This window comes from Allobosea sp. 10L422 (genome assembly GCF_056395345.1).
Window position 1 is genome coordinate 111,025 of record NZ_JBFTJI010000009.1, and the last position, 54,944, is coordinate 165,968.

General features: G+C 66.6%; 53 protein-coding genes (1 of these 53 running past the window's edge). 25 read left to right on the top strand and 28 right to left on the bottom strand.

The window, feature by feature from the left end:
• Window positions 1-40 precede the first annotated feature (40 nt).
• A complete protein-coding gene (locus AC1DEZ_RS18290) occupies window positions 41-1,702 on the bottom strand; it encodes an L-lactate permease (protein ID WP_476780292.1) in 1,662 nt (553 codons plus the stop codon).
• A 229-nt stretch (window positions 1,703-1,931) separates the two neighbouring features.
• Here AC1DEZ_RS18290 and lpdA point away from each other — a divergent pair, with 229 nt between their 5' ends.
• On the top strand, window positions 1,932-3,332 hold the full coding sequence (gene lpdA / locus AC1DEZ_RS18295) for a dihydrolipoyl dehydrogenase (protein ID WP_476780293.1): 1,401 nt from the start codon (window positions 1,932-1,934) through the stop codon (window positions 3,330-3,332).
• 115 nt (window positions 3,333-3,447) lie between these two features.
• Here the strand turns inward: lpdA and folD are convergent, their stop codons facing one another.
• Entirely contained in the window at window positions 3,448-4,308 is an 861-nt protein-coding gene (gene folD / locus AC1DEZ_RS18300) for a bifunctional methylenetetrahydrofolate dehydrogenase/methenyltetrahydrofolate cyclohydrolase FolD (protein WP_476780294.1), read from the bottom strand.
• Window positions 4,309-4,499: 191 nt separating this feature from the next.
• On the opposite strand from folD, the gene AC1DEZ_RS18305 reads away from it, so the two are divergent.
• From AC1DEZ_RS18305 to AC1DEZ_RS18325, 5 genes are all read left to right on the top strand, one after another.
• The gene (locus AC1DEZ_RS18305) at window positions 4,500-5,828 is read left to right on the top strand and encodes a cytosine deaminase (RefSeq protein ID WP_476780295.1); all 1,329 of its coding nucleotides are present in this window, start codon (window positions 4,500-4,502) and stop codon (window positions 5,826-5,828) included.
• A gap of 136 nt (window positions 5,829-5,964) precedes the next feature.
• Entirely contained in the window at window positions 5,965-7,389 is a 1,425-nt protein-coding gene (locus AC1DEZ_RS18310) for an FAD-binding oxidoreductase (protein WP_476780296.1), read from the top strand.
• A gap of 162 nt (window positions 7,390-7,551) precedes the next feature.
• Entirely contained in the window at window positions 7,552-8,133 is a 582-nt protein-coding gene (locus AC1DEZ_RS18315; RefSeq protein ID WP_476780297.1) for an NAD(P)H-dependent oxidoreductase, read from the top strand.
• Window positions 8,134-8,235: 102 nt separating this feature from the next.
• A complete protein-coding gene (locus tag AC1DEZ_RS18320; RefSeq protein WP_441510348.1) occupies window positions 8,236-8,718 on the top strand; it encodes a MarR family winged helix-turn-helix transcriptional regulator in 483 nt (160 codons plus the stop codon).
• Window positions 8,719-8,814: 96 nt separating this feature from the next.
• Window positions 8,815-9,738 carry a DMT family transporter gene (locus AC1DEZ_RS18325; protein WP_476780298.1) on the top strand — a complete coding sequence of 308 codons (924 nt, stop codon included), beginning with the start codon at window positions 8,815-8,817 and terminating at the stop codon, window positions 9,736-9,738.
• Between the two features lie 55 nt (window positions 9,739-9,793).
• On the opposite strand, the gene AC1DEZ_RS18330 is transcribed toward AC1DEZ_RS18325, so the two are convergent.
• From AC1DEZ_RS18330 to AC1DEZ_RS18340, 3 genes are all read right to left on the bottom strand, one after another.
• On the bottom strand, window positions 9,794-11,758 hold the full coding sequence (locus AC1DEZ_RS18330) for a potassium transporter Kup (RefSeq protein WP_476780299.1): 1,965 nt from the start codon (window positions 11,756-11,758) through the stop codon (window positions 9,794-9,796).
• Between the two features lie 79 nt (window positions 11,759-11,837).
• Complete coding sequence (gene ispG, locus AC1DEZ_RS18335) at window positions 11,838-13,112, bottom strand: flavodoxin-dependent (E)-4-hydroxy-3-methylbut-2-enyl-diphosphate synthase (RefSeq protein ID WP_476780300.1); 1,275 nt, start codon at window positions 13,110-13,112, stop codon at window positions 11,838-11,840.
• 13 nt (window positions 13,113-13,125) lie between these two features.
• Window positions 13,126-13,665 carry a Fur family transcriptional regulator gene (locus AC1DEZ_RS18340; protein WP_476780301.1) on the bottom strand — a complete coding sequence of 180 codons (540 nt, stop codon included), beginning with the start codon at window positions 13,663-13,665 and terminating at the stop codon, window positions 13,126-13,128.
• A 112-nt stretch (window positions 13,666-13,777) separates the two neighbouring features.
• On the opposite strand from AC1DEZ_RS18340, the gene AC1DEZ_RS18345 reads away from it, so the two are divergent.
• From AC1DEZ_RS18345 to AC1DEZ_RS18355, 3 genes are all read left to right on the top strand, one after another.
• Window positions 13,778-14,563 (top strand): 3-hydroxybutyrate dehydrogenase, encoded by a 786-nt coding sequence (locus AC1DEZ_RS18345; protein WP_476780302.1) that lies wholly within the window; start codon window positions 13,778-13,780, stop codon window positions 14,561-14,563.
• Window positions 14,560-15,630, top strand: a complete 1,071-nt coding sequence (locus AC1DEZ_RS18350) for a patatin-like phospholipase family protein (RefSeq protein ID WP_476780303.1) — start codon at window positions 14,560-14,562, stop codon at window positions 15,628-15,630. The genes AC1DEZ_RS18345 and AC1DEZ_RS18350 overlap by 4 nt, the downstream gene beginning before the upstream one ends.
• Window positions 15,631-15,837: 207 nt before the next feature.
• Complete coding sequence (locus AC1DEZ_RS18355) at window positions 15,838-16,257, top strand: DUF3830 family protein (protein ID WP_441510341.1); 420 nt, start codon at window positions 15,838-15,840, stop codon at window positions 16,255-16,257.
• A 64-nt stretch (window positions 16,258-16,321) separates the two neighbouring features.
• Here AC1DEZ_RS18355 and AC1DEZ_RS18360 read toward each other — a convergent pair whose 3' ends face one another.
• The 3 genes from AC1DEZ_RS18360 to AC1DEZ_RS18370 all read right to left on the bottom strand — a co-directional run bounded on the left by AC1DEZ_RS18360 (window position 16,322) and on the right by AC1DEZ_RS18370 (window position 19,130).
• Window positions 16,322-18,211 carry a cation:proton antiporter domain-containing protein gene (locus AC1DEZ_RS18360; RefSeq protein ID WP_476780304.1) on the bottom strand — a complete coding sequence of 630 codons (1,890 nt, stop codon included), beginning with the start codon at window positions 18,209-18,211 and terminating at the stop codon, window positions 16,322-16,324.
• Window positions 18,212-18,421: 210 nt separating this feature from the next.
• Window positions 18,422-18,742: a polyhydroxyalkanoic acid system family protein gene (locus AC1DEZ_RS18365; RefSeq protein WP_476780305.1), complete on the bottom strand. Its 321-nt coding sequence runs from the start codon at window positions 18,740-18,742 to the stop codon at window positions 18,422-18,424.
• A 178-nt stretch (window positions 18,743-18,920) separates the two neighbouring features.
• A complete protein-coding gene (locus AC1DEZ_RS18370; protein ID WP_476780306.1) occupies window positions 18,921-19,130 on the bottom strand; it encodes a hypothetical protein in 210 nt (69 codons plus the stop codon).
• Between the two features lie 195 nt (window positions 19,131-19,325).
• Here AC1DEZ_RS18370 and AC1DEZ_RS18375 point away from each other — a divergent pair, with 195 nt between their 5' ends.
• Complete coding sequence (locus tag AC1DEZ_RS18375; protein ID WP_476780307.1) at window positions 19,326-19,991, top strand: hypothetical protein; 666 nt, start codon at window positions 19,326-19,328, stop codon at window positions 19,989-19,991.
• A 107-nt stretch (window positions 19,992-20,098) separates the two neighbouring features.
• Here AC1DEZ_RS18375 and AC1DEZ_RS18380 read toward each other — a convergent pair whose 3' ends face one another.
• Window positions 20,099-20,401, bottom strand: a complete 303-nt coding sequence (locus AC1DEZ_RS18380) for a hypothetical protein (protein ID WP_441510336.1) — start codon at window positions 20,399-20,401, stop codon at window positions 20,099-20,101.
• 216 nt (window positions 20,402-20,617) lie between these two features.
• On the opposite strand from AC1DEZ_RS18380, the gene AC1DEZ_RS18385 reads away from it, so the two are divergent.
• Window positions 20,618-20,965, top strand: a complete 348-nt coding sequence (locus tag AC1DEZ_RS18385) for a hypothetical protein (protein ID WP_476780308.1) — start codon at window positions 20,618-20,620, stop codon at window positions 20,963-20,965.
• Window positions 20,966-21,016: 51 nt separating this feature from the next.
• Here AC1DEZ_RS18385 and iolB read toward each other — a convergent pair whose 3' ends face one another.
• The 8 genes from iolB to AC1DEZ_RS18425 all read right to left on the bottom strand — a co-directional run bounded on the left by iolB (window position 21,017) and on the right by AC1DEZ_RS18425 (window position 31,667).
• A complete protein-coding gene (gene iolB / locus AC1DEZ_RS18390) occupies window positions 21,017-21,814 on the bottom strand; it encodes a 5-deoxy-glucuronate isomerase (RefSeq protein WP_476780309.1) in 798 nt (265 codons plus the stop codon).
• A 113-nt stretch (window positions 21,815-21,927) separates the two neighbouring features.
• Entirely contained in the window at window positions 21,928-22,812 is an 885-nt protein-coding gene (gene iolE, locus AC1DEZ_RS18395; protein ID WP_441510333.1) for a myo-inosose-2 dehydratase, read from the bottom strand.
• A 32-nt stretch (window positions 22,813-22,844) separates the two neighbouring features.
• Window positions 22,845-24,695 (bottom strand): 3D-(3,5/4)-trihydroxycyclohexane-1,2-dione acylhydrolase (decyclizing), encoded by a 1,851-nt coding sequence (gene iolD / locus AC1DEZ_RS18400; RefSeq protein WP_476780310.1) that lies wholly within the window; start codon window positions 24,693-24,695, stop codon window positions 22,845-22,847.
• A gap of 68 nt (window positions 24,696-24,763) precedes the next feature.
• Window positions 24,764-26,698, bottom strand: a complete 1,935-nt coding sequence (locus tag AC1DEZ_RS18405) for a bifunctional 5-dehydro-2-deoxygluconokinase/5-dehydro-2-deoxyphosphogluconate aldolase (protein ID WP_476780311.1) — start codon at window positions 26,696-26,698, stop codon at window positions 24,764-24,766.
• A 104-nt stretch (window positions 26,699-26,802) separates the two neighbouring features.
• Complete coding sequence (locus tag AC1DEZ_RS18410) at window positions 26,803-27,672, bottom strand: MurR/RpiR family transcriptional regulator (RefSeq protein ID WP_441510330.1); 870 nt, start codon at window positions 27,670-27,672, stop codon at window positions 26,803-26,805.
• Window positions 27,673-27,763: 91 nt separating this feature from the next.
• On the bottom strand, window positions 27,764-28,567 hold the full coding sequence (locus tag AC1DEZ_RS18415) for an SDR family NAD(P)-dependent oxidoreductase (protein WP_441510329.1): 804 nt from the start codon (window positions 28,565-28,567) through the stop codon (window positions 27,764-27,766).
• A gap of 151 nt (window positions 28,568-28,718) precedes the next feature.
• Entirely contained in the window at window positions 28,719-29,738 is a 1,020-nt protein-coding gene (locus tag AC1DEZ_RS18420) for a TRAP transporter substrate-binding protein (RefSeq protein ID WP_476780312.1), read from the bottom strand.
• A 60-nt stretch (window positions 29,739-29,798) separates the two neighbouring features.
• Window positions 29,799-31,667, bottom strand: coding sequence for a TRAP transporter large permease (locus AC1DEZ_RS18425; RefSeq protein WP_476780313.1), 1,869 nt, complete (start codon window positions 31,665-31,667; stop codon window positions 29,799-29,801).
• A gap of 255 nt (window positions 31,668-31,922) precedes the next feature.
• On the opposite strand from AC1DEZ_RS18425, the gene AC1DEZ_RS18430 reads away from it, so the two are divergent.
• From AC1DEZ_RS18430 to AC1DEZ_RS18440, 3 genes are read left to right on the top strand one after another with little or no spacing between them, the layout of a single operon-like run.
• Window positions 31,923-32,789: an IclR family transcriptional regulator gene (locus AC1DEZ_RS18430; protein WP_476780314.1), complete on the top strand. Its 867-nt coding sequence runs from the start codon at window positions 31,923-31,925 to the stop codon at window positions 32,787-32,789.
• Window positions 32,786-34,420, top strand: coding sequence for an acyl-CoA synthetase (locus AC1DEZ_RS18435; protein ID WP_476780315.1), 1,635 nt, complete (start codon window positions 32,786-32,788; stop codon window positions 34,418-34,420). Before AC1DEZ_RS18430 ends, AC1DEZ_RS18435 begins: the two co-directional genes overlap by 4 nt.
• Window positions 34,417-35,268: a PCC domain-containing protein gene (locus AC1DEZ_RS18440; protein ID WP_476780316.1), complete on the top strand. Its 852-nt coding sequence runs from the start codon at window positions 34,417-34,419 to the stop codon at window positions 35,266-35,268. Before AC1DEZ_RS18435 ends, AC1DEZ_RS18440 begins: the two co-directional genes overlap by 4 nt.
• A gap of 118 nt (window positions 35,269-35,386) precedes the next feature.
• Here the strand turns inward: AC1DEZ_RS18440 and AC1DEZ_RS18445 are convergent, their stop codons facing one another.
• Window positions 35,387-37,012, bottom strand: a complete 1,626-nt coding sequence (locus tag AC1DEZ_RS18445; protein WP_476780317.1) for an acyl-CoA synthetase — start codon at window positions 37,010-37,012, stop codon at window positions 35,387-35,389.
• Between the two features lie 118 nt (window positions 37,013-37,130).
• Between AC1DEZ_RS18445 and AC1DEZ_RS18450 the strand changes: the two genes are divergently transcribed.
• Complete coding sequence (locus AC1DEZ_RS18450; protein ID WP_476780318.1) at window positions 37,131-38,027, top strand: 3-keto-5-aminohexanoate cleavage protein; 897 nt, start codon at window positions 37,131-37,133, stop codon at window positions 38,025-38,027.
• A gap of 12 nt (window positions 38,028-38,039) precedes the next feature.
• Here the strand turns inward: AC1DEZ_RS18450 and AC1DEZ_RS18455 are convergent, their stop codons facing one another.
• Window positions 38,040-38,414: a DUF4180 domain-containing protein gene (locus tag AC1DEZ_RS18455; protein WP_476780319.1), complete on the bottom strand. Its 375-nt coding sequence runs from the start codon at window positions 38,412-38,414 to the stop codon at window positions 38,040-38,042.
• 133 nt (window positions 38,415-38,547) lie between these two features.
• Between AC1DEZ_RS18455 and AC1DEZ_RS18460 the strand changes: the two genes are divergently transcribed.
• Window positions 38,548-39,918: an ABC1 kinase family protein gene (locus AC1DEZ_RS18460; protein WP_476780320.1), complete on the top strand. Its 1,371-nt coding sequence runs from the start codon at window positions 38,548-38,550 to the stop codon at window positions 39,916-39,918.
• Between the two features lie 128 nt (window positions 39,919-40,046).
• On the opposite strand, the gene AC1DEZ_RS18465 is transcribed toward AC1DEZ_RS18460, so the two are convergent.
• On the bottom strand, window positions 40,047-40,271 hold the full coding sequence (locus tag AC1DEZ_RS18465) for a hypothetical protein (protein WP_476780321.1): 225 nt from the start codon (window positions 40,269-40,271) through the stop codon (window positions 40,047-40,049).
• A gap of 276 nt (window positions 40,272-40,547) precedes the next feature.
• Between AC1DEZ_RS18465 and AC1DEZ_RS18470 the strand changes: the two genes are divergently transcribed.
• From AC1DEZ_RS18470 to AC1DEZ_RS18490, 5 genes are all read left to right on the top strand, one after another.
• The gene (locus tag AC1DEZ_RS18470; RefSeq protein ID WP_441510318.1) at window positions 40,548-40,832 is read left to right on the top strand and encodes an aa3-type cytochrome c oxidase subunit IV; all 285 of its coding nucleotides are present in this window, start codon (window positions 40,548-40,550) and stop codon (window positions 40,830-40,832) included.
• Window positions 40,833-40,868: 36 nt separating this feature from the next.
• The gene (locus AC1DEZ_RS18475) at window positions 40,869-42,008 is read left to right on the top strand and encodes a Re/Si-specific NAD(P)(+) transhydrogenase subunit alpha (RefSeq protein WP_476780322.1); all 1,140 of its coding nucleotides are present in this window, start codon (window positions 40,869-40,871) and stop codon (window positions 42,006-42,008) included.
• 17 nt (window positions 42,009-42,025) lie between these two features.
• Window positions 42,026-42,460 carry an NAD(P) transhydrogenase subunit alpha part 2 gene (locus tag AC1DEZ_RS18480; protein ID WP_441472943.1) on the top strand — a complete coding sequence of 145 codons (435 nt, stop codon included), beginning with the start codon at window positions 42,026-42,028 and terminating at the stop codon, window positions 42,458-42,460.
• Window positions 42,461-42,463: 3 nt separating this feature from the next.
• Window positions 42,464-43,870 carry an NAD(P)(+) transhydrogenase (Re/Si-specific) subunit beta gene (locus AC1DEZ_RS18485; RefSeq protein ID WP_441510316.1) on the top strand — a complete coding sequence of 469 codons (1,407 nt, stop codon included), beginning with the start codon at window positions 42,464-42,466 and terminating at the stop codon, window positions 43,868-43,870.
• An 81-nt stretch (window positions 43,871-43,951) separates the two neighbouring features.
• A complete protein-coding gene (locus AC1DEZ_RS18490; protein ID WP_476780323.1) occupies window positions 43,952-44,833 on the top strand; it encodes an alpha/beta hydrolase in 882 nt (293 codons plus the stop codon).
• On the opposite strand, the gene AC1DEZ_RS18495 is transcribed toward AC1DEZ_RS18490, so the two are convergent.
• The 5 genes from AC1DEZ_RS18495 to AC1DEZ_RS18515 all read right to left on the bottom strand — a co-directional run bounded on the left by AC1DEZ_RS18495 (window position 44,834) and on the right by AC1DEZ_RS18515 (window position 48,256).
• Entirely contained in the window at window positions 44,834-45,682 is an 849-nt protein-coding gene (locus AC1DEZ_RS18495) for a tetratricopeptide repeat protein (protein ID WP_476780324.1), read from the bottom strand.
• Between the two features lie 245 nt (window positions 45,683-45,927).
• Window positions 45,928-46,161, bottom strand: a complete 234-nt coding sequence (rpsU, locus tag AC1DEZ_RS18500) for a 30S ribosomal protein S21 (protein ID WP_038359685.1) — start codon at window positions 46,159-46,161, stop codon at window positions 45,928-45,930.
• A gap of 169 nt (window positions 46,162-46,330) precedes the next feature.
• Entirely contained in the window at window positions 46,331-47,431 is a 1,101-nt protein-coding gene (locus AC1DEZ_RS18505) for a 5-(carboxyamino)imidazole ribonucleotide synthase (RefSeq protein ID WP_476780325.1), read from the bottom strand.
• A complete protein-coding gene (purE, locus tag AC1DEZ_RS18510; protein WP_476780326.1) occupies window positions 47,428-47,928 on the bottom strand; it encodes a 5-(carboxyamino)imidazole ribonucleotide mutase in 501 nt (166 codons plus the stop codon). Before purE ends, AC1DEZ_RS18505 begins: the two co-directional genes overlap by 4 nt.
• A gap of 103 nt (window positions 47,929-48,031) precedes the next feature.
• A complete protein-coding gene (locus AC1DEZ_RS18515; protein ID WP_476780327.1) occupies window positions 48,032-48,256 on the bottom strand; it encodes a YdcH family protein in 225 nt (74 codons plus the stop codon).
• Window positions 48,257-48,479: 223 nt separating this feature from the next.
• On the opposite strand from AC1DEZ_RS18515, the gene AC1DEZ_RS18520 reads away from it, so the two are divergent.
• The 3 genes from AC1DEZ_RS18520 to AC1DEZ_RS18530 all read left to right on the top strand — a co-directional run bounded on the left by AC1DEZ_RS18520 (window position 48,480) and on the right by AC1DEZ_RS18530 (window position 49,672).
• Window positions 48,480-48,668: a YdcH family protein gene (locus AC1DEZ_RS18520; RefSeq protein ID WP_441472935.1), complete on the top strand. Its 189-nt coding sequence runs from the start codon at window positions 48,480-48,482 to the stop codon at window positions 48,666-48,668.
• 201 nt (window positions 48,669-48,869) lie between these two features.
• On the top strand, window positions 48,870-49,130 hold the full coding sequence (locus AC1DEZ_RS18525) for a GlsB/YeaQ/YmgE family stress response membrane protein (protein ID WP_441472934.1): 261 nt from the start codon (window positions 48,870-48,872) through the stop codon (window positions 49,128-49,130).
• Between the two features lie 74 nt (window positions 49,131-49,204).
• Window positions 49,205-49,672, top strand: a complete 468-nt coding sequence (locus AC1DEZ_RS18530) for a YidB family protein (protein WP_476780369.1) — start codon at window positions 49,205-49,207, stop codon at window positions 49,670-49,672.
• 23 nt (window positions 49,673-49,695) lie between these two features.
• Here the strand turns inward: AC1DEZ_RS18530 and AC1DEZ_RS18535 are convergent, their stop codons facing one another.
• A complete protein-coding gene (locus AC1DEZ_RS18535; RefSeq protein WP_476780328.1) occupies window positions 49,696-51,324 on the bottom strand; it encodes an acyl-CoA synthetase in 1,629 nt (542 codons plus the stop codon).
• Between the two features lie 170 nt (window positions 51,325-51,494).
• Entirely contained in the window at window positions 51,495-52,259 is a 765-nt protein-coding gene (locus tag AC1DEZ_RS18540; RefSeq protein ID WP_476780329.1) for a sulfite exporter TauE/SafE family protein, read from the bottom strand.
• A 175-nt stretch (window positions 52,260-52,434) separates the two neighbouring features.
• On the opposite strand from AC1DEZ_RS18540, the gene AC1DEZ_RS18545 reads away from it, so the two are divergent.
• Window positions 52,435-54,369, top strand: a complete 1,935-nt coding sequence (locus AC1DEZ_RS18545; RefSeq protein WP_476780330.1) for a propionyl-CoA synthetase — start codon at window positions 52,435-52,437, stop codon at window positions 54,367-54,369.
• Window positions 54,370-54,468: 99 nt separating this feature from the next.
• On the opposite strand, the gene AC1DEZ_RS18550 is transcribed toward AC1DEZ_RS18545, so the two are convergent.
• Window positions 54,469-54,944: the 3' portion of a DUF1013 domain-containing protein gene (locus AC1DEZ_RS18550; protein WP_441510307.1), read on the bottom strand. It continues 253 nt past the right edge of the window; 476 of the gene's 729 nt are visible here — the last part of the coding sequence; the start codon falls outside the window, past its right edge; it ends in the stop codon at window positions 54,469-54,471.

A 54,944-nucleotide genomic window follows, 5' to 3' on the forward strand; every position in this document is an offset into this window, starting at 1 on the left:
GGACGGCGCGCGGCGGCGATGGCGGCTGCGCCCCGCGACGCTATTTCACGACCATCGCCGAGAAGGGATGGACATAGGCCTGCAGCATCACGAAGCCGCCGACCAGGCTCGCCAGCGCGATGGAGTGCCAGAAGACGAAGCGCAGGATGACGCCCTCGTGGCCGAACCAGCCGGTCGCCGTGGAGGCGACGACGATCGATTGGGCGTCGATCATCTTGCCCATCACGCCGCCGGAGGAGTTCGCGGCGCCCATCAGGATCGGCGAGAGGCCGAGCTGCTCCGAGGTGACCCTCTGGAGATTGCCGAAGAGCACGTTCGAGGCGGTGTCGGAGCCCGTCAGCGCGACGCCCAGCCAGCCGAGCAGTGTGCCGAAGAAGGGATACAACACCCCCGTTCCGGCGAAGGCGAGGCCGAGCGTGGCGTCTATGCCGGAGAGCCGTGTCAGCGTGCCGATCGCCAGCATGGCGGCGATGGTGATCAGCGAGTAGGCGCAGAGCCGGATCGTCTTGCCATAGACCGAGATCATCCTGCCGGGGCCGAAGCCCATGGCGAAGCCGGAGAGGATCGCCGCGATCAGCATGCCCGAGCCGGTATAGGAGAGCCAGGTGAAGGAGAAGATGGCTCCTTCTGGCGTCGGTTTGGCCGCGACGGGCGCGACCTTGTTGATCATGTTGTGCAGATCGGGAACGGCGTAGTTCCAGGTCGCCCAGGGATTGACCGCGTTCTTGAACCAGCCCGTGCCCCAGATCAGCAGGATCACGCAGACGATGATCCAGGGCATCAGCGCCATCCAGACTTGCGACGAGCTCGGCCTCGCCGCGGCGGCGGGCGGCGTCAGGCTGCCGTCGTCGGAGACGTCGTGGCCGCGCAATTTGGGTGAGATCCAGACCTCCCTTGGCTTCCAGATTTTCAGGAAACCGATCAGGCAGGCCATCGAGATGAGCGAGGCGCCGATATCGACGATCCAGGGATTGATGAAGTTCGAGATCAGGAATTGCGGGACTGCGAAGGAAACGCCGGTGACGAGGACTGCCGGCCAGATCTGCAGCATGCCGCGCCAGCCGGCGAAGACGCAGATCAGCCAGAACGGCACCAGCATGGAGAAGAACGGCAGCTGCCGCCCGACCATGGCGCCGAGCAGGAAGGGATCGATGCCGGTGACCTGGCTCAGGCCCTGGATCGGCGTACCCAGCGCGCCGTAGGCGACGGGCGCCGTGTTGGCGATGAGCGAGAGGCCGGACGCGGCCAGCGGCGAGAAGCCGAGCCCTATCAGGATCGCACCGGTGACGGCGACCGGTGTGCCGAAGCCGGACGCGCCCTCGAAGAAGGCACCGAAGGCGAAAGCGATCAGCAGGAGCTGGATGCGCCGGTCGTCGGTGACGCCGCCGATCGTGGTCTGCAAAGTCTTGAAGGCGCCTGTCTCTACCGTCAGACGGTACAGGAAGATGACGTTGAGGACGATCCAGCCGATCGGGAAAAAGCCGGTGACGGCGCCGAGCACGGTGGCGCGCAAGGACATGCCGGCCGGCATGGTGAAGATAAAGATCGCGACGAGATTGGCGACGATGAGCGCGATGACGGCGGCGATATGCGCCTTGACGGCGTTGGAGGCGATGAGACCGAGCAGAACGGCGACGGGTAGCACGGCTGCGAGCGTCGACAGGGCGCTGTTGCCGAATGGATCATAGACCTGATTCCACATGACGGCGTGCTCCTCCAGTGGGCTCACCTGCATTGCGCTTCAGCGAATGGCGTTTCTTCCTTTTGTCGCGATTGTGCGCAGTAAGCGCTCATAGGTGAGCCGCGACAAGCGCCGCGACATGCTGTCGACGCATGAATGACGTAGCGCTTGATGCGGAACCGATGTATTCCGGCCGCCATCCGCCGCGGCGTTCGCTCGCGGCCTCTCAGCGGATCAGCGGAAGGACGTCATGGCCTACGATCTCGTCGTCATTGGAACCGGCCCCGGGGGCTATGTCTGTGCCATCCGTGCCGCCCAGCTCGGCCTCAAGGTCGCGGTGGTCGAGAAGCGCAAGACGCATGGCGGCACCTGCCTGAATGTCGGCTGCATCCCGTCCAAGGCGCTGCTGCACGCCTCCGAGATGTTCGAGGAAGCCGGCCACACCTTCGAGAAGCTCGGCGTCGTCGTCGGCACGCCGAAGCTCGATCTCAAGGCAATGATGGCCCACAAGCAGGAGACTGTCGACGCCAACGTCAACGGCGTCGGTTTCCTGCTCAAGAAGAACAAGATCGACGCCTTCCACGGCACGGCCTCGATCCCGGCCGCCGGCAAGGTCGTCGTCACCGCCGAGGACGGCAAGACGCAGGAGCTGGAGACCAAGAACATCGTCATCGCGACGGGGTCGGAGTCGGCGCCGCTGCCGGGCGTCGAGATCGACGAGAAGACGGTGGTCACCTCGACCGGCGCGCTTGAGATCGCTTCCGTTCCGAAGGAGCTGGTCGTGGTCGGTGCCGGCGTGATCGGCCTCGAGATCGGCTCGGTCTGGGCCCGCCTCGGCGCCAAGGTCACGGTGGTCGAGTTCCTCGACCGCATCCTGCCGGGCATGGACGGCGAGGTCGCCAAGCAGTTCCAGCGCATCCTGGAGAAGCAGGGCTTCACCTTCCAGCTCGGCTCCAAGGTCACCAAGGTCGACGTGGCCAAGAAGGGCGGCGCGACCGTCACCGTCGAGCCCGCCGCCGGCGGCGAGGCCAGGACGCTCAACGCCGATATCGTGCTGGTCTCGATCGGCCGCCGTCCGAACACCGATGGCCTCGGCCTCGACAAGGCCGGTGTCGCGACGGACCGTGGCCGCGTCGTCATCGACGACCACTTCAAGACCAATGTCGCGGGCATCTACGCGATCGGCGACGTGGTGCGCGGGCCGATGCTGGCGCACAAGGCCGAGGATGAGGGCGTCGCGGTCGCCGAGATCATCGCCGGCAAGCACGGCCATGTGAATTACGACGCCATTCCCGGCATCGTTTACACGGCGCCGGAAGTGGCGGCGATCGGCAAGACCGAGGAAGAGCTGAAGGCGGCCGGCGTCGCCTACAAGATCGGCAAGTTCCCGTTCACGGCCAATGGCCGCGCCCGCGCCATCCGCCACACCGACGGCTTCGTGAAGGTGCTGGCCGACGCTGCGACCGACCGCGTGCTCGGCTGCCACATCATCGGCCCGCATGCCGGCGACCTGATCGCCGAGGTCACGGTACTGATGGAGTTCGGCGGTTCGGCCGAGGATCTCGCCCGCACCTGCCATGCGCATCCGACGCTGGCCGAGGCGGTGAAGGAAGCAGCGCTCGCCGTCGACAAGCGCCCGATCCATATGTGATCGGCAATCCGCGCCGTGCCTTCGGCGCGGTTTCGAGGCTGGCATGGGATTTCGAAGGAGCTGCAGGTTTGCAGCTCCTTTTTCGTTCGGGCGCGATCCTTAGCCCCCGGCGTTTTTAACCCCGCCGGGCGTGGAAGGCCGTCAGCGTGTTCTTGAGCAGGCAGGCGATGGTCATCGGGCCGACGCCGCCGGGGACCGGGGTGATGGCGCCCGCGACCTTCACCGCCTCGGCGAAATCGACGTCGCCGGTGAGCTTGCCGTCCGGCAGACGGTTGATGCCGACATCGATGACGGTCGCACCGGGCTTGATCCAGTCGCCTTTGACCATGCGCGGGCGGCCGACGGCGGCGATCACCACATCGGCGCGCTTCACCACGGCGGGCAGATCGCGCGTGCGCGAATGCGCGATGGTGACCGTGCAGTCGGCCTGAAGCAGGAGCTGGGCGACCGGGCGGCCGACCAGCTCCGAGCGGCCGATCACCACCGCGTCGAGCCCGGACAGGGAGGGCAACGCCTGCTTCAGCAGCAGCATGCAGCCGAGCGGCGTGCAGGGCACGAGGCCGTTCTTGCCGCCGGCGAGCAGGCCTGCATTGATCGGGTGGAGACCGTCGACATCCTTGGCAGGATCGATGGCGTCGATGATGCGGCCGGTGTCGATATGCTTCGGCAGGGGGAGCTGGACGAGGATGCCATCGACGCCGTCGTCGGCGTTCAGCTCGGCCAGTTTGGCGAGCAGCTCCGCTTCGGTCGTCTCAGCCGGCAGCCGGTGGGCGACCGAGTTCATGCCGACTTCGACGGCCAGCTTTTCCTTCGAGGCGACATAGACCTTGCTCGCCGGGTCTTCGCCGACGAGGACGACATGCAGCCCCGGCACGAGTCCGCTGGTGGCTTTGATCGCCGCGACCTCCCGGCCGATCTCGGCCCTGAGCGCGGCGGCGGCGGCTTTGCCGTCGATGATGCGGGCTTCGCCGGTCATTTTCCGACCTCATGCTTGGTGATGACGTCGCCGTCATGCGCGATCCGGCCGGCCCGGACAAGCCCGAATGCGACGGCCGCATGGCCGCAGACGCCATCGGCGGGGGAGGAGTGGCCGGCGCAACTTGCAGGCTTCCGGACGGCCCGGTATCTCCGAACCGAGAGTGGTTCGGCAGGAAGGGCAGGGACAACGTGACGACCGGTTTCGCCCGCTTGCCCGACGCGCCGGCCTTCCGCCTGAACGATCTACGTGTCCCTGCCTGCCTGATTGAAGATTGCAACATCCCGGCAGACCGCCATGGGCTGGCGCGGGTGGATCTCGCCATCGCCGATGGCCGTATCGAGGCGATCGAGCCGGTTGGCGCGGCGCCTTCCGGTATGGCCCCGCATTGCAATCTCGACGGCGGCATCGTGCTGCCGCGATTGGTCGACTGCCATACACATATCGACAAGGGCCATATCTGGCCGCGCAGCCCCAACCCGGACGGCACCTTTCCGGGCGCGCTCGCGACCGTTGGGGCCGATCGCGAGGCGAACTGGTCCGCCGTGGACGTGCGGACGCGAATGGATTTCTCGCTGCGCACCGCCTTCGCCCATGGCACGGCCGCGCTGCGGACGCATATCGATTCCGTCGGCAGGCAGATCGGCATTTCCTGGCCTGTCTATGCCGAGATACGGGCGGAATGGGCCGGGCGCATCGCCCTGCAGGCCTCGCCGCTGTTCGGGGCCGATGCCGCGCTCAATCCGGCGCATATGGCGGCTGTGGTCGCGGCGGTGAAGGCGCATGGCGACCGCTTGCTCGGCTGCGTTACCTACATGATTCCGGAGCTCGACCGGGCTCTCGACACCCTGTTCCAGGCAGCGATCGAGAACGGCTTCGACCTCGATTTCCATGTCGACGAGACCAACGACCCGGCGGCGCGCTCGCTGGAGCACATCGCCGATGCGGCGCTACGCCATCGCTTCAGCGGCCGCATCCTCTGCGGGCATTGCTGTTCGCTCAGCCTGCAGGCGCCGGAGGACGAGGCGCGCATCATCGCCAAGCTGCGCGAGGCCGGCATCGCCGTGGTTTCGCTGCCGATGTGCAACATGTACCTGCAGGACCGGCGACCAGGCCGCACGCCGCGCTGGCGCGGCGTAACCGCCGTGCATGAGCTGAAGGCCGCGGGCGTGCCGGTGATGATCGCCTCGGACAACACGCGCGATCCGTTCTACGCCTATGGCGATCTCGACCTCGTCGATGTCCTGCGCGAGGGCACGCGCATCCTCCAGCTCGACCATTCCGGCCCGGATTGGGCCAATGCCGTGGCCCGCACGCCGGCCGAGGCGATGGGCCTGCGGAATGCCGGCATCGTCGCCGTGGGCGCGCCGGCCGACCTCATCCTGACGCGGGCGCGTGACTGGACCGAACTCTTCTCCCGGCCGCAGGCCGACCGCAGCGTGCTGGTCGCGGGCAAGTCGATCGACCGGACCTTGCCGGACTACCGCGAACTCGACCATCTGATGGCGAGCGCCACGTGACGATCTTTCCCGCCATGACCTTTCCCGTCATGGTCGGCCCTTGTGCCGGCCATCCACGTCTTCCTCCGTCGCGGGCGGTGTTCAAGACGTGGATGCTCGCCACACGGGCGAGCATGACGCCACAGGAACGCCTCGCATGACCGAACGCTACGACATCGCCACGCTGAAGACGCGCCTTGGGGGCATCCGCACCGAGGAGAACCCGGCGTTGGTGAGGCAGAAGAGCCGTGACTTCTTCTGGTACTCGCCGGTGCTGAAGCGCCAGCTCGATCATGTCGTGGCCGATATCGTCGTCTCGCCGACCAGCGAGGCGGAGGTCGTGCAGGTTCTCGCCGCCTGTCACCAACTCGGCATTCCCGTCACGCCCCGCGGCACCGGGACGGGCAATTACGGCCAGGCGATGCCGCTTTCCGGCGGCGTGCTGCTCGATCTCTCGGGCTTCAACAAGGTCAAGGAGATCGCCGCCGGCCGCTATGTCGCCGAGCCCGGCGCGATCATGGCCCGCATCGACGACGAGACGCGCGCGCATTCGCGGCAGGAACTGCGCCTGCATCCCTCGACCTACCAGACGGCCTCGATCGGCGGCTTCATCGCCGGCGGTTCGGGCGGCGTCGGCTCGATCAAATGGGGCGGCCTGCGCGACTGGGGCAACATCATCCGGCTCAAGGTCGCGACGATGGAGGCTAGCCCGCGCATCCTCGAATTCTCCGGAGAGGATCTGCACAAGGTCGCCCATGCCTATGGCACCAACGGCATCATCACCGAGGTCGAGATGCCGCTCGGGCCTGCCTACAACTGGGTCGACGTCATCGTCGGCTTCGAGAGCCTGCGCACGGCCACCGAGTTCGCCAATGCTGTCGGCGAGCAGGACGGGCTGGCGCTCAAGAACCTTTGTGTGGTGGCCGCGCCGGCCCCTCACGATTATTTCCTGCGCCACCGCAAGTTCCTGCCGCGCGACAGCCATCTCGTCATCGTCATGGCCGCCGATTTCGCCGTGGACGCGCTCTGCGCCTATGCGCGCCGCTTCAAGGGCGCGGAGCTGCTGCTGCGCACCGACAAGCTCGCGGCGGAGGATGCCAAGGGCCTGCCGCCGGCCTATGAGCTCGGCTGGAACCATACGACGCTCCGGGCGCTGCGCGTCGACCCGGCGATCACCTATCTGCAGGTGCTCTATCCCTTCCCGAACCAGGTCGAGCTGGTCGACAAGATCCATGCCCGCTTCGGCGACGAGGTGACCTGCCATCTCGAGTTCGTGCGCTTCGACGGCAAGATCACCTGCTTCGGCCTGCCGCTGGTGCGCTTCACCAGCGAGGAGCGCTTGGAGGAGATCATGGCTGTTCATGAGGAGATGGGCGCGCCGATCTTCAACCCGCATCGCTACACGCTGGAAGAGGGTGGCATGAAGCAGACCGACGAGACGCAGCTCGCCTTCAAGCGCGAGGCCGATCCGCAGGGCCTGCTCAACCCCGGCAAGATGATCGCCTGGGAGGATCCGAGCTACGATTACCGCTCGGGCAAGACCTTCCTGTTCCGCAGCCTCACCGAGGCCGGTGTCGGCTAAGAGATCTTTTGAAGCCTCAGCCCTCATCCTGAGGAGCAGCCGCAGGTTGCATCTCGAAGGATGATCCAGATGGTCCGGAGCCTCCTTAAGCATCCTTCGAGACGCCGCTTCGCGGCTCCTCAGGATGAGGGCTTGAGAAATGTTCGAACAGAGGCCTCAGCCATGCGCGTGCTCGTCCTCTATGCCCATCCGGTTCCGGAGAGCTTCGGTGCCGCGGCCCATCGGACGGTGGTCGCGACGCTCAGGCAGGCAGGGCACGAGGTCGATGACTGCGACCTCTATGCGGATGGCTTCGATCCCGTGCTGAGCTGCGGCGAGCGCCGCGGCTATCATGACACAGCCAGCAACACATTGCCGGTTGCCGGCTATGTCGAGCGCGTCCGGGCGGCAGAAGCGCTGGTGCTGTGCTTCCCCGTCTGGAACTTCGGTTATCCGGCTATCCTGAAAGGCTTCCTCGACCGCGTCTTCCTGCCCGGCGTCTCGTTCAGGATGGAGGACGGCAAGGCCCAGCCCGCGCTCCACAATATCCGCCGGCTCGCGGCCGTGACGAGCTATGGCGGCTCGCGCTGGCGCGCATTTCTGATGGGCGATCCGCCCCGCAAGGCAGTTTGCCGGGCGCTCCGCGCAGTTTGCCATCCGCTGGCGCGCACGACCTACCTCGCCCATTACGAGATGAACCTCTCGACGGTGGATAGCCGCGAGGCATTCCTGCAAAAAGTCGCCACAAAGCTGGCGGTCTTTTAGCTCTGACATCGGATTGTCATCTGTCTGTCATCTTGGCGCGCGACTACGCAGCCGGCGAAGCGTCTGCTTATCCGTCCAAGGATCGGCCCGAAGGATCGACCTATGACCAAGGCAATCGAGAAAAGCGTCGGCCGTGCCCTGCTCGTCACCGCCCGGCTGCATCGGTCGCGGATGGGTGAGAGACTGAACGGACTCGGTCTGTTTCCAGGGCAGGAGCAGGCGCTGAAGGCGCTGCAGCCGGCGCCGATGACGATGGGCGAGCTCGCCTCGCTCCTGCGCGTGAAGCCGCCCACAGTATCGAAGACGATCGGGCGCTTGTCGCTGCAGGGACTGGTGACGCGCGAAGGCGGCAATCGTGACGGCCGGCTTGTTCAGGTCGCGCTGACGGAAGCCGGGCAGAAGACCGCTGTCGAACTCGACGCCGTCTGGAACGAGGTCGAGGAGGAACTTCTCGACAAGCTCGACGGCAAGGAGCGCAAACAGCTGCGCAAGCTGCTGCGCAAGGCTGCAAAGGGCCTGTCCAAGGCCGGCGCCGATCACGACGACCCGGATAGCGATATCGACGAGGCCGATAGCGACGCCTGATTTCTGCATGGAGCGCATGCGCTCCTGCACTGGCGAAGGCTACTAAATCGGTTCAATCTTGCTTTGTCATTCCTCCAGAGCATGGCGAAACCGGACGTGCCCCTGCCAACCGAGGCCCCTTCCGAAGCCGGGCGAGCCCGGCTCGCGGCCATCGGCCTGATGGGCGTGGCCGTCCTGCTGTTTTCGATGCTCGATGCGAGCGCGAAATGGCTGGGCCAGTCGATGAACCCGCTGCAGGTGGTGTTCGCGCGCTACGCCGGCAGCATGATCCTGGTCCTCGCCCTGATCAATCCGTGGACTCACCCCGGCGTGCTCAGGACCAAGCGCCCCGGGCTGCAATGGGGTCGTTCGCTGCTGCTGCTCGGCTCGACCGCGCTGAACTTCGTCGCGCTGCGCTATCTCCAGCTCGCGGAGACGATTTCGATCATGTTTGCGGCGCCGCTGCTGGTGGCGCTGGTCTCGGGACCGCTGCTCGGCGAATGGCCGGGGCCGCGCCGGCTGGCGGCGATCGCAGTGGGCTTTCTCGGCGTGCTGGTGGTGACGCGGCCGGGCATCGGCGGCATGCATCCGGCCGCGCTGCTCAGCGTGCTCGGCTGCTTCTGCTTCGCCTTCTACGCGCTGTCGACCCGCGTGCTCTCGGCCCATGATTCATCGGAAACGACGATGATCTATTCAGGCGCGGCCGGAACGCTCGCCACGATCCCGCTGCTGCCCTGGATCTGGGAGACGCCGCAGGGGCTGCTGCCCTGGCTGCTGATGGTCCTGGTCGGCGTGCTCGGCGGCTTCGGCCACTGGCTGCTGATCCTGGCGCATCGGCTCGCCCCGGCCACTGTGCTGGCGCCGTTCATCTACTCGCAGATCGTCTGGATGGTGCTGCTCGGCTGGCTCGTCTTCGGCCAGTGGCCGGATCGCTGGACCTTTGCCGGCGGTGGTATCGTCATCGCCTCGGGTCTCTACCTGCTCTATCGCGAGCGCGTGCGGCATGTGCCGCAGGAAGCGGCTTCGGCACGGCTGGATTGAGCCTGCGATAGGCGCGTCATGTTCGGGTCGAGCCCAAGCATGACGCTCGCGAGGGTCAGACCGTGACCTGCGTGCCGACCTCGACGACGCGGCCGGTCGGGATCTGGAAGAAGTCCGTGGCGTCGGTCGCACTCTTGGTCAGGCCGATGAAGAGGTTGTCCTGCCAGATCGGCATGCCGGATTGCGGCGAGGGCTTGATCGAGCGGCGCGACAGGAAGAACGAGGTCGACATGATGTCGAACTTGAAGCCCTGCTTGCGCAGCATGGCGAGGCCCTTGGGCACGTTCGGGCTTTCCATGTAGCCATAGACCATGTCGACCCGCCAGAAGTCGTCGGTGATGCGGGCGAGGCGCACGCGCTCTTCCTCGGGTACGCGCGGGGTGTCGGCCGAGCGCACGGTCAGGACGACGTTGCGCTCGTGCAGGACCTTGTTGTGCTTGAGGTTATGCAGAAGCGAAGCCGGCGCCGTCTCCGGGTCGCTGGTCAGGAAGACGGCCATGCCCTTCACCCGGGCCGGCGGGCTCTTCGACAGCATGGTGACCAGCTCGAGCAGCGGCACATCGGTCTTGCGGGTCTTGTCGAAGAGGATCTTGGTGCCGCGCATCCAGGTCCACATCACCAGCGTCAGCGCCATGGCCAGCAGCACCGGCACATAGCCGCCGTGGAACAGCTTCAGCATGTTGGCCGAGAAGAAGGAGACGTCGACCAGGAAGAAGGGAAGGATGAGCGCGCCGGTCGCCAGCGGGCTCCAGCCCCAGTGACGGCGGATGACGATGGCCGCGAGCATGGACGAGACCACCATCGTGCCGAAGACCGAGATGCCATAGGCGTGCGACAGGCTGGAGGAGGTGCGGAACGACCAGACCAGGATCAGCACGACGACGAGCAGCAGCAGGTTGACGCGCGGCACGTAGATCTGGCCGGAGGTCTGCTCGGAGGTGTGGCGGATCTCCATGCGCGGTAGGAGGCCGAGCTGGATCGCCTGCCGCGTCAGCGAGAAGGCGCCGGTGATGACCGACTGGCTGGCGATGATGGTCGCCACCGTCGCCATGATGACGAAGGGCAGCAGCAGGCCCTGCGGCGCGAGGCGGTAGAACGGGTTGTCGATGGCGCTGGGGTCGGAAAGGATCAGCGCGCCCTGGCCGAGATAGTTGAGCCACAGCGCCGGAAAGACGACATAGAGCCAGGCGCCGCGGATCGGGCCGCGACCGAAATGGCCCATATCGGCATAGAGCGCTTCGGCGCCCGTCACGGCCAGACAGACCGAACCGAGCACGGCGAGCGAGACGCCGGCGTGGTCGCGGAAGAAGAGCAGGGCGTAATAGGGGTTGATCGAGCGGAAAACGCTGAGATCGTCGGCGATATGGTAGATGCCGAGCCCGGCCAGCGTCAGGAACCAGACCAGCATGATCGGGCCGAAGAAGGTCGCGACGCGATGGGTGCCGTGACTCTGCATCACGAAAAGGCCGATCAGGATCACCGAAGCGATCCAGAGGATGTAGTCGTCGAGTGCCGGGGTGATCAGCTTGACGCCCTCGATCGCCGAGAGCACCGAAATCGCCGGGGTGATGACGGTGTCGCCGTAGAACAGGCCGGCGCCGATCATGCCGAGCAGCAGCGCGACATGGCTGCGCGCCCGGCCGAGGCTGCGCTGGGCGAGCGCGACGAGGGTGAGGATGCCGCCTTCGCCGTTGTTGTCGGCCCGCATCAGCAGCACGACATATTTCAGCGTCACGACGACGACGAGCGACCACAGGATCAGCGAGAGGACGCCGATGACGACGGTCGGCGGAACCGTGACGTTCTCCTGACCACCGGTCGCGGCGAGGATCGTTTCGCGAAGCGCATAGAGCGGACTCGTGCCGATATCGCCATAGACGACGCCAAGCGCACCCAAGGCCAGAGCAGCGAAGCCGGTCTTGCCATGGCCGTGGCCATTGGCTTGGCCCTGGCCATCGTCGAGTCCGAAACGGGAATCCTCCGGCCGGATGGTCGCAGGATTCGGCTTCTCATGCCCCATCAGGGATCTCCGCACGCGCTGCGGTGCAGCGAAAGGCCGGGGCCTCTAGCATAATGCGAACGGTGCGCAAAGGTCGGGATCAGCCGGCGACGCCAAGCCCGGCGCCGAAGCGCCGCTCGACATAGCCTGCGACCATGGCCTTGAACTCCTCCGCAATGCCGGCGCCCCGCAGGGTCGCGACCTTCTTGCCGTCGACGAAGACCGGGGCGGTGGGCGCCTCGCCGGTGCCGGGGAGCGAGATGCCGATATCGGCATGCTTCGATTCGCCGGGGCCGTTGACGATGCAACCCATCACCGCGACGTTGAGGTTCTCGACGCCGGGGTAGCGCGTCTTCCATTCCGGCATGGAACTCGAAATCCAGTTCTGGATGTCGCGGGCGAGTTCCTGGAATACGGTCGATGTCGTGCGGCCGCAGCCGGGGCAGGCGGCGACGAGCGGCACGAAGGCGCGAAAGCCCATGGTCTGGAGCAGTTCCTGCGCCGTCTTGACCTCGAGCGTGCGGTCGCCGCCCGGTTCCGGCGTCAGCGAATAGCGGATCGTGTCGCCGATGCCCTCCTGCAAGAGGATGCCGAGTGCGGCGGAGGAGGAGACGATGCCCTTCGAGCCCATGCCGGCTTCGGTCAGGCCGAGATGGATGGCGTAGTTGGCCCGGCTCGCCAGCATGCGGTAGACCGTGATCAGGTCCTGTACGCCGGAGACCTTGGCGGAAAGGATGATGAATTCGCGGGCTAGGCCGAGCTCTTCGGCACGCTCGGCCGAGAGCAAGGCGGACTGGACCATCGCTTCGCGCATGATGGCGCGGGCATCGAGCGGGCGAGGCGCGCGCGCGTTCTCGTCCATCAGCGCCGTCAGCAGCTCCTGGTCGAGCGAGCCCCAATTGGCGCCGATGCGCACGGGCTTGCGGTGCCGGATCGCCATCTCGATGATCTGGGCGAACTGCTTGTCCTTCTTGTCCTTGAAGCCGACATTGCCCGGGTTGATCCGGTACTTCGCCAGTGCTTCGGCGCAGGCCGGATGATCGGCAAGCAGCTTGTGCCCGATATAGTGGAAATCGCCGACCAGCGGCACATCGACGCCGATGCGGTCGAGCCGCTCCCGGATCTTCGGCACGGCGGCTGCGGCCTCGTCGCGGTCGACGGTAATGCGCACCAGCTCCGAACCCTGCCGTGCGAGCGCGGCGACCTGGGCCACTGTGCCGGCGATATCGGCGGTGTCGGTGTTGGTCATCGACTGCACGACGATCGGCGCGCCGCCACCGACCGTGACATGGCCGACCTGCACCGGCACGGTGAGCTGCCGGGCGAGCGGCCCGGCGCGTTCCGGCGTCAGATGGGGGAAGGCGCGCTCATTCATGCGGGCTGCTCTATCACGAAGCGGCTTTCCGGCAATGCTCGCAACGGCCGACGATCTCGACCATCTGATGAGAGGGTGAGAATTGCCGGGTTTCGGCGATCGCCGCCACTGCTTTCTTCATCGCGGGCGAGGAATCCTCATCGACGCCGCCACAGACCTCGCAGATCAGGAAGGCGACGACCTCATTCGCACCATGGCCGTGCAGGCAGGCGACATAGGCGTTCTTCGATGAGAGGCGGTGGACGAAGCCCTGCTCGACCAGGAAATCGAGCGCCCGGTAGATCGAGATCGGTGCGAGGCGTCGTCCGCCTGCCGGCGAGATACGGTCCGCGAGATCATAGGCGCCGACCGGGCGATGATCGGCATGGAGCGCTTCCAGCGCCTGCCGGCGGATCGGCGTCAGGCGCAGGCCGCGCTCACGGCAAATCCGCTCGGCACGTGCCAACGCCTCGGCGGCGTGGCGACGGTGGTCCTCGGCATGGCGGCAGTCTTCGCCATGTGTATGGTGCACATGGTCGTCATGCATATGCGTGTTTGGCTGCATTTTCGTCATGTTGCGTTGCAAAGAGTCATCGGGCAACCTGCGGGTGCCTGTCGTTGCGGCATTGCCACGTTCAGCCCGAACCTAAGCATTTTCTCCTCGATTGTCAGGGGCCTTGACGCTCATGTTCCTCAAAGACCGTACTGCGGCCATCACCGGCTCGACCTCCGGCATTGGCCTGGCCTATGCGCGCGCACTTGCTGCCGAAGGCGCGAACCTCGTCATCAACGGCATCATGCCGCCAGCCGATGCAGAGAAGCTGCGCACCGATCTGGAAAAGGAGTTCGGCGTCAAGGTGTTGTTCTCGCCGGCCGACATGACCAAGCCCGCCGAGATCGCCGCCTTCATCGCCGAGGGCGAGAAGAACTTCGGCGCCATCGACATCCTGATCAACAATGCCGGTATCCAGTTCGTTTCGCCCATCGACGAGTTYCCGMYCGAGAARTGGGACCAGATCATCGCGATCAACCTGTCCTCGGCCTTCCACACSAYCCGCGCCGCCYTGCCSAAGATGAAGGRSAAGGGYTGGGGCCGCATCATCAACACGGCTTCCGCCCATGCGCTCGTCGCTTCGCCGTTCAAGTCGGCCTATGTCGCAGCCAAGCACGGCATCGCCGGCCTGACCAAGACCGTGGCTCTGGAGGTCGCGACCAAGGGCATCACCGTGAACGCCATCGCGCCCGGTTATGTGTGGACGCCGCTGGTGGAGAAGCAGATCCCCGACACGATGAAGGTCCGCGGGCTCACCCGTGAGCAGGTCATCAACGACGTGATGCTGGCGGGTCAGCCGACCAAGGAATTCGTCACGGTCGAGCAGGTCGCGGCGCTCGCCGTCTTCCTGTGCACCGACGGGGCGAAGTCGATCACCGGCGCGACACTGCCGATCGACGGCGGCTGGACCGCCGAATGAGCGGGCGCCCCTCGCGCAAGGCCGAGCCGACCAAGGGACTGGCCGGGCCGAAGGCGGAAAAGACGGTCTCGCTGGCCCTGCAGGGCGGAGGCGCGCATGGCGCCTTCACCTGGGGCGTGCTCGACGTCATCCTGGAGGATGGGCGGCTCGGCATCGAGGCGCTCACCGGGACCAGCGCCGGCGCGATGAATGCCGTCGTGCTGGCCGAGGGCTGGATCGACGGCGGCGCCGATGGAGCGCGCGCCAAGCTGGAGGCGTTCTGGCGGGCGATCAGCGTCGACGGCAAGTATCGCGGTTCCGAGCGCCCGCTGCTCGACACGATGCTCGGCGCCTGGGGGAGTAACGGCACGCCGCCCGGTCTGCTGTTCTTCGAGATGTTCGCGAAGGTGGCGAGCCCCTATGACGTCAACCCGCTCAACATCAACCCGCTGCGCGGCGTGATCGCCGACCTGATCGATTTCGAGAAGGTGCGCGCGCACGATGCGGTGAAGCTCTTCATCGCCGCCACCAATGTCCGCACCGGCAAGATTGCGGTGTTCGAAGGCGACCGGCTGACCCCGGACCATGTGATGGCCTCTGCCTGCCTGCCGATGGTTTTCCAGGCGGTGGAGATCGACGGCGAAGCCTATTGGGACGGTGGCTATATGGGCAATCCGGCGCTGTACCCGCTGTTCTACAAGGCTCATTGCGACGACATCCTGCTGGTGCAGATCAACCCGGTCCAGCGCAAGGAGCTGCCGACCAAGGCGCGCGAGATCCAGGACCGGATCAACGAGATCACCTTCAATGCCTCGCTGCTGCGCGAGCTGCGGGCGATCGACTTCGTCAACCGCCTCATCGACGACGGCAAGGTACCGGTTGACGAGTACAAGCGCGTGCTGATGCACCGCATCGACGGCGGCCCGCCGCTGGCGGAGCTGACCTCCTCGTCGCGGATGAATGCCGAATGGTCCTTCCTGCTCCGGTTGCGCGATATGGGCCGCGCAGCGGCCAAGCGCTGGCTGAAGCGCAACTACGCGGCGATCGGCAGAACCGGCACGATCGATCTCAAGGAGGCGATCACCTAGAGCCTATTGGTTTTGCGCGAATTCCCTTCGTTCGGTTGATGCCAGCCGAACGGGAAGCGCGCCGAGGGGACGGCGGCCCGGCGTTCGGCCTTCGGGATTCTTCGCGTTCCGGCGTCTCACTTGTTCCGGGGACCGCGCTTGCGCGAGGGCGAGACGAAATGTCATTCACCGGTCCGGGATCCGTTTTCAGAAGGACAGGGATTTTCCATGAGCAGCAAGCTGATCGTCACCGCCGGCCCTTATAGCTTCGACGCAAAGCTCGAGCTCGAGGCCGCGCCGAAGACTTGCGCCGCCTTCCTGCGGCACCTGCCCTTCGTCAGCAAGATCGTGCATGTGCGCTGGAGCGGCGAGGGCGTCTGGATGCCGCTCGGCGATCTCGATTTCGGCGTCGGCTACGAGAACAATACTGCCTATCCGGCGCCCGGCCAGATCATCCTCTATCCGGGCGGCGTCAGCGAGACCGAGATCCTGCTCGCCTATGGCGGCGTGCAGTTCGCCAGCAAGGCCGGCGTCCTCTCCGGAAACCACTTCCTCACCCTGACCTCGGGGCTTGAGAACCTCTACGCGCTCGGCCGCAAGACCCTCTGGGAAGGCGCGCAGGACATCCGCTTCGAGATGGCCGGCTGAACCGAAACCAGCACCTGGGCTGGGACAACAAGGGCGGGACGCATGGCGTCCCGCCCTTGTTCTTTCATGCGGCGGCCGGCGGATCCTCAGAGGGGCTCTCCGCCGCCGGCTTGCGCGGCCTCAACATGCGAGGCTGGGCCGCCTCGGTTGGCGATGGTGCCTCGCCGGCCTGCGTCTCGGGCGCCGCGGCCCTGATTTCCGCTTCGGCCTCGGGCTCTGCCGTGACGACCGGGTTCTGGCAGAGGCCCAGCATCGCCCGCGCGATCTCGGCCTCGCCCATGATCGTCAGCGTCGCGCCGCATTTGGTGAGATGGGCTACCTCCGCATCGGAATGGGCGCGGGCGACGATCGGCAGCGTCGGATTCTCGGCCCGCGCCTGCTCGCAGACCTGGCCGGCCTCGAAGCTGCCGGGTATCGCGACGAAGAGACGGATGGCGCGGTCCACCCCGGCGGCGGAGAGCACCTCCGGGTCGGCCGCATTGCCGACGAGCAGCTCGGCGCCGTCACGCTTGGCCGTTGCGACCGCTTCCGGATTGTCTTCGATCACCAGCAGCTTCGAGCCCTGTGCGAGCAGGCCCGCGCCGAGCAGGCTGCCGACGCGCCCGTAACCGACCACGACGATGTGACTCGACAGGCTGGTCGGGGTGACGTCGCGCTCCGGTTCTGCGGTCGGTTCGGGCTCGGCCGGGGCTTCAGCCGCCATAGGTGCGGCCGCAGGGGATTCCGGCTTCGGCTTCGCGGCGGAGGCGTCGGCCGGCTTGAGGCGCTCGGCCAGCGCGAACATCAACGGGTTGAGCAGGATCGACAGGATCGCGCCGGCGAGGATCAGGTCACGCCCCTGCGCCGGCAGGATGCCGAGACTTGCGCCGAGGCCGGCGAGGATGAAGGAGAATTCGCCGATCTGGGCGAGCGAGGCGGAGATCGTCAGCGCCACCGCGTTCGAGCGGCCGAAGGCGCGCACGATCAGCCAGGCCGCGACCGATTTGCCGATCAGGATGATGGCGAGCGTGCCGAGCAACGCCCATGGCGCCCGCAGCAGGATGCCGGGGTCGAACAGCATGCCGACCGAGACGAAGAACAGCACCGCGAAAGCGTCGCGTAGCGGCAGCGTCTCTTCGGCGGCGCGCTGGGAGAGCGGCGATTCGGAGAGGATCATGCCGGCGAAGAAGGCACCGAGCGCGAAGGAGACGCCGAACAGCGTCGCGGAGAGGAAGGCGACGCCGAGCGCGACCGCCAGCACCGCGAGCCGGAACAGCTCGCGCGAGCCGGTATGGGCGACCCAGTGCAGCACCCAGGGAATGACCCGGCGCCCGACGATCAGCATGAAGGCGATGAAGGCGGCGACCTTGGCGACGGTGACGCCGAGCACGCCCCAGAGGCCGAGATCGAACTGCGTCGAGAGCGGAGACGGCGTGCCGGGCTGCCCGCCGCTGATCGCGTTGGCGACGGCCGGAAGCACGACCAGAGCCAGCACCATTGCCAGATCCTCGACGATCAGCCAGCCGACGGCGATCTTGCCCTTTTCCGTCTGGACCAGCCGGCGCTCCTGCAGGGCCCGCAGCAGCACCACGGTGCTGGCGACAGAGAGCGCGAGGCCGAAGACGATGCCGGCGATCCAGTTCCAACCGAGCAGCAAGGCAAGGCCGAGGCCAAGCAGCGTCGCGACGGCGATCTGGACGATGGCGCCGGGAACAGCGATCATTTTGACCGACAGCAATTCCTTCAGCGAGAAATGCAGGCCGACGCCGAACATCAGCAGGATGACGCCGATTTCGGCCAGTTCATTGGCGAGGTTTTGATCGCCAACGAAGCCCGGGGTGAAGGGGCCGGCGGCGACGCCAGCCAGCAGATATCCCACCAACGGGGATATGCGCAGTTTCTGGGCAATGGCCCCGAAGACGAAAGCAAGGCCGAGGCCCGCGACAACGATGGCGATCAGCGGGCCGTGATGCATGGGTCTCCCGAATCCGAAACGTCAAGAAATCGAAAATGTTGGAACGCTTTGGAGCATGGGGACTGCGGCCGCCGATTTCAACCGAAAGACGTACGTCTTTCGGGCTGGCGATGCCGAATTTTCCTTCGCTTAGCCGGGGCGCGCCGACGGCGGAAACGCGAGCCCGGCCGCGGGGCTGACGGCAACGCCCGCGCCGATGACCGATATGTCCTACGCCTTGGGTTTCTCGAGCAGGATCTGGCCTTGCTTCTCGACCCCGATCTTCAGCTTCTCGGCAAAGACGGCAAGCATCCAGGGCAGCGTCACCTCGACGCGGATAAGACGCTCCTCGACCTCGACGCGGCCATGAACGGTGTGACCGAGCGCGCCCACGCCGAAATGCAGGCCGTCGTCCTCCCAGCGCTCCTCGACGAGCTGCATCCTGACCATTCCGAGCCTGTCGCGGATGCGGTCTATCCCGTTGCGCAGGCGATTGAGCGCGGCCTCGCGGCCAAGATCATGCGAGATGGTTATGGAGACGGGTTTGCCCATGGCGCCTCATCGAACAGCAGGAACGAAAGCCAGTTGCAGCCGGACATGGCGACGGCGCCGGAGATTTTCCAGCGCCGCCGAAAGCCCGCCGAAGGGCGGGCGTGATCATCGAAGATCGTCTTGTAACATGAGCGCGTTGTAACATGAGCGCGCGTGGGCCCAGCGGTCCGCCGGGAGCTCAGCTGCGTTGGCTCAGGCGCTGCTGGCCGGTTTGCGTGACGCGCCAGGCGGCCCCATCCGACTCGACGAGCCCGCGATCGCGCAAGGCGAGCAGCATCGTATCGTCGAAGATGAAATGCTGGGTCTTTTCTTCAATGCTTTCCAGCGCGATCCATTCCGGATCCGAAAGAACCCAGGGATGTGCGATCTGGAGGTGCTGAACGTGCATATAGCGTCTCCTTCTCGTTGATGGCCCCTGTTCGCTGGGAGATCGCATCCAAACATGACCGGGTTATGGCCGAACAGCGAAGAATCGTGACCCATGCCCGGTCGCGCCGGCCGCCTTTTTAGCGAGCGGTGGGAACCCAGCCGCATCATCCGTCGTTCCCTGATCATATCCCCTTTCAGGAACGGAGAAACCGTCATGGCGATGGCCAACAAATTTCCGCCGGATGTGCCGGACAATGCCGAGGAAGCTCAGGAACAGGTCGAGTCCACAGTGAGGGCGCTCCGCGGCAAGGCGGCGGATATGGCCGATAAGGCGAGTGAGACCGTAAAGGACCACTATGAGCGGGCAAAGGACGCCTGGGACGAGGCCGATCCGATCGAAACCGTCCGCGAAGGCGGGCAGGCGGTGGCGCGGACGGTGGAACGGCATCCGCTCGCGACGCTCGGTCTCGGGGCCGTGAGCATCGGGCTGATCGCCTGGGCGACGCTGCGCGCCCGACCTGAAACGCGCTGGGAGCGCTATCAACCCGACTATGGCCGAGTGCGTGGCTGGCTCAACGACTACGGCTCGGATGCCGCGGATGCCGGAAGCCGCGCCTTGAAGGCAGGCAGCAACTGGCTGAGCGCCCGCCGCGACGCCGCGGACGACTATGCGGATCGCGCCAACGACTACGCATCACGAGCGCGTGAATATGCCGACATGGGCGGGCGCATGCTGGTCAAGCGGGCCGAGCGTGAGCCGATGGCGGCCCTGGTCGGGCTCGGGCTCGCTGTCTATGTGATCGGTTCGCTCCTGGCCTCGGCCTCGACCAGACAGGAGCCGGCGCCTGCTCCGGCCCGCAGGCGTTCAGCCAAGCGCTGAGGGGAATCAAGGGTTTCGGAAAAACATAAGAAAAAGCCCTGCGGCGCGAGGCGTCGCAGGGCTCTAGAATTGTTGGCGCGGCGCCTCCGAGAGGCACCACTCAAATATTACCACCAGTAGCGGCGCGGGCCGTAATAGCCATAGCCACGATAGTAGCCACGGTCGGCGCTGGCGGCGATCGCGCCACCGACGACGCCTGCGGCCACGCCCGCCGCTACCGCGCTGCTGGCCTCGTTCGAAGCGCGACGGTTCTCGACATAGTTCGCCGAGCGGCACTGCTGGTAAGCGCGGGTGCCGGGACGGAAGCCCTGGGCCTCACAGGTGACTTCAGCGTCAGCCATGGACTCCTGCGCGGTCTGGCAACCGGCGAGAAGCGCGGCCATCGCGCCGACGATCAGAATGCTACGCATATTTTATCCCTTTTCAGCCTCCCATTGGCCTGCGGGGACTTAAAAGCAGCCATCGTTGCAGGTCAAGAATGTCTCAGGTCTTGCGTTAAAGTTCGCACAGCCGAAATCATTCAATAGCCGCAGAATTCCACTCGGATTCACTAAGGGCCGATCTGGTGAAGGCACGCGGAGCGTCCTGCACAGATCGGGCTTGCATTTGCGCGACAGCAGCGGAACATGGCGACCGAACCGATCAGGACAGCCTGGACCATGTCGATACCGCGCCTCATCCTTCTTCTGCCGGCTTTGTTTCTTGGAGCCTGCGCCTATCACACTTCGCGCAGCAGCGCGGTCGTGGTCACGGATGCGGAGAAGGTCGTGGAGGGCTGCACCAAGCTCGGCGTGATCGACGGCAAGTCCGAGCTGCATGCGGTGCTGCTCACCGATACCGCGCGCGATACGATCGTGACGCGCCTCAAGATCAGGGCGGCGGAGATGGGCGGGAGCCATGTCGTCTCCAGCGCCGCCGACATCAAGTGGAAGGGCCCGGACACATCGGGCACGGTCTACAAGTGCGAGCGGTGAGCCGCTAGCCGGCTCATTCCGGATTGAGCCCCGCTCGCACGGAGCCAACAATCAGCTCTTCAGCAGCCACTCATGCTCGGCCGCGTTGTGGAATTTCCAGGTCCGTTTCGGGCCGGCCATAACGTTGAGATAATAGAGATCGTAGCCGTGGCAGGTGGCGCAGGGGTGATAGCCCTTCGGGACCAGCACGACATCGCCGTCCTCGATCGCCATGGCCTCGTCCAGGCTGCGGTCATCCGTATAGACGCGCTGGAAGCCGAAGCCCTGCGGCGGGTTGAGGCGGTGGTAATAGGTCTCTTCGAGGTAGGATTCCTGCGGCAGCTCGTCGCGATCGTGCTTGTGCGGCGGGTAGCTCGAGGTGTTGCCGGCGGGGGTGATGACCTCGACGACGAGCAGCGAATCCGCCGGCTCGCCTTCCGGCAGGATGTTGGTGACGTGGCGGGTGTTGGAACCCTTGCCACGGATCTCCTGGCCGAGATCGTCTGGTGCGATGACGCGCACCGGCAGGCCGCCACGCAGGCCAGGCGCCGTGCAGATCGCCAGCTCAAGATCGGTGGTGGCGGTGACCGACCAGTCCGAGCCCTGCGGGACGTAGACCGACCAGGGCTTGCCCTCGAAGGGGCTCATGCGCTGGCCGAGTTCGCCCAGCGTCTGGCCACCGGCCGTGGCCTTGCCCTTGCCGGTCACGAAGACGAGGCAGGCCTCGCGATCGCCCGTCGGGGCGGAGACGGTCTCGCCCGGCTTCAGGCGATGCAGATCGAAGCCGACATAGGTCCAGCCGGCATTTTCCGGCGTGACATGGGTGACGCGGCCGTGGGCGCCGTGCGGGCGAACCTTGAGACGGGACATGGGGGCTCTCCAGCGCATTCTTGGTGGGCTCGTCATGCTCGGGTTCGACCCGAGCATCTCCGGCAAGAGATTCTCGGGTCTGCGCTTCGCTTCGCCCGAGAATGACGCTGTATTCAGACCAGACCCGCTTCCTTGATGAAGCGCGTCAGATTGGCATGGCCGAGCTTGGCGTAGCGGGCGGGCTCCGCCTTCTTCGGATCCTGCTCGGCCTCGACCACGATCCAGCCGGAGTAATCCCAGAGCTCTCTCAGCACGCGGACATAGTCGATCAGACCGTCCCCCGGCACGGTGTAGACGCCGGCGAGCACGGATTCGAGGAAGGACCAGTCCTCGCGGTTGGAGCGCCACATCACCTCCTCGCGGATATCCTTGCAGTGGACGTGGTGGATGCGCGCCTTCCAGTGGCGGGCGATGCGAGCGGGATCGCCGCCGCCCCAGGTGGCGTGGCCGGTATCGAGCAGGAGGCCGACAGCCGCGCCGGTGACGCCCATGAACCGGTCGATCTCGGCCTCGGTCTGCACCACCGTGCCCATGTGATGATGATAGACAAGCTGCAGGCCGTACTCCGCCTTCACCGCCTCGGCGAAGTTGGTATAGCGCGCGCCGAAATCGTCCCAGCGCGCCTTGGGCAGGACGGGGCGGGCCGAGAGCGGCTTGGCGATGTCGGAGTGGATCGCATTCGAGGTCTCGGCGGCGATCAGCACCGAGCAGCCCATGTCGCGCAGCAGCGTCGCGTGAGCCTTAACCGCTGCCATCTCGGCAGCGACGTCGCGGACGAGCAACTCGGTCGAGTACCAGCCGGAGACCAGCGCGTGGCCGTGCGCGTCGAGGATCGGCTTCAGCCTGGCGGCTTCGCGCGGGAACTTGTTGCCGAGTTCCATGCCGGTGAAGCCGGCTTCGCGAGCCTCCTTCAGGCAGGTTTCGAGCGGGATGTCGCCGCCGATCTCGAGCATGTCGTCGTTCGACCAGCCGATGGGGTTCGCGCCGATGCGGATCATGTGTCGGGTCTTTCTCGCCTATGGGAACGGCTTCAGTTGCCGATGTGCTGACGCTTGCGCTGCGTATCGTAGTTTGCCCGCGCCGTGCGGACTTCCATGCGGTCGCTGACCTCGGGCACGGCGACGTCCCACCAGGCGCCGCCGGAACCGGTCGAGATCAGCGGGTCGGTGTCGATGACCACGACGGTGGTGCGGGTGTTGGCCTTCGCCTGCGCCAGCGCGGTTTCGAGTTCGGCGACGGAGGCGACCTTGGTCGCGATCGCCCCCATGCTGGCGGCGTGGGCGACGAAGTCGATCTCCGGCAGCGTCTCATGCCTGCTATCCTTGAGCAGGTTGTTGAAGCTCTGGCCGCCGGTCGCATTCTGGAGGCGGTTGATGCAGCCGTACCCGCGATTGTCGAGCAACACGATCGTGAGCTTGAGGCCCAGCATGACCGAGGTCGCGATCTCGGAATTGAGCATGAGATAGGAGCCGTCGCCGACCATGACGACGACTTCCTTGTCCGGCCTCGCCATCTTGGCGCCGAGCCCGCCGGCGATCTCGTAGCCCATGCAGGAGAAGCCGTATTCGGCGTGGTAGGAGCCGGGCGAGCCGGCCTGCCAGAGCTTGTGCAATTCGCCGGGCAGCCCGCCGGCAGCGTGGAGCAGGACGACGTCCGAGCCCAGCGCGCGCTGGACCGCGCCGATGACCTGCGCGTCGGAGGGCAGGGCGGAATTGGACGCGGCAGTCGCCTTGTCCGCTTCCTTCAGCCATTCGGCCTTGCCGGCCTTGGCATCGGCCGTCCAGCTTTCCTGTGCCTTCCAGCCGCCGATGGCTTCAGTCAGTTCGGCCAGGCCCTCGCGGGCATCGGCGACAAGAGGCAGGGCGCGATGCTTGCCGGCGTCGAAGGGCTGAACGTTGAGGCCGATGACCGTCTTCTGCGCGGCGCCGAACAGCGCCCAGGAGCCGGTCGTGAAATCCTGCAGCCGCGTTCCGACGGCCAGGACGAGATCGGCCTCGGCGGCGAGCCGGTTGGCGGCTTCCGTGCCGGTGACGCCGACGGCGGCCAAGTTGAGCGCGTTGTCGTCGGGCAGGGCGGATTTGCCGCCCTGCGTCTCGCAGACCGGGATGCCGGTCGCGGCCGAGAAGCGGGCGAGTTCGTCGCAGGCATCCGAGTAGAGCACGCCGCCGCCGGCGACGATCAGGGGCTTCTTCGCGGCCTTCAGCGCTTCGGCCGCGGCCTTCAGCTCGTTGCGGTCGGAGCGAGGCCGACGCGGTGTCCAGAGGCGCTCGGTGAAGAAGCTCTCGGGGTAGTCGTAGGCTTCCGCCTGCACGTCCTGGCAGAGGGCGAGGGTCACAGGTCCGCATTCGGCCGGGTCGGTCAGCACCTGCATGGCGCGGGCGAGCGCCGGAATGATCTGCTCGGGCCGGGTAATGCGGTCGAAATAGCGCGAGACGGGCCGGAAGCAGTCATTGGCGGAGACCGTGCCGTCGCCGAAATCCTCGACCTGCTGGAGGACCGGATCGGGAATGCGGTTGGAGAAGACATCGCCCGGCAGCAGCAGCACCGGCAGGCGGTTGACATGGGCGAGCGCGGCGGCAGTGACGAGATTGGTTGCGCCGGGGCCGATCGAGGTGGTCGCAGCCATGAAGCGGCGGCGCATGTTCGCTTTGGCGTATGCGATGGCCGCATGTGCCATCGCCTGCTCGTTATGGGCGCGGAAGGTCGGCAGGCGCTCGCGCTCGTGCCAGAGCGCTTCGCCGAGACCCGCGACGTTGCCATGGCCGAAGATCGCCCAGACGCCGCCGAAGATCGGCAGGCGCTCTCCGTCGATTTCGGTCATCTGCGCCGCGAGGTAGCGCGTCAGCGCCTGCGCCATGGTGAGGCGGACGGTGGCAGTCATGGTCGTCGATCTCCGAGCGGGAGTCTTCTTAGCATCGGCTTGGTCCGAAAACTTTTCGGGCGGATGCACTAGGCCGCCTTGCGGCCGCGCGTGGCAAGCCAGAGGCCGGTCAGCGCCTCGAAACGCTTGGCCATATCGGCGATGGCCGCTTCGTCGTCGAGCTTGCCGGCGAGCCAGCCTTCCGCCGCGGCCATGAAGATGGTGCGGCCCACCGCGAAGCCCTTGACGATGGGCGTGCCGGCCGTGGCGGCGAAGCCGGCCTCCAGCTCTTCGGCCGGGGCGTCGAGCCCGAGCAGGAGCACGCCCCGACACCAGGGGTCGTGCTTCGCGATGGTGCGCTCGATGGCGGCCCAGGCGGCCGGAGAGGATTGCGGCTCGAGCTTCCACCAGTCGGGCTTGATGCCGAGCGCGTAGATCTCCTCCAGCGCGCGGGCGATGGTATCGGGCCCGAGCGCGCCGTTCTTGCTCGCGATGATCTCGATCAGCAATTCGCGGCCGACCTTGCGCGCCGCTTCGAACAGGCCGCGCAGCTTCTCCTGCTGGGTCTGCTTCAGCTCCGCGGGATCGTCCGGGTGATAGAAGCAGAGAGCCTTGATGCAGTGATCGACCGGCCATTCCGGCAGGAGCGAGCCAATGTCCTGGCTCGTCTCGAAGCGCAGGGGCCGCGAACCCGGCAACTCGACGGGACGGCCGAGCCAGGCGAAGGGATGGCGGGCAAACTCGAACATCGCCTCGCGCCCATGCTTCTCGTCGAGCAGCATGCCGTAGCCGGGCCGGCCATCGGCGACGCGAGCGGCGGCTTTGACCGCGAGCACCTTGAAGTCGCGGATGCGGGCCGGATCGGCGCCGAACTTCGCCGCAAGCTCTTCCAGCTGGACGCGGTGGTCGCAGGCGAGCGCCATCAGCGAAGGAATGTCGCTCCGGCGTGTCGTTGCCCAGTGGATGTGGTTGATGGCCTCATCCTTGCGCAGGGCCCGGTGCGGGCTGCCGTTCTTGAGGAAATATTGCAGTTCCTCGAAGGTCGGGCTCTCCGGCGAGCAGAGCAGGCGCGAGACGGCGAAGGCGCCGCAGGCATTGGCCCAGGTCGCGGCTGTCTGAAGGCTTTCGCCGCCGAGCCAGCCGCGCAGGAAGCCAGACATGAAGGCGTCGCCGGCGCCCAAGACGTTGTAGACCTCGATCGGGAAGCCCTTGCCGACGATGCCGTCCTCCAGATCGTCCGGGATCGCTCCCTCATAGACGATGCAGCCCATCGGGCCGCGCTTGAGCACGATGGTGGCGGGGGTGAGGGAGCGGATTGTCCTCAGCGCCTGCAAGAGCTCGCTCTCGCCCGAGGCGATCAGGACCTCTTCCTCGGTGCCGATGATCAGGTCGCAGCCGGGCAGCACGGTCTTCATCCGCTCGGAGACGGCCTGCGAGGCGATGTAGCGGTTGTCGCCGGCGTCGTGGCCGGCAAGGCCCCAAAGATTGGGTCGGTAGTCGATATCGAGCACGACCTTGCCGCCGTTCTCGCGCATCAGCTTCATCGCCTTGCGCTGGGCGGCCTCGGGCTTGGGCCGGGCGAAATGCGTGCCGGTGACGACGACGGCGCGGGCCTTCGCGATGAAGGCGGAATCGATATCGCCTTCCTCCAGCGCCATATCGGCGCAGTTCTCGCGGTAGAACAGCAACGGGAAGGATTTGTCGCTCTCCACCGAGAGGATGGCGAGCGCGGTGAGGCGTTCGGAGTCGGTCTTGAGGCCGTCGAGATTGACGCCTTCGCGGGCGAGCTGCTCGCGCAGGAAGCGGCCGAACTGCTCGTTGCCGACGCGGGTGAGGAGCGCCGAGCGCAGCCCGAGCCGTGCCGTGCCGATCGCGATGTTCGCCGGGCAGCCGCCCACCGATTTGGCAAAGCTGGTGACGTCTTCCAGCCGCGAGCCGATCTGCTGGCCGTAGAGATCGACCGAGGCGCGGCCGATGGTGATGACGTCGAGCGCCTGCGCCGATCCGCCGAGCGGTCCCGTCATATGCTCCTCCAGCCCTTGTCGCTTCTGGTGACATGCGGGCGGCCTGACGGCCCCGCCTTGGCGACATGAAATAATAATTCCATTATTCCGTCAATGCGGAATGTCTATTCCTGCTCGCGCGACCGGCGGCGGCGGCCGCGCCCGGCGCGGCGGGCGTCGCCGATGCCGACGGCGAGCGCCATGGCCAGGGCCATGGTGGAGGACAGCGTGCGGAAGCCGCCGAAGTCGGCCTCGGCCACCTCGAACCAGGTCTGGGCGAAGCTGGCGAGCGGCGAGAAGGCGCTGTCGGTGATGGCGATGAGCGGCACGCCGCGCTCGGCGAGGCCGCGCGCGTCCTCGACGGTGGCCGATGCGTAGGGCGAGAAGCTGACGACCAGCACGGCGTCCCGCGGGGTGGCGAAGGCGATCATCTCGGGGTCGAGCCCGGCCGCCGATTCGACGAGCTGATAGCGGACGCCGAGCTTGCCGAGCGCATAGGCGACGTAGCTCGCCACCGGGTAGGAGCGGCGGCGGGCGAGGATGTAGATGGTTTCGGCGCCGGCCAGCAGCTCGATGGCGCGGTCGAGCGTGCCCTCGTCGATGCTGCGGCTCATCACGTCGAGCGATTTGCGCGAGGCGGTGAGGAAGCCGTCGAGAATGCGATGGGCGCCGGCCGGGCCTTCGCCGGCCCGCAAGGTGTTGAGGCGTTCCTCATAGCTCGAATTGCGCTCGCGCAGCCGCTCGCGGAAGACCACCTGCAGACTGGTGAAGCCGTCGAAGCCGAGATGCTGGGCGAAGCGGATCAAGGTCGAGGGTTGGACGCCAGCGGAGACCGCGATGCTCGCCGCGGTGCCGAAGGCGATCTCGTCGGGATTGTCGAGCGCATAGGCCGCAATCTGGGCGATGCGCTTCGGAAGGCTCTCGCGCTGGGCGAGAATCAACGTGCGCAGGCCGTCGAAATCACGCGGCAGTTCCGCAACGGCGGTTTCGCTCATTCTCGATGTCCGTTGCCGTCCCTGTTGCAACAGTTCTGGCAGCGAAGCGTAAATGGAGCAAGCGTTCCAGTAGGGGAATGAACAATCGATATCAGCCCGGCAGGCCGGCGGTACAGCTCTGGCCGCCATCGACAGGCAGGCAGACGCCGGTGATGAACTTCGCTTCGTCAGAGGCGAGGAAGACGGCGGCGTGGGCGATGTCCCAGGCGGTGCCCATCCTGCCCATCGGCACCTGCGCGTTACGGGCGGCGACCATCTCCTCGACGGAAGCATATTGCGAGGAGATCTGCTTGTAGATCAGCGGCGTGTCGATCAGGCCCGGCATGATGCAGTTCGCGCGGATGTTCTGCTTCGCATACTGCATCGCGAGCGCGACCGTCGCCTGGTTCACCGCCGCCTTCGTCGCGTAGTAGGCGAAATAGGGATAGCCGGTCCAGCGAATGGCCGCGAGCGAGGAGATGTTGACGATGGCGCCGCCGCCGCCCTTCAGCATTTCGGGAATCGCGGCCTTGGCGCAGCGATAGACCGAGCCGAGATTGAGCTGGAGCGAGGCCTGGAACTGCTCCTCGGAAAGCTCGACCGGCCCGCCCATATGGGTGACGCCGACATTGTTGTGCAGGATGTCGATGCGGCCAAAATGCCGCGCGGTTTCCGCGACGCAGGCTTCGACCGAGCCGAGATTCGTCACATCGGCGGCGAGCGCCAGCGCTCTGCCGCCCTCGCCGGTGATGATGGCGGCGGTCTCCTCGGCGGCGGCCAGGTTCAGGTCGATGCAGGCGACCCCGGCGCCCTCGCGGGCATAGGCGACGGCTGCCGCCTTGCCGTTGCCCCAGCCGGGGCCGGAGGAGCCGGCGCCGAAGACGATGGCGATCTTGTCCTTCAGCCGGTCGGCCATGGGAGTTCTTTCCGTTGTGCAGGGTACGGCGCGCCGATGGAGCGCCGTCATGCTCGGGCTCGAGCCGAGCATCTCGAATACCAGAGCTGGCTGGTCATGAGATTCTCGGGTCGAAGCTTTGCTTCGCCCGAGAATGACGGTTGCGGACGGATCAGCTCAGCGAGCTGCCGACGGCCTTCTCCAGGATGCCCCAGGCCTCGTCGCCGTACTTCTTCTTCCACTCGGCGTAGAATCCGGCCTTGCGCAGCGCCTCGCGGAAGGCGTCGGCCTTGGTCTCGTTGGCGACCATGCCCTTCGAGACGAGCTCGCCCTGCAAGCCGGCATTGAGCTTGGCGACGTCTTCGCGCTCCAGCAACGCAGCGGCGTTGATGTTCTTGGCGACGATGGCGCGCAGGTCTTCCGGAAGCTTCTCCCAGGCGCGGCGATTGGCCAGGAACCAGAAGCCGTCCCACATATGGTTGGTCAGCGAGAGGTACTTCTGCACCTCGAAGAGCTTGGCGGTCGCGATGATCGCGAGCGGGTTCTCCTGGCCATCGACGATCTTGGTCTGCAGGGCAGTATAGACCTCGGCGAAGTTGATGCTGGCGGGAGCCGACTGGAAGGCGGTGAACATCGAGGTCCAGAGCGGGGAGACCGGCACGCGGATCTTGAAGCCCTTGAGGTCTTCTGGCGTGTTGACCGGGCCCTTGGACGAGGTGATCTGGCGGAAGCCGTTGTCCCAGATCTTGTCCATGACGACGAGGTTGGCCTTGCCGATCTGGCCGCGGACATAGGCGCCGAGCTCSCCGTCCATCGCCTTCCAGACCGCGTCGTAATTCGGGAAGGCGAAGCCGATGCCGGAAAGCGAGGCATTGGCGACCAGCGTCGAGAGGATCAGCGGCGAGAGCGTGAAGAACTCGACGCCGCCCGAGCGGACCTGGCTCAGCATGTCGGTATCGGAGCCGAGCTGGTTGTTCGGGAAGATCTGGATGTCGACGCGGCCGTTCGTCTCCTGCTTGATCTTCGCCACGGCCTCGTTGGCGCGCGTGTTCATCGGGTGCGCGACGGGCAGGTTGTTGGCGTATTTATAGGTGAATTCGGCGCTCTGCGCATTGGCGCGGCCGATATGGAAGGTGCCGATGGCGGACGCTGCGGCTGTCGCCTGGAGCAGGGTGCGGCGTGAGATGGTCATGGGCGTTTTCTCCTTGAGAGCGTCTGTTGTCTTGAGGTTTCTTATGGTTGGCAGTGAGCTTCACAGCACCCAGGTCGAGAGGCCGGGCACGAGGGCGATGACGACGAGGCCGACGAGCAGGGCGATGAGATAGGGCCAGATCGCGCCCATCGCCTCGTCGGGCGAGACGTTGCCGATCTTGCAGGCGATGTAGAAGCCGATGCCGATCGGCGGCGCCATCAGGCCGATATTCATCGCGGTGACCACCACCATCGCGTAATGCACRTCGTTGATGCCGAGRYTCTTGGCGATCGGGAACATCARSGGCGCCAKCAGCACGATCGCSGGCAGGCCCTCCAGCACGCAGCCGAGGATCATGAAGACGACGATCGACACCGCCATGAAGCTGAGCCAGCCGCCGGGCAGATGCGCCATGAAGCTGGCGAGGTCGCGGGCGAAGCCGGTCTGGGTCAGGGCCCAGGCCATGGCGAGCGCGGTGCCGAGGATCATCAGGATCGCGCCGGAGAGAGCCGCTGTCTCGACGAGCATCGAATAGAATTTGCGCGGGCTGATGCCGCCATAGAGCACGATGCCGATGACGAGTGCGTAGAGCACCGCGATGGTCGAGACCTCGGTCGCGGTGGCGACGCCGCCGCCGACCGCGGCGCGGATGATGAAGGGCAGGACCAGGGCCGGCGCGGCGACGAGCGCGACCTTGCCGATGACCGCGAGCGGGGCGCGGCGAACGCCCTTCATGTCCTCCGCCGCCGCTTTCCAGCGGGCGAGGCCGGCAAGCGCGACGAGCAGCACGCCGGCGATAACGAAGCCGGCGTTGAACAGGCCGGCAATCGAGACGCCGGCGACCGAGCCGAGCACGATCAGCACGATCGAGGGCGGCACGGTGTCGGCCATGGCTGCACCGGTCGAGAGCAGCGCGATCAGGTCCTTGGGCTTGTAGCCGCGCCGCTTCATCTCCGGGAACAGCGCGGGCGCGACCGTCGCCATGTCCGAGACCTTGGAGCCCGAGATCCCTGAGACAAGATAGAGCGAGCCGAGCAGGACATAGGACATGCCGGCGCGGACATGACCGAGCAGGGAGGCGAGGAAATCGACGATCGCCTTGCCCATGCCGGTGGCGTCCAGGATGCAGCCGAGCAGCACGAAGATCGGCACGGAGAGCAGGATGAGGCTCGACATGCCCTCGTCCATGCGCCCGATCATCACGAGCATCGGGACATTGGTCGAGAAGGCGAGGAAGGCGAGCGTGCCCAGCCCGAAGCAGAAGGCGATCGGCACGCCCGCAACTAGGCAGGCGGCGACGACGCCGATCAGGAAGATCAGGATATTGTAGTAGCCGAGCCCCTTCAGGGTCGGCCCGAGCAGCCAGAAGGCGAGGCCGAAGCCGCCGACGACCAGAGCTGATGCGGCGATGTCGACGAGGCGCGCAGTCTTGAAGAGGTAGCGCAGCGTGAGCAGCCCCATCAGCACGATGCCGACGGCGATGGCCGAAACGCGCCAGCTGACGGGGATATTGAGCGCAGCCGAGGTGACGTAGCTTTCTTCCACCGCATATTCGATGGCTGGATCGACCATCGCGGCGAGGAAGGCGGCGACGGCGGTCAGCGCCAGCGTCTCGGCGAATTCGCGCAGGCGTGCCGGCATCATGCCGACGAACAGCGTCAGGCGCAGATGCTCGTTGCGGTCGACGGCGATGGCGGCGCCGAGCATGGCGAGCCAGATGAAGGCGATCGAGGCGACCTCGTCGACCCAGACGAAGGGCAGCGCGAAGACATAGCGCGAGACGACGCCGAGCAGCAGCACGCCGATGATGAAGGCGACGAGCGCGGCGGCGACGAACTCGACCGGCCGCATGATCGCGGAGCCGGGGCGCGCATCCTCGTTCTCGCTCAGATTCTCGGGGATCGTCAGCGTATCGGCGATATCGCTCATGCGGCGCCCTCAGATGCCGCTGGCCGGGCGCAACTCGCCCGTGATGTGGGATGCCCTGACGGCCATCGTTCCGTTCCTCCCTTCGCGCCGATCTTGTGATGTCGCCGGCGTCGATTGCGGTCCACACTGTGAATAGACGAGCAGCTGGACGGCGAGCAGATTACACGAGGGTTGCGGCGTTGCAATCCGCAAAGCGCCCATCTACGGTTGGAGCATAAGAATGAGGTCCATATCGTGGACTGTGTGGAGGAGTGCTTGCCGCAGAGTTCCGCGCAGGAAGCCGGCCTGTCCGGCTCGCAGAGCGTCGACCGCGCGCTCGGGCTGCTCTCGCTGATCGGGCGGGAGCCGGCCGAGGGGCTGCCGCTTGGCGAGATCGTCTCCGGCAGCGGGCTCAACAAGCCGACGACACGCCGGCTGCTGCTCGCGCTGATGCGGGCCGGGCTCGTCGAGCAGGAACCGCAGACGCGGCGCTATTGCCTGGGCGAGGAGGCCTTCGTGCTGGGCGTGCTGGCAGCGCGCCGCCACGGCCTGCTCGAACTGGCGATGGACAGCCTGCGCCGACTTTCGGGCGAGACGCAGGATACGAGCTTCCTGACTGTCCGGCGCGAAAGCTACGCGATCTGCCTGCACCGCGAGGAGGGGACCTACCCGGTGCGGACTCATGCGCTCCAGACCGGGGACCAGCATCCGCTCGGCGTCGGCGCCGGCTCCCTCGCATTGTTCGCAGCACTGCCGGACGACGATGTGGACCGCGTCATCGCCGCCAACGAGCCGGCGTTGCTGGCGCGCTATCCCGGCTTTGCGCCGGATGCGATGAGGGTCGATATCGCCGAGACCCGCGAGCGCGGGTTCTCGCTCAACCCAGGCCGCCTCGTCGCCAGCTCCTGGGGCATCGGGCGTGCCTTCCGCTATCCGGATGGGCGCGTGGCGGGGGCCTTCTCGATCGCCGCAATCGACAGCCGGATGGTGCCGGCCCGGCAGGCCGAGCTTTCGCGGCTGCTGGCGCGCGAAGGCGCCCGCATAGAGGCGCTGCTCGCGCAGATGTTCGTTTCCAAACAGGGCGGCAAGCCCATTGTCGCGGCTGTGCCGCGCCCCATCGAGACAGGGAGAGCCGCAAGATGAGCTCCGCAACCGCAGCCCCCGTCGGAGGCGTCGTGCCGATGACGCGGCGGGTGATGAACCTCGCCCATATCGTGACGCAGAATGCGCGGCGTCTGCCCGCGCATCCCGCCTTCATCTGGGGCGACAGGACGCTGGACTGGGCCGAGATCGATGCGCAGGTTTCGGCGCTGGCGGCGGGGCTAAAGGCGCGCGGCATCGGCAAGGGCGACCGCGTGCTCGTCCATTCCAAGAACTGCGACGCGATGTTCGTCTCGATGTTCGCGACCTTCCGGCTCGGCGCCGTCTGGGTGCCCACGAATTTCCGCCTTCTGCCGGACGAGGTTGCCTACCTCGCCACGGCCTCCGGCGCGAAAGGCTTTCTCTGCCATGGCGACTTCCCGGAGCACGCGGCGGCCGTCGCGGCTGCGAAGCCCTCGCCCGAGTTCACATGGCGGATCGGGGAGGGGGCCTTCGGCGAGGACGAGGTCGGCGCGGTCATCGCGCGCCATCGCGGCGAGAAGGTCGAGAACGCCGCGGTCGAGCATGACGATCCCTGCTGGTTCTTCTTCACCTCCGGCACGACCGGCCGTTCCAAGGCCGCGGTGCTGACCCATGGCCAGATGGGCTTCGTCATCACCAACCATCTCTGCGACCTCGTGCCGGGCTCGACCGAGAAGGATGCCTCGCTGGTGGTGGCGCCGCTCTCGCATGGGGCGGGCGTGCACCAGCTGGTGATGTCGGCGCGCGGCGCGACCTCGATCCTGCTGTCGACCGAGCGCTTCGACATCGACGAGGCCTACCGGCTGATCGCCAAGCACCGCGTCAGCAACATCTTCACCGTGCCGACGATCCTGAAGATGCTGGTCGAGCATCCCGCCGCCGACAGCCACGATCATTCGAGCCTGCGCTACATCATCTATGCGGGTGCGCCGATGTATCGCGAGGATCAGAAAGCGGCGCTGAAAAAGCTCGGCAAGGTGATCGTGCAGTATTTCGGGCTGGGCGAGGTCACCGGCAACATCACCGTGCTGCCGCCGACCCTGCATGAGCCGGAGGACGGACCGCATGCGCGCATCGGCACCTGCGGCTTCGAGCGCACCGGCATGCAGGTCCGGATCCAGGACGAGAACGGGAAAGAGGTCGGGTCAGGCGTGCAGGGCGAGATCTGCGTGATCGGGCCTGCCGTCTTCGCCGGCTATTACGACAACCCGGAAGCCAATGCGAAATCCTTCCGCGATGGCTGGTTCCGCACCGGCGATCTCGGCCATATGGACGAGCAGGGCTTCGTCTATATCACCGGCCGGGCCTCGGACATGTACATCTCCGGCGGCTCGAACATCTATCCACGCGAGATCGAGGAGAAGATCCTGACCCATCCGGCGATCGCCGAGGTCGCGGTGCTCGGCGTGCCCGATCCGGTCTGGGGCGAGATCGGCATCGCGGTCTGCGTTGCCAGGCGGGGACAAAGCGCGACGGAAGCCGAGATCGCGGATTTCCTCGGGCCGAAGATCGCCCGCTACAAGATGCCGAAGCGCTTCCTGTTCTGGGAGGCACTGCCGAAATCGGGCTATGGCAAGGTGCCCAAGCGCCTCGTCAAGGACGAGCTGGAGAAGCGCGGCGAGCTCGACTTCCTGAAGGGGAAGGCGTCGTGAGGCGTATCCAGCAGCCCGGCACCGGCACGCCCGAGCGCATCCAGTGGGTGGAATGCAACGGGCGTGCTTTTTCGCTGACGCTGCCCGCCGATGTGCCGTTGCTGGAGGCGGTGAGGAGCGGCTTCGCGGCAGAGGGTTTCGTCTCGGGCGTGGTGAAGCTCGACGGGCTCAGGCTCTTGCCCTTCGCCTATGTCATGCCGGCGCTGTCGAAGACGCCTGAGCATGCCGCTTTCTACAGCGACACTTTCCGCCCGGCGGGCGGAGCACGGCTCGAAGTCGGCGCGATGACCTTCGGCCGGCGCGACGGGGCGCCGTTCTTCCATGCTCATGCCTTGTGGGTGGAGGGCGACGGCAAGCGCAGCGGCGGCCATATCCTGCCGGACGAGACGATTGTGGCCGAGACGATCACGGTGCAAGCGGTTGGTCTCGATGGTGCGGTTTTCACGGCCGAGCCGGACAACGAGACCCATTTCAAGCTGTTCGGCCCGGTGTCGGTGCCAGCGGACGCGACGGAAGCAGGGCGCTTCTTCGCGCTGCGCGTGAAGCCGAACGTCGATTTCTGCGAAGCGCTCGAAGCGTTCTGCGCCGAGCGAGGCATCCGCAAGGCGGTGATTCATGGCGGCGTCGGCTCGACCATCGGGGCGCGGTTCACGGATGGCGGGGCGGTCGAGAATTTTGCGACCGAGGTTGCGATCACGGAAGGGCGGATGGCGCGTGGCGCGAATGGATTCGAAGCGGCGATCGATGTCGCGCTGGTCGATTATAGCGGCGCGCTGGCGAGCGGCCGGCTGCAACGCGGCGACAACCCGGTGCTGATGACTTTCGAGCTGGTGCTGGAGGCGGTTTGAACCGCCGCGTCATTCTCGGGCGGAGCGCAGCGCAGACCCGAGAATCTCTTGCCGGATGAGCGCGGGAGCCTTTGTTTGGACGAGATGCTCGGGTCAAGCCCGAGCATGACGGCGGTGGTTAGCCTCTCCGCTGCTTCTCGATTTCCCGATTGCGCAAATCCTTGCGCATGATCTTGCCGGTCGCGGTCAGCGGCAGCTCCGTCACGAACTCGACCTCGCGCGGGTACTGATAGGCAGCCAGCCGGTCGCGCACGAAGGCCTGGATCTCGGCTGCGAGCGCGGGCGAGGGCGTCACATCCGGCTTCGGCAGCACGAACGCCTTGACGATCTCGGCGCGGACGGGATCGGGCACGCCGACGACCGCGACCATCAGCACGGCGGGATGGCGGATGATGCAGTCCTCGATGTCGCCCGGCCCGATGCGGTAGGAGCCCGACGAGATGATGTCATCGTCGCGGCCCTGGAACCAGAAATAACCGTCATCGTCGCGCGCTCCGGTGTCGCCGGTGACGAGCCAGTCGCCGATGAACTTCGCCGCCGTGGCCTCGGGCTGGTTCCAGTATTCCAGCATCATCACGGGATCGGGCCTGTTGACGGCGATCAGCCCCGGCTCGCCATCAGGCAATTCCCGGCCTTCGGGAGAGATCACTGCGACGTGGTGGCCGGGCACGGCGCGGCCCATCGAGCCCGGCTTCACCGGGTAGAGGCCTGCGCAGTTGGCGACGAGCAGGTTCGCTTCGGTCTGGCCGTAGAACTCGTTGACCGGGAAGCCGAAGGTCTCGCGGCTCCAGTCGAGCATGTCGGCGCCGAGCGTTTCTCCGCCCGTGCCGATCGAGCGCATGGCATAGCCGAAGCGCTGGGGATTGCTGACCTGCCGCATCAGCTTGAGCGCGGTCGGCGGCAGGAAGGCGTTGCGCACCTTGTGCCGCGCCATCAGCGCGAAGGCGGCCTCGGGGTCGAATTTGCGGGCGCGGGAGGCGAGCACTGGCACGCCGCAATAGAGGCTGGGCAAGAGGACATCGAGCAGGCCGCCGATCCAGGCCCAGTCGGCCGGAGTCCAGAACAGGTCACGCGCCTGCGGGAAGAATTCCTGCGGCATCTGCACGCCCGGCAGATGGCCGAGCAGAACGCGGTGGGCGTGCAGCGCGCCCTTCGGCTTTCCCGTCGTGCCGGAGGTGTAGATGATCACGGCCGGATCGTCGGCGCGGGTGTTCGCCGCGACATAGCTGTCGGAGGCCTTGGCCATCTCCGCCTCGAAATCGAGATGGCCGGCGCCGCCGACGACGAAGATCTTGCGCAGGTTCGGCAGCGCGTCGCGGATCGCCTCGAACTTGCCGATGTTCTCGATGTCGGTGACGAGGACGCTCGCGCCGCTATGGCCGAGGCGGTGCTCCAGCGCCTCGGGCCCGAACTGGATGAAGAGCGGCAGCGCGATGGCACCGCGCTTGTAGGTGCCGAGATGGGCGATCGCGGTCTGCGGCGATTGCGGCAGCAGGATTCCGACGCGCTCGCCCGGCCCGATGTCGTGATGCGCGAGCATATTGGCGAAGCGGTTCGAGGCGCGGGCGAGATCGTCGAAGGAGAGCGTCGCGACCCGGCCAGCCTCTTCCTCGAAGATCAGCGCCGGACGGCCTGAGCCGTCGGCATGGGCGTCCGAGCAGGCGGTGCCGATGTTGAAGCGCTCCGGGATGCGCCAGACGAAGCGGCGCAGCGTGTCGTCATAGCTCGTGCCGCGTTCCAGCAAGGGGCGCGCTCCGGTAGTTTCATGCTTCTGCGTCGATCCTGCCCAGTCTGCAGGCGAGCTGGCAAGCCGGGTCAGCGCAGCTTACCGTCTGCGCAAAACCGCTTGGGGGAGAATTGCGATGAGCAGACCGATCTGGATCGAAGCTGCGATCAACGGGCCCTGGGGCAGGGAGCGCCAACCGGGCATCCCCATCGCCATTCCCGATATCGTCGCCGACGGCATCGCTGCGGCCGAGGCGGGAGCGGCGATCGTCCACCTCCACGTCTACGACGTCGCCACCGGCCGGCAGCGCGACGACTGGCAGCTCTATGCACGGGCGATCGAGGGGATCCGCGCCAAGGTCGATACCATCGTCTATCCGACCATTCCCATCCTCGGTTCCGGCTATGCCGGCGACATGCACGGCTCCGGGCGCTACACCCATCTCGAGGAGCTGGAGAAGCGTGGCCTCGTCGAATGGGGCGTGCTCGATCCCGGCTCCTGCAACTGGACGACCTTCGCCGGCATTCCGCAGGGCGAGGCCGGCTTCATCTACCAGAATCCCGGCGAGCATATCCGCGAGGGGATGGAGGTGGCGCAGCGCCACAAGGTCCACCCGAGCTATGCGATCTACGAGCCGGGCTTAACGCGACTGGGCGCGGCGCTCGCCAAGGCCTATCCGGGCATGCCTTGCCCGATTTACCGCCTGATGTTCTCGGACGCTTTCGCCTGGGGCTTCCCTCCGCGCGAATGGGCGCTGGACGCGCATCTCAAGCTGTTGGCGGAGGATGCTCCCGACGCCCCGGTGATGATTGCCGGGCTCGGCGTCGATTTGTCGGAGCTGATCGCGCCCGCCGTTGCGCGCTGCGTCCATGTCCGCGGCGGGCTGGAGGATGCGCCCTTCGGCGAGACGCGCGGCAATGGGGCTGTAATCGCCGATCTCGTCCGCAAGGTCGAGGCGGCGGGAGGCCGCCCGGCTGGTGTTGCCGAGGTGCGCGCCGATCTCGCCGCGCGTGACGCGGTGGCCGGCACCTGATGGCCTCGATCGCTAAGCGGCGGTTTCGGTTTCGAGCCGGGCGCGCAGCTGATCGATGTCCGGGACGAACCACAGCGCTGGGCCGTCATTGGCCTCGCGCACGAAATCGCGCAGGGCGCCGCTGCCCTCGAGGGCCGCGCTGATGTCGCCGACGATCGCGCAGCGCAGGCGATAATTCGCGAATTTCTGGAAGATCTCGCCGCCGACGCGCGTGCGCAGGTTCAGCACATCCGGGCCGAGCCGCTCGATCGGGATCGCGAGCAGGTCGGCGCTGACGGACCAGGCCTCGCCGATGAAGTCGTTGGAGTCGCCTGGGCTGGCCAGGAGCGGGCCAGTGCTGGCGAAGAGGAGGACGCGGGTGCCGCCGATTTCGATCAGTCTAGACATGGTTTCCTGCCTAATGGCGCCTGTTGCGGCTGACAAGCCGAGCTCTCCTCCGCCTTACCGCCAAGCTGCCGCATTGGAATGACGGCGACGGCGTCTTAAATGCTGGGGATGACCGATCCGCGAAAGCGAGCCGATGTCCGAACGCGATAGCGAAGCCAATCGACTTTCCGCCCGTGCCGCGCGCTATGCCCGCGTCGGCGCCAATGTCGGCGGGGTGGCGGCGCGGATCGCCGGCGCCCGGCTCTTCGGCGTGGAGGGCCGCGATGCCTCGAATGCGGAGGCGTTGGCCAAGGCGCTCGGCGGGCTGAAGGGCCCGATCATGAAGGTGGCGCAGCTGATCGCCACCATCCCCGACGTCGTGCCACCGGAATATGCCGCCGAACTGCAGAAGCTGCAGTCGCAGGCGCCGCCGATGGGGGCGGCGTTCGTCAAGCGCCGGATGATGGCCGAGCTCGGCCCGCAATGGCGCGAGCGCTTCGGCGAGTTCGACCTGAAGCCGGCAGCGGCGGCGTCGCTTGGCCAGGTGCATCGCGCGACGACGCTGGGCGGCGCGCCGCTGGCCTGCAAGCTGCAATATCCCGACATGGAATCGGCCGTCGAGGCCGATATCGCGCAGCTTGAGGTGCTGTTCGCGCTGCACCGGCGCATGGGCGCCGTGATCGATACCAGCGAGATCGCCAAGGAAATCGGTGCCCGCGTCCGCGAGGAGCTCGACTATCGCCGCGAGGCCCGGCACATCGCGCTCTATCGGGCGATCCTCGCGGATACGCCGGAGGTGCGCGTTCCGGCGGTCGAGGCGGGGCTCTCGACCCGGCGCCTGCTGACCATGCACTGGCTCGACGGCAGCCCGATCCTCTCGCACAAGCAGGACGGGCAGGCGGCGCGCGACCGCATCTCGACGGCGATGTTCAAGGCCTGGTGGCGGCCCTTCAGCCATCACGGCGTGATCCATGGCGATCCGCATCTCGGRAACTACACGGTGTTYTCGGAGGMYGGCGMGCCKSAKGGCATCAACCTGCTCGATTATGGCTGYATCCGSATCTTYCCGMCSTCCTTCGTCGGMGGMGTGGTCGATCTCTATCAGGGGCTGCGCGACGGCGAGGAGGCGCGGGTCGTCCATGCCTATGAGACCTGGGGCTTCCAGGGGCTGACCAAGGATCTCGTCGACACGCTCAACATCTGGGCGCGCTTCATCTACGGGCCGCTGCTGGAAGACCGGACGCGGCGCATTGCGGAGGATGTCAGCCCGGCCGAATATGGCCGCAAGCAGGCCTTCCAGGTGCATCAGGCGCTGAAGCGGCGCGGGCCGGTGACGGTGCCGCGCGAGTTCGTCTTTATGGACCGCGCAGCGATCGGGCTCGGCGGCGTCTTCCTGCATCTCGATGCCGAGCTCAATTTCCACCGGCTGTTCGAGGCGGAGATCGAGGGATTCTCCGTGGAGCGCGTCACGGAACGACAGGGGGCGGCACTTACGGCTGCGGGGCTTTCAGCGCCAAGCGCTTAGAGCGTGCTGGGCTGACGCGGAAACACGGCGTCGTCCCGGCTCTCCACTCGCTGCCGCCGGGATGACCCGCGCGGTTGCTTGCCTAGTCGGTACCTCCTAGCCCGGCTGTGTGCTCCGGGGGCGTTGGCTCAATCGCCGCCGCCACCGCCGTCCCCGCCGCCGCCGCCGTCGAACCAACCTGATCCTCCGTCGCCGCCAGCCGGGCCGGTGTCGCGACGCCAGGCCGCGATCTCTTCGTCGTCGCGCTTGGTCTGCTCGCGTGCCTCGGCAAACCAGCGCTTCGCCTTCTCGCGCAGGGCGGGGTCGAGCGCGGAGGGATCGTCCCGGTCGGCGACCTTCTGCGGATCCTTCACAACAAGAGTCTCCATCTCATTGCGGGGATTTTAGCCGACGCCGAAGGAATCGTCTCCGGCCCGGGCGAAACGATGTTAACGGCGACCATGCGCTGTGGCTGCCGGGGCATGTGATTAGCGGTTTAAATCGATTAAAATGAGTTGATCCGGTTGATATAGCCTGTTCTTGTGCAAGCGGCCCGCGCATTTCGCGTGCGCGGTGCGGTGCCGCGTTGCCCGTGCGTCGCGGGTGCGCTACAGGCATAAAGAGACTGTGTCTTTTTCAGGATCGAGACCATGGCCGACCACGCCCAGCATGCCGACATCCCCGCGATGGATTACGAGGAGCATGAGAGCACCTATACCGGCTTCGTGCACTTCGCCGAGGTCGGCACCGTCGCCTGCCTCGCGATCGTCGCGGCGCTCGCGGTCGGCGGCACCAAGCATGCCTGGGGCACCGCACTGATCGGTACGATTCTTGCGGTCATCGGCACCGGCATCGGCATTGCAGCTCCCTCGATCTCCTGGCGCGCACCGGTCGTCGCGCTGGTCCTGATGCTGCTCGCGCTCCTGCTGCTCTGACCGTCTTCCCATAACGCCGGAAAGGCCTGCCCCACCATGCGCATTGCTGTCCCAGCCGAAACGCAAGGGGCGGAAACCCGCGTCGCCGCGACGCCGGAGACCGTCCGCAAGTTCAGAGGCCTCCGCGCCGAGGTGGTGATCGAGGCGGGGGCGGGCAAAACCTCAGGCATTCCCGATGCGGAGTATGAGGCAGCGGGAGCGACCATCGCCAAGACGGCCACGGAGGCGCTGAACGGCGCCGACATCGTGCTGAAGGTGCGGCGCCCATCCGAGGCCGAGATCGCCGGGCTGCCGGCGGGCGCGCTCGTCATCGCGACGATGGACCCCTACGGCAATGAGGCGCAGGTCGAGGCGCTGGCCAAGGCCAAGGTCGCTGCCTTCGCCATGGAGTTCATGCCGCGGATCACCCGCGCCCAGGTGATGGACGTGCTGTCGTCGCAGGCGAACCTTGCCGGCTATCGCGCCGTGATCGACGGCGCGGCAGAATATGGCCGGGCGCTGCCGATGATGATGACGGCGGCGGGCACCGTGCCGGCCGCGAAGATCTTCATTATGGGCGTCGGCGTCGCGGGCCTGCAGGCGATCGCGACCGCGCGCCGCCTCGGCGCCATCGTGACCGCCACCGACGTGCGCCCCGCGACCAAGGAACAGGTCGAATCGCTCGGCGCCAAGTTTCTCGCCGTCGAGGACGAGGAGTTCAAGCAGGCGCAGACTGCCGGCGGCTACGCCAAGGAGATGTCCAAGGAGTATCAGGCGAAGCAGGCTGAGCTGACCGCCAGCCACATCGCCAAGCAGGACATCGTCATCACCACTGCGCTGATCCCGGGCCGCCCGGCGCCCAAGCTGATCTCGGCGGCGATGGTCGAGAGCATGAAGCCCGGGTCCGTGATCGTCGACCTCGCGGTCGAGCGCGGCGGCAATTGCGAGCTGGCCAAGCCCGGCGAGGTCGTGACGACGGAGAACGGCGTCAAGATCGTCGGCCACCTCAACGTTCCCGGACGCCTGCCGGCCACGTCGTCCTCGCTCTACGCCAAGAACCTCTTCGCTTTTGTCGAGACGCTGATCGACAAGGCCGAGAAGAAGCTCGCGGTGAACTGGGACGACGAGCTGGTGAAAGCAACCGCCCTGACGAAGGACGGCGCCGTCATCCATCCGAATTTCGCGCCGAAGGCCTGAGCGAAGGAATTCCGACCATGGCAACTCCCTCTCCCGAGCAGGCTCTTGAACAGGCGCGCAACGCGGCCGCTCTCGCCAAACAGGCGGCCGAGCTTGCAGAGCGCTATGCCGACCAGGCCGCCGCCGCCGCCAGCATCGCGACGGGCGGCGTCGATCCGACGGTGTTCCGCCTCGCCATCTTCGTGCTCGCCGTCTTCGTCGGCTACTACGTCGTCTGGTCGGTGACGCCGGCGCTGCACACGCCGCTGATGTCGGTCACCAACGCGATCTCCTCGGTCATCGTCGTTGGCGCCCTGCTGGCGGTCGGCGTCTCGGCGGCGGATGCGCTGGGAGACGGGCCGATCTGGGCCAAGCTCTTCGGCTTCATCGCGCTGATCCTGGCCTCGGTGAACATCTTCGGCGGCTTCCTCGTCACCGAGCGCATGCTCGCGATGTACAAGAAGAAGGGCTGACGCATGACTGCGAACCTCTCGGCCCTGCTCTACGTCGTCTCCGGCGTCCTCTTCATCATGGCCCTGCGCGGCCTGTCGCACCCGACGACCTCGCGCCAGGGCAACCGCTACGGCATGATCGGCATGGCCATCGCCATCGTCACGACCGTGCTGTTCTTCCCGCCTGCCGGCTTCTCCGGCTGGCTGCTGGTTGTCGTCGGCATCGCCATCGGCGGCGGCGTCGGCGCCTATATGGCGAAGCGCGTGCAGATGACGCAGATGCCGCAGCTCGTCGCCTTCTTCCACTCGCTGGTCGGCCTCGCCGCGGTGCTGGTGGCGGCGGCGGCGCTCTATGCGCCGGACGCCTTCGGCATCGGCCGCGCCGGCGCGATCCATGGCTCGAGCCTGTTCGAGATGGCGCTCGGCGTCGCGATCGGCGCGATCACTTTCACTGGCTCGATCATCGCCTTCCTCAAGCTCGACGGGCGCATGAGCGGCAAGCCGATCATGCTGCCGCAGCGCCATGGCATCAATATCGGCCTCGGCATCGCGCTGGTGGTGCTGCTCGCGGTCTTCATCAAGAGCGAGAGCCACGCGGTCTTCTGGCTGATCGTTGTGGTTTCGCTGGCGCTCGGCATCCTGCTGATCATCCCGATCGGCGGCGCCGACATGCCGGTCGTCGTCTCGATGCTGAACTCCTATTCCGGCTGGGCAGCTGCCGGCATCGGCTTCACGCTCGGCAACATGGCGCTGATCATCACCGGCGCGCTGGTCGGCTCGTCCGGCGCGATCCTGTCCTACATCATGTGCAAGGCGATGAACCGGAGCTTCATCTCGGTCATCCTCGGCGGCTTCGGCGGCGACGATGCCGCGGCCGGCGCTGGCGGCGCAGTCGAGGCGCGTCCGGTGAAGCAGGGCTCGGCCGACGACGCTGCCTACATCATGAAGAACGCCGGCAAGGTCATCATCGTGCCGGGCTACGGCATGGCGGTGGCGCAGGCTCAGCATACGCTGCGCGAGATGGCCGATCTGCTCAAGAAAGAAGGCGTCGAGGTCAAATACGCCATCCATCCGGTCGCCGGCCGCATGCCCGGCCACATGAACGTGCTGCTGGCCGAGGCGAACGTGCCTTATGACGAGGTCTTCGAGCTCGAGGACATCAACTCGGAATTCGGCCAGGCCGACGTCGCCTTCGTCATCGGCGCCAATGACGTAACCAATCCCGCCGCCAAGACCGACAAGGCCTCACCGATCTACGGCATGCCGATCCTCGACGTCGAGAAGGCCAAGACCGTGCTCTTCATCAAGCGTGGCATGGCGGCTGGCTATGCCGGCGTCGAGAACGAGCTGTTCTTCCGGCCCAACACGATGATGCTGTTCGGTGACGCCAAGAAGGTCACCGATGAGATCGTGAAGGCGCTGGCGCACTGAGATCAGGCGCCGCCGTCATCGGATTGCTGCAAAGGGCCGGCTTCATCGCCGGCCCTTTCGCTTTTCGCGGCCTGCCTCGTGATGCTCCTGCGGCTTGTGAAGTTCATCCTCGGCCTCGGCCTCGCCGGTTATCTCGGATTGCTTGGCTTGCTCTATGTCCAGCAGCGCGAGCTGATGTATCCGCGGGACCCCGTGCCGATGGACATCACCTCGGCCGGACTGGTCGCGGCTGAGGCGGCGACCATCGCGACGGCCGATGGCGAGCGGCTGATCGCCTGGATCGTGCCGCCGCGTGCCGGCAAGCCGGTCCTGCTCTACTTCCACGGCAATGCCGGCAATCTCGCACGGGCCGGCCGGGTGGCACGCTTCCGGGCGCTGACGGAGGATGGCACCGGACTCGTTGCGGTGAGCTATCGCGGCTATGGCGGCTCGACCGGCAGCCCCAGCGAAGACGGGTTGCTGCAGGATGCAAGGGCAGCCTATGGCGCTGCCGCAGACCGTTTCGGCACGGCGCGGCTCGTCGGCTACGGCGAGTCGCTGGGGAGCGGCGTGGTGCTGAAATTGGCGGCGGAGGTGCCGCTCAGTGCCATCGTGCTGGAGGCACCCTATCTCTCGACCGCCGCCGTCGCGCAGGAGCGCTATCCCTACGCCCCGGTCGGATCGTTCATGAAGGACCAATTCCGCTCGGACGAGGTCATAGGGCGGATCAAAGTGCCGCTGCTCATCATGCATGGCGAGCGGGACAAGATCATTCCCTTCACCCAGGGAAGGGCACTTTACGAACTCGCCAACCCGCCAAAGCGCTTCCTGCGCTTTCCCGATGGCGGGCACCAGGATCTGGCGCAATACGGCTCGCTTGCCGAGGTGCGACGCTTCTTCGCCGACGTCGCGGAAGGCAGGCTGGGTGGAGCTGAAACACGGATAGTGGGCGAGCCGGCCGCGAAGGCCGGCTCCGCGCCGTGATCAGCTGCGGAAGAAGCCGCCGCCGCCGAGACGGGACTGACCTGCGCGAGCCTGGGCGTTGTTGCCGTCGAGGCTGAGCGCACGCTGATAGGCCTCGGAGGCCTCGGTCTTCTTGCCGAGCTTTTCGAAGGCGAAACCGCGACCGGCCCAGGCATCGGCATTGCGATTGTCGACATTGAGCGCGGCGGTGAAATCCTCCAGCGCGGCGTCGTATTTGCCGAGCGCGTTCAGGCTCTGGCCGCGGGCGATATAGGGCGGCGCGGTGTAGGGGTTCCGGTCGATCACCGCATCGAAATCGGTGACCGCGTGCTGGTGCTGGCCTTCCTTCTGGTAGACGAGCCCGCGGGCGTGGAAGGCTTCGGCCGCTTCCGGATTGAGGCGGATCGCGGTGTTGAGGTCGGCGATGGCCTGCTGGCTGTTGCCCTGCTGGCGCAGCAGGTTGGCGCGGGCGACATAGGCCGGCCCATAATTCGGATTGGCGGTGGTGGCGCGGTTGAAATCAGCCAGCGCCGCGTCGTTGCGGCCGCTTTGGCGCAGCGCGAGGCCGCGATTGGTATAGGCGGAGGCGAGGTTCGGATCGAGCTGGACTGCCTTGGTGAAGTCCCCGATCGCGTCCGAGAAGCGGCCGACGCGGGCATAGGCCGCACCGCGAAGATTGTAGGCGCCGGGATCGTTCGGATTGCGGCTGATGACCTCTGTCAGCGAGCCGATATTGACGTTGGCATCGGCGGTATCGCGGGTGTCGAGCTCCGCGATGGCGGGCTGCGAGGAGAGGCTGGAAACGGTGTCGCATCCTGCGAGCGCAAGCGCCATGCCGGCTGCTGCCAGCCAATATCTGCCTCGGGTCATGCTCTGCCTCTTTGGTTCCGTGCTTCGCCTGCCGCGCGGCCTCCGCGCGGAAGGCTCATCCGGCACGAGGCCGGACACGGCGTCTCTGCGCTCCCCAACCGACAGCGCCTCGCGGAAGAGAACGCCTGAAACCCGCCAAAACTTGGTTAACGTGGCTGAAAAGCAAGAGCGCCCGGAGGGGGCTCCAGGCGCGTTTCACTATCGGCCCTGGGTCCTGGACGGCGCAATGGCCGCCCGGGAACCGATCAGGGGCGCTTCGGCTTCACCGGCGCGGGCAGGAGGCCTTCGCGCTGCAGCTTCTTGCGGACGAGCTTGCGGGCGCGGCGGACGGCCTCGGCCTTCTCACGCGCCTTCTTCTCGGAGGGCTTCTCGTAGTGACCGCGGAGCTTCATCTCACGGAAGATACCTTCGCGCTGCATCTTCTTCTTGAGAGCGCGGAGAGCCTGATCGACATTGTTGTCGCGAACGAGAACCTGCACGTGAAACGTCCGTCCTTAGCGGGTTGATCCAAAAATGAGGGCCGGCGACGGCACGAGGCGCATCGCTCGAAGTTTTGTGCCGATAGCAGAATTCATTTCGCCTGTCCACGCTCCAAACCCCTGAAAATCGGGGTTCGCGGCGGTTTAAGACCGGCGCTGCGCCGAATGCCTAGACACCGTCGCCGGTGATGCGCGTGACATGGCCCATCTTGCGGCCGGGGCGGGCGTCGCGCTTGCCGTAAAGATGCAGATGAGCGCCGGGCTCGGCGAGGATTTCGCGCCAGCGCAGCGCGGCATCCCCGATCAGATTCTCCATCTCGACATGGCCGCGGCGGGTGGCGGAGCCCAGCGGAAAGCCGCAGACGGCGCGGACATGCTGGTGAAACTGCGATGTCTCAGCGCCTTCGCTGGTCCAGTGCCCGGAGTTGTGGACGCGCGGGGCGATCTCGTTGACGACGACGCGCTCGCTGTCGCCCTCCTGCAGCACGAACATCTCGACGGCGAAGACGCCGACATAGCTCAGGGCCTCGCCGATGCGGCGTGCGGCATCGATGGCGGCGTCGGAAACTCCGGCGGAGAGATTCGCGGGGACGCGGGTGAAGGCGAGGATGTGGTCCCGGTGCTCGTTCTCGCAAACATCGAAGGCGGCGAAGGCGCCGTCGAGGCCGCGGGCCGCGACAACCGAGACCTCGCGGACGAAGGGCACGAAGCCTTCCAGGATCGCGGGAAAGCGGCCGATCGCTTCGTGGGCCTCGGCGAGATCGCTGCCGGGCGCGATCTTGACCTGGCCCTTGCCGTCATAGCCGAAACGCCGGGTCTTGAGCACACAGGGGCGCCCGAGTTCGGCGGCGGCAGCTTCCAGATCGGCCAGCGAATCGACGGCACGGAAGGGCGCGACGGGCAGGCCGAGATCCGCGACGAAGCTCTTCTCGGTAAGGCGGTCCTGCGTCACTGCGAGCGCGCGGGCGCCGGGATGCAGCGGGGTGCGGCCGGCGAGGAAGGCGGCGGTCGCGGCGGGAACGTTCTCGAACTCGTAAGTCACGACGTCGACCGCGGCGGCAAAGGCGGCGAGCGCGGCCTCGTCCTCATATTCGGCGACGGTGTGGCGGGCGGCGACGTCGAAAGCCGGGCTGTCCGTCTCCGGTGCGAAGATGTGGCAGCGGATGCCGAGATCGGCCGCGGCAAGCGCCATCATGCGGGCGAGCTGGCCGCCGCCGAGGATGCCGAGCATGGCACCCGGCGCAAGGCCGGTGGGAACGGGCGGGCTCATGCGTCCTCGCTGCTGGGGCGCTCGGCGATGGCGGCGCTCTGGCGGGCGCGATAGGCATCCAGCCGCTCGGCCAGCTTCGCGTCCGAAAGCGCGAGCACGGCAGCGGCGAGCAGGGCGGCATTGACGGCGCCGGCCCGGCCGATGGCGAGCGTGCCGACCGGGATGCCCGCCGGCATCTGCACGATGGAGAGCAGGCTGTCCTGCCCCGAGAGCGCCTTGGATTCGACGGGGACGCCGAAGACCGGCAGCGGCGTCAGCGACGCCGTCATGCCCGGCAGATGGGCGGCCCCGCCGGCACCGGCGATCACCACCTTGAAACCCTCGGCCTTGGCGCCCTTGGCGAAGGCGAACAGACGTTCCGGCGTGCGGTGAGCCGAGACGATGCGGGCGTCATAGGGAATGGCGAGCGCGTCGAGCGCTTCCGCTGCATGGCGCATCGTCGCCCAGTCGGACTGGCTGCCCATGATGATGGCGACGGGAGGGTTGGTCTCGGCCATGGAATGCGCTCAAGGCTCCGCCTACGGAAGCGCGCGATCTAGACCGTCCGGCGCCCGGTAAGCAAGGGCGAATCGGGTCTGCGCTGCCGGAAAAGGCATCGCGTCAGGCGATGATATCGGGCGTCAGCGCGTCCTCGATCTGAGCGATGCGGTCCTTCAGGTAAAGCTTGCGCTTCTTCAGCCGCTGCACCTGGATCTGATTGACCGAGCCGACCCGCTCCAGCGCGTCGATGGCGCTGTCGAGATCGCGGTGCTCCTCGCGCAGCCGCGCCAGCTCCGCGGTGAAGGTCTCGACCTCTTCCGGGCTGAGCTCGAATCCCATGGTCATCTCATCATCGCCGCACTTGGGCGCGACTATGCCTTCGTCGCCGCGCGCCCCGCAAGAGCGCGCGCTGCGGCACGAAGGCCGGACGGTCGTCCTATTCACGGCTTTCCGAGAAGGAGCAGGCAAAGATCACAGAATCTCATGAATGCCGTGTGACATCCCAGGGAAGACGTGAAGCCGGCTCTATGTAAGATTGAGACGTCAACCGCTCATCAGGAGGATCCAGATGTCGTTGCAAACCCGTCTTGCGGAACTTGAGCGCAAGCACCGTCAGCTCGAAGATGCGATCGCGCAGGCCGTGTTGAGCCCGTCCTCAAGCGACCTCAGCGTTGCCGAGCTGAAGCGGAAGAAGTTGCAACTGAAGGATGAGATCGAGCGCGTAAGGCAGACGATGCCGGTGCGCACCTTGCATTGAGGCCAGAGCGGGCGAGCCAGCCCGCCAAGGATTCGACGATTCCAGAGTTCGACGATGCGGATGAGCCGGCCCCCGAAAGGGGCCGGTTTTTTTGTCGATGCCGTCCTCGCACAGGGTCGTCAACAGGATGACGCAATCGCGCCGGAACATCTTGCTCAGTCAGCCGTTGAGGCCGGGCGTTCGTGCAAAGGGGAGGTAGCCTTGGGCATCGTCTGGACCATCATCATCGGCTTCATTGCCGGCGTCGTCGCCAAGTTCATCATGCCGGGATCGAACGAGCCTTCCGGGTTCGTGCTGACCACGATCCTCGGCATCGTCGGCGCCATCGTGGCGACCTATCTCGGCCAAGCGCTCGGCTGGTACGCGCCGGGCCAAGGCGCGGGGCTGATCGGCGCCGTCGTCGGCGCGATCGTCGTGCTCGTCATCTGGGGCGCCCTATCCGGCCGCAATCGTGCGGTCTGATCCACGCGTGCCTATTCCAGGACAGAGGAGTGATTGCCGTGAGTGACGACAACAGCAGCAGCGGCTTCCCGTCCATGACCGCCTTGCTCGGTCTTCTGGCCGTGGCGGGCTTCCAGAACCGCGACAAGATCGCCGAGTGGCTCGGCGGCCGCGGCCAGCCCGAGCCGGGACAGATTCCCTCGCCCGTGCCGCAACAAGGGCAGGCGCAGGCACAGCCGCAGGAGGGCGGCGGACTTCTCGGCGGCCTCGGCGGCTTGCTCGGGGCGGGCGGTGTCGGCGCGGTGCTCAACAACGGCCTGGGCGAACTGGTCGACCGCTTCAACCAGTCGGGGCAGGGCCAGAAGGCCGATTCCTGGGTGAGCCAGGGGCCGAACGAGCAGGTTGCGCCGAACGAGCTGGAACAGGCTCTCGGCCCGCAGGTCATCGATGCGATCGCCCGCCAGACCGGGCTGTCGCGCGACGATCTGCTGGCACGTCTGTCAAAGATCCTTCCAGAAGCAGTCGATCGCTACACCCCGGATGGTCGCCTGGGCCGCAGCTGACGCCGATCTACCGCGCGGGCCGGTCAGAGCGCCCGCGCCATTTCGCGAAGCCGGAATTTCTGGATCTTGCCGGTCGAGGTCTTCGGGACCTCGGCGAAAACGATCGTCCGCGGGCATTTGAACGAGGCGAGGTGCTCTTTGCACCAGGCGATGATCTCGGCCTCGGTCGCGGTCTGGCCCGGCTTCAGCTCGATGAAAGCGCAGGGCGTCTCGCCCCATTTCTCGTCCGGCTTGGCCACCACGGCCGCGGCCTGCACGGCTGGGTGCTTGTAGAGCGCGTCCTCGACCTCGATCGAGGAGATGTTCTCGCCGCCCGAGATGATGATGTCCTTGGAGCGGTCCTTGAGCTGGATGTAGCCGTCGGGATAACGCACGCCGAGGTCGCCGGTGTGGAACCAGCCCCCGGTGAAGGCGGCCCCGGTCGATTTCGAGTTCTTGAGATAGCCCTTCATCACGACATTGCCGCGCATCATCACCTCGCCGAGCGTCTGGCCGTCGCGCGGGACGGGCTGCATCGTCTCGGGATCGAGCACGTCGAGCCCTTCCAGCGCGGGGTAGCGAACGCCCTGGCGCGCCTTCTTGGCAGCCTGATCGGCGGGGGAGAGCGCGTCCCAATCGTCGTTCCATTCATTAACGACGGAAGGGCCGTAGCACTCGGTCAGCCCATAGAGATGCGTTACCTCGAATCCGGCCTGCTTCATCCCGGCGAGCACAGCCTCGGGCGGCGGCGCTGCGGCGGTGAAGAAGGACACCGTTTGCGGGAAGTCGCGGCGCTCTTCGGGCGTGGCGTTGAGCAGTGCCGACATGACGATCGGCGCGCCGCAGAGATGGGTGACGCCATGGTCGGCAAGCGCATCGTACATCGCCTTGGCGCGGACCTGCCGCAGGCAGACATGGGTGCCGGCGACGATCGAGATCGTCCAGGGGAAGCACCAGCCGTTGCAGTGGAACATCGGCAACGTCCAGAGATAGACCGGATGCCGGCCCATATTACCGGTGATGACGTTGGAGGTGGCGAGCAGGTTGGCGCCGCGGTGGTGATAGACCACGCCTTTCGGGTCGCCGGTGGTGCCGGAGGTGTAGTTGAGCGCGATGGCGTCCCATTCGTCTGACGGCATCTGCCAGGCGAAATCCGGGTCGCCGCCGGCAACAAAGTCCTCGTATTCGACGCTGCCCAGCCGTTCGCCGGGGCCGTCATAGACCGGGTCGTCATAGTCGATGACCAGCGGCTTCGCCTCGCAGAGCGCGAGCGCCTCCTTGATCGTTTTCGAGAACTCGCGGTCGCAGATCAGCACCTTGGCCTCGCCATGGTCGAGCGAGAAGGCGATGATCGCGGCGTCGAGCCTTGTGTTCAGCGTGTTGAGCACGGCGCCGGCCATCGGCACGCCGTAATGGCATTCGAGCATGGCCGGCGTGTTCGGCAGCATGGCCGCGACGGTATCGTTCTTGCCGATGCCATGCTTCGCCAGCGCGGAGGCAAGCCGGCGCGAGCGGGCATAGAACTCGGCATAGGAACGGCGCAGCGGGCCGTGGATGATCGCGGTGCGGCCCGGGAAGACCGCAGCGGCGCGCTCAAGAAAAGGAAGCGGCGTCAGCGGCTGGAAATTCGCCGGGTTGCGGTCGAGATCGGTGTCATAGGCCGAACGGGTCATCGGAAAGCCTTCCACGCAAGCGCGCCAGACTTAGCGGCTGGAGCGCCTTTGCGTAATCCATCCCTTTTTCCGATGCGGCGCAATCGCGCGGATCGGGGCGGCACGTTGCAAGCCCTCGTCCTTCGAGACGCAGGCTGCGCTTGCTCCTCAGGATGAGGGCCGACGTGGTATCAGCCGAGAAGGTGCAGGTCGCGCACGCCGTCGAAGACCAGCTTCGCGCCAACGAGCAGCAGCAGCCAGTAGACGATGCCGTAGAAGCGCTCGGCCGGAACCCGCCGGACCAGCCAGACCCCGGCAAAGGTCGCCGCGATGGCGAAAGGCAGCAGCGCGACGGAGGCCATGAGGTTCTGGCTGCTGAGCTGGCCGAGCGCGAGATAGGGGATGATCTTCACCCAGTTCATCGCGGCGAAGAAGATCGCGCCGGTACCGACGAAGACGGCGGGCGGGAGCTTCTGCGGCATGACGTAGATCTGGAAGGGCGGGCCGCCGGCATGGGCGACCATGCTGGTGAAGCCGCAGAGGAAGCCCCAGATGCCGCCCGCGCTCCAATTCGCCTTGGTGGCAGCGGCGGGCTTCGTGCCGTCGCTCAGCATGCGGCGCAACGCGAATCCGACCGAGATCAGCCCGACGGCGAGAACGACGGCCGCGTCCGAGACCTTCGCCGCCAGCAGATAGCCGAGGAGGATGCCCAGCAGCGCGCCGGGCGCCAGGGTTGCAAGATTGCGGCGGTCGAAGTCCCGCCGGTAGGACCAGACCGAGACCACGTCCTGCGCGATCAGCAGCGGCAGCATGATCGCGGCTGCCGTCACCGGCGAGACGACCAGCGCCATCAGCGGCAAGGAAAGCAGGCCGAGCCCCGAAAAGCCGCCCTTCGCCAGCCCCGTCAAGACGACGGCCGGCACCATGGCGGCGAAGAAGATGAGATCGAAGGACATGGGGTGACGCTGCGCCGCAGAGCCGAGAGGTGCAGAATGGGATGGGCGAAAGTCTTAAGTTTGCGCGCTTGCGCTGTCGGAGGGGAGTGCGCAGGATTCCCTGCAAAACCTGCCCCGCCATCGCCGGCTCGCTGTGGGGCTTTAGGATGAAACCCGGCGCAGAGGAACGCTTCCGATGAATGGCTCCCATGCGGCACCCGCCCGCCCCACTGAGGGCTATCGCGAGACCTATGCAAGTTGGCAGGCCGATCCGGATGCCTATTGGCTCGAGATCGCTGAGGGTATCGACTGGATCAAGCCGCCGCAGAAGGCATTCGACGCCTCGGCCGGCATCTATGGCCGCTGGTTCCCGGACGCGACCTGCAACACCTGCTTCAACGCGCTGGACCGGCATGTGCGCGACGGGCGCGGCGATCAGGTCGCGCTGATCTACGACAGCCCGGTGACCGGGACGAAGGCCAAATACACCTATGCCCAGATGCTGGAGGAGGTCGCGACGCTCGCGGCCGTGCTGCAGGATCTCGGCGTCGCCAAGGGCGATCGCGTCCTCATCTATATGCCGATGGTGCCGGAGGCGGCCTTCGCCATGCTGGCCTGCGCCCGCATCGGCGCCGTGCATTCGGTGGTGTTCGGCGGTTTCGCCGCCAAGGAACTCGCGACGCGCATCGACGACGCCGAGCCCAAAGTGATCCTGACAGCGACCTGCGGCATCGAGCCGACGCGCGTGGTCGAATACAAGCCGCTGCTCGACGGCGCGATCGAGATGGCCCGGCACAAGCCGCAGACCTGCGTCGTGCTGCAGCGGCCGCAGGCCGACGCCTCGATGCATGCGACGCGCGACAAGAACTGGCGCACGCTGGTGGCGGCGGCGAAGGCCGCCGGGCGCAAGGCCGATTGCGTCGAGGTTGCCGCGACCGACCCGCTCTATGTCCTCTACACCTCCGGCACGACCGGCCGGCCGAAGGGCGTCGTGCGCGACAATGGCGGGCACATGGTGGTGCTCAAGGCGACAATGGATCAGTTCTTCGACGTGAAGGCCGACGAGGTGATGTTCACCGCCTCCGATGTCGGCTGGGTCGTGGGCCACTGCTATATCGTCTATGGACCGCTGATCCAGGGCGCGACCAGTGTGCTCTACGAGGGCAAGCCGGTCGGCACGCCCGATCCCGGCGCCTTTTGGCGCGTGATCGCCGAGCATGGCGTCAAGGTGCTGTTCACCGCGCCGACCGCCTTCCGCGCCATCCGCAAGGAGGACCCCCAGGGCAAGTACCTCGCCGGCCATGACCTGTCGCGGTTCAGGGCGCTCTTCCTCGCCGGCGAGAGGGCCGACCCCGAGACGCTGAAATGGGCCGAGGAACTGCTGAAGGTGCCGGTGATCGACCATTGGTGGCAGACCGAGAGCGGCTCGCCCATCGTCGGCGATCCGATGGGTCTCGGCCTGCTGCCAGTGAAGCACGGCTCGCCGACGGTTCCGCTGCCGGGCTGGGAGGTGCAATGCCTCGATGAGGCCGGCCACCCGGTGAAACCGGGCACGATGGGCGCGATCGTGCTGAAGCTGCCGCTGCCGCCCGGCGCGCTGCCGACGCTGTGGAATGACGACGAGCGCTTCAAGCAGGCATATCTGACGGCCTATCCGGGTTACTACAACACCTCGGATGCCGGTTTCATCGACGAGGACGGTTATGTCTTCATCATGGGGCGCACCGACGACATCATCAACGTCGCCGGCCACCGGCTCTCAACCGGGGGAATGGAGGAGGTGCTGGCGGCGCATCCGGCCGTGGCGGAATGCGCGGTGGTCGGCATTCGCGACGCGCTCAAGGGCGAGCAGCCCTGCGGCTTCGTCGTGCTGAAGGCGGGCGTGAGCCAGTCGCCGGCCGAGGTCGAGAAGGAGCTGGTCGCGCTGGTGCGCGAGCGCATCGGGCCGGTGGCGGCCTTCAAGCTCGCGGTGACGGTGAACCGGCTGCCGAAGACGCGTTCCGGCAAGATCCTGCGGGCGACGATGAAGAAGATCGCCGACGGCGAGGATTATGCCGTGCCGGCGACGATCGAGGACGCTGGGGTGCTCGACGAGATCGGCGTGGTCCTGAAGGGCAGGGGGATCGGGTAGCTACCGCCGTCATTCTCGGGCGGCGCGGAGCGCTGACCCGAGAATCGTGTCGAAGAGATGCCCGGGCCAAGCCCGAGCATGACGCCGTGAGGCAGGGCCTCAGCCCTCGTCGTCCTCATCAGCCGGGCGCTTGAGCTGCTTCAGCTTGGCGAAGACGGAATCGACGTCGATCGCCGCCTCTTCCTCGCGCTTCGGCCGGCTCATATCGGCGAAGGGCTGGCTTTCGCTGCGCGCGGGCGCCGGAGCCGTGGTCTCTTCGGCGGACAGCAGGGTCGAGCCGGCTTCGGCCAGCGCGGCCGGACGGTCCTTGGCGGCGCGGGCAACCTCGAAGTCCAGGTCGATCTGCGAGCACAGGCCAAGGCTGACCGGGTCGATCGGGGTGAGCTGCTGGGCGTTCCAGTGCGTGCGGTCGCGGATCTGCGCGATGGTCGACTTGGTCGTGCCGATCAGGCGGATGACCTGCGCGTCCTTGAGCTCGGGATGGTTGCGCAGCAGCCAGAGGATGGCGTTCGGGCGATCCTGGCGCTTCGAGACCGGGGTGTAGCGCGGGCCCTTGGTGCGCTTGATCTCCGGCA

What these genes read in the sequence shown, in the direction of transcription:
- AC1DEZ_RS18475 (WP_476780322.1), top strand. Translation starts at nt 40,869, where the DNA reads ATGCGCATTGCTGTCCCAGCCGAAACGCAAGGGGCGGAAACCCGCGTC.
- AC1DEZ_RS18350 (WP_476780303.1), top strand. Translation starts at nt 14,560, where the DNA reads ATGAGCGGGCGCCCCTCGCGCAAGGCCGAGCCGACCAAGGGACTGGCC.
- AC1DEZ_RS18540 (WP_476780329.1), bottom strand. Translation starts at nt 52,259, where the DNA reads ATGTCCTTCGATCTCATCTTCTTCGCCGCCATGGTGCCGGCCGTCGTC.
- AC1DEZ_RS18380 (WP_441510336.1), bottom strand. Translation starts at nt 20,401, where the DNA reads ATGCGTAGCATTCTGATCGTCGGCGCGATGGCCGCGCTTCTCGCCGGT.
- iolB (WP_476780309.1), bottom strand. Translation starts at nt 21,814, where the DNA reads ATGTCCCGTCTCAAGGTTCGCCCGCACGGCGCCCACGGCCGCGTCACC.
- folD (WP_476780294.1), bottom strand. Translation starts at nt 4,308, where the DNA reads ATGACCGGCGAAGCCCGCATCATCGACGGCAAAGCCGCCGCCGCCGCG.
- AC1DEZ_RS18320 (WP_441510348.1), top strand. Translation starts at nt 8,236, where the DNA reads ATGACCAAGGCAATCGAGAAAAGCGTCGGCCGTGCCCTGCTCGTCACC.
- AC1DEZ_RS18535 (WP_476780328.1), bottom strand. Translation starts at nt 51,324, where the DNA reads ATGACCCGTTCGGCCTATGACACCGATCTCGACCGCAACCCGGCGAAT.
- ispG (WP_476780300.1), bottom strand. Translation starts at nt 13,112, where the DNA reads ATGAATGAGCGCGCCTTCCCCCATCTGACGCCGGAACGCGCCGGGCCG.
- AC1DEZ_RS18545 (WP_476780330.1), top strand. Translation starts at nt 52,435, where the DNA reads ATGAATGGCTCCCATGCGGCACCCGCCCGCCCCACTGAGGGCTATCGC.
- AC1DEZ_RS18530 (WP_476780369.1), top strand. Translation starts at nt 49,205, where the DNA reads ATGACCGCCTTGCTCGGTCTTCTGGCCGTGGCGGGCTTCCAGAACCGC.
- AC1DEZ_RS18495 (WP_476780324.1), bottom strand. Translation starts at nt 45,682, where the DNA reads ATGACCCGAGGCAGATATTGGCTGGCAGCAGCCGGCATGGCGCTTGCG.
- AC1DEZ_RS18315 (WP_476780297.1), top strand. Translation starts at nt 7,552, where the DNA reads ATGCGCGTGCTCGTCCTCTATGCCCATCCGGTTCCGGAGAGCTTCGGT.
- AC1DEZ_RS18340 (WP_476780301.1), bottom strand. Translation starts at nt 13,665, where the DNA reads ATGACGAAAATGCAGCCAAACACGCATATGCATGACGACCATGTGCAC.
- AC1DEZ_RS18375 (WP_476780307.1), top strand. Translation starts at nt 19,326, where the DNA reads ATGGCGATGGCCAACAAATTTCCGCCGGATGTGCCGGACAATGCCGAG.
- lpdA (WP_476780293.1), top strand. Translation starts at nt 1,932, where the DNA reads ATGGCCTACGATCTCGTCGTCATTGGAACCGGCCCCGGGGGCTATGTC.
- iolD (WP_476780310.1), bottom strand. Translation starts at nt 24,695, where the DNA reads ATGACTGCCACCGTCCGCCTCACCATGGCGCAGGCGCTGACGCGCTAC.
- AC1DEZ_RS18355 (WP_441510341.1), top strand. Translation starts at nt 15,838, where the DNA reads ATGAGCAGCAAGCTGATCGTCACCGCCGGCCCTTATAGCTTCGACGCA.
- AC1DEZ_RS18405 (WP_476780311.1), bottom strand. Translation starts at nt 26,698, where the DNA reads ATGACGGGACCGCTCGGCGGATCGGCGCAGGCGCTCGACGTCATCACC.
- AC1DEZ_RS18310 (WP_476780296.1), top strand. Translation starts at nt 5,965, where the DNA reads ATGACCGAACGCTACGACATCGCCACGCTGAAGACGCGCCTTGGGGGC.
- AC1DEZ_RS18505 (WP_476780325.1), bottom strand. Translation starts at nt 47,431, where the DNA reads ATGAGCCCGCCCGTTCCCACCGGCCTTGCGCCGGGTGCCATGCTCGGC.
- purE (WP_476780326.1), bottom strand. Translation starts at nt 47,928, where the DNA reads ATGGCCGAGACCAACCCTCCCGTCGCCATCATCATGGGCAGCCAGTCC.
- iolE (WP_441510333.1), bottom strand. Translation starts at nt 22,812, where the DNA reads ATGATCCGCATCGGCGCGAACCCCATCGGCTGGTCGAACGACGACATG.
- AC1DEZ_RS18490 (WP_476780323.1), top strand. Translation starts at nt 43,952, where the DNA reads ATGCTCCTGCGGCTTGTGAAGTTCATCCTCGGCCTCGGCCTCGCCGGT.
- AC1DEZ_RS18385 (WP_476780308.1), top strand. Translation starts at nt 20,618, where the DNA reads ATGGCGACCGAACCGATCAGGACAGCCTGGACCATGTCGATACCGCGC.
- AC1DEZ_RS18435 (WP_476780315.1), top strand. Translation starts at nt 32,786, where the DNA reads ATGAGCTCCGCAACCGCAGCCCCCGTCGGAGGCGTCGTGCCGATGACG.
- AC1DEZ_RS18360 (WP_476780304.1), bottom strand. Translation starts at nt 18,211, where the DNA reads ATGCATCACGGCCCGCTGATCGCCATCGTTGTCGCGGGCCTCGGCCTT.
- AC1DEZ_RS18470 (WP_441510318.1), top strand. Translation starts at nt 40,548, where the DNA reads ATGGCCGACCACGCCCAGCATGCCGACATCCCCGCGATGGATTACGAG.
- AC1DEZ_RS18450 (WP_476780318.1), top strand. Translation starts at nt 37,131, where the DNA reads ATGAGCAGACCGATCTGGATCGAAGCTGCGATCAACGGGCCCTGGGGC.
- AC1DEZ_RS18415 (WP_441510329.1), bottom strand. Translation starts at nt 28,567, where the DNA reads ATGGCCGACCGGCTGAAGGACAAGATCGCCATCGTCTTCGGCGCCGGC.
- AC1DEZ_RS18485 (WP_441510316.1), top strand. Translation starts at nt 42,464, where the DNA reads ATGACTGCGAACCTCTCGGCCCTGCTCTACGTCGTCTCCGGCGTCCTC.
- AC1DEZ_RS18290 (WP_476780292.1), bottom strand. Translation starts at nt 1,702, where the DNA reads ATGTGGAATCAGGTCTATGATCCATTCGGCAACAGCGCCCTGTCGACG.
- AC1DEZ_RS18515 (WP_476780327.1), bottom strand. Translation starts at nt 48,256, where the DNA reads ATGACCATGGGATTCGAGCTCAGCCCGGAAGAGGTCGAGACCTTCACC.
- AC1DEZ_RS18410 (WP_441510330.1), bottom strand. Translation starts at nt 27,672, where the DNA reads ATGAGCGAAACCGCCGTTGCGGAACTGCCGCGTGATTTCGACGGCCTG.
- AC1DEZ_RS18370 (WP_476780306.1), bottom strand. Translation starts at nt 19,130, where the DNA reads ATGCACGTTCAGCACCTCCAGATCGCACATCCCTGGGTTCTTTCGGAT.
- AC1DEZ_RS18330 (WP_476780299.1), bottom strand. Translation starts at nt 11,758, where the DNA reads ATGGGGCATGAGAAGCCGAATCCTGCGACCATCCGGCCGGAGGATTCC.
- AC1DEZ_RS18365 (WP_476780305.1), bottom strand. Translation starts at nt 18,742, where the DNA reads ATGGGCAAACCCGTCTCCATAACCATCTCGCATGATCTTGGCCGCGAG.
- AC1DEZ_RS18520 (WP_441472935.1), top strand. Translation starts at nt 48,480, where the DNA reads ATGTCGTTGCAAACCCGTCTTGCGGAACTTGAGCGCAAGCACCGTCAG.
- AC1DEZ_RS18455 (WP_476780319.1), bottom strand. Translation starts at nt 38,414, where the DNA reads ATGTCTAGACTGATCGAAATCGGCGGCACCCGCGTCCTCCTCTTCGCC.
- AC1DEZ_RS18480 (WP_441472943.1), top strand. Translation starts at nt 42,026, where the DNA reads ATGGCAACTCCCTCTCCCGAGCAGGCTCTTGAACAGGCGCGCAACGCG.